Below are 56,247 nucleotides of genomic sequence, written 5' to 3'. Positions count from 1 at the left end.
CGTCAGCGCGACGCGCGCCTCTCTCGAGAGGACGGGATGGCACGCGGTGAAGACGAGGGCGAGGACGTCGTCGTCGATCGCGTCGGGGTCGAACAGGTCGTCGGCACCGGCGGTGCTCTCGTCGAGATCCCTCGCCAGCACCGCATACCGCTCGTCCCTCGCCGACCGGCGTCGGAACGCGTCGATCGCCCGCCGACGGCCGACCGCGAGCAACCAGCTGGCGGGACTGTCCGGGACTCCGCTCGTCGACCATCCGACGAGGGCTTCGGCGAGCGCTTCCTGCGCGACGTCCTCGGCGAGCGCGAAGTCGCCGGTGTAGCGGGCGAGGGCGCCGACGATGCGGGCGGACTCCATCCGCCACACCGCTTCGACGGCGCGCCTCGCCTCTTGCCCGTCCATCGTCACGTGCTGGGGGCGGCCAGGCTCACAGCTGCCCGGTCTGCTCACGCCAGGCGCGCTCCTTCTGGATCCACTCGTTGTCCTGCGGGAACTCGTCGATCGTCGGCACGCGACGGATCTCGACCTTCGTCCCCTGCGCGTACGGGAGGCGCTTGGCCCACTCGACGGCTTCCTGCTTCGACGCGACGTCCAGGATGTAGTAGCCGCCGAAGAGCTCTTTGGTCTCGCCGTACGGACCATCACTGACGACCGGTGTCTCGTTGCTGAAGTCGACCACCACCGTCTCGGCGGGGTCCTCGAGGCCCTCGGCGGCAAGCAGCACGCCGGCGCGCATGAGCTCCTCGTTGAAGCGGCCCATCATCTCGAGCATCTCGTCGAAGTCGACGTTCTCGAACTTCGCCAAGCCCTCGTCGGTCGTCCGCATGATCAGCATGTACTTCGCCATCGTTCGCTCCTGTCTGGACAGGTCCCTCTCGGACCCTCTCACCCCTGGGTCGAACGGGCCAGACCTGGATCGACACCTCTCGGCGTCATTTCGTGGAGCGGCCGTGGCCTACCGCGCCGACACTCAGTCCTTCTCGAGGCGCGGCATCTCGCCGAGGGCGTCGACCTGCTCGGTCAGTGCGTCAAGCACCGAACGGAGCTGGATCTGCGCGACCTTCGCGAACGTGCGCACGTACTCGATCTCGGGGATCGGGTGGTCGTAGCCCGCGCTATCAGCATGCTGCATGGCCACCGCCTCCGACTTGTGGACCGCCTCCGTGGCCGCCGAGTGCGCGTCGCGGACGATGTCACGCTGCTGGGACCGCGCCGACATCATCAGGTCGCGGGCGTGGGTGACCGCCTCGTCGATGAGGCTGTCGGCGACCTTCTGAGCCTCGGCGAACATGAGGACGGCCTGCGCGCTGATCGGCTCGTTGCCCTTGTCCTCACGGGCCCGTCGCTCGGTGCTCAGGTCGGCACGCAGTCGTGAGTTCTCGGCCTCCAGCCGCTGGACCGTGGTCGCGAGCTGGCTCAGGTAGTCGACGACCTCGTCCTCGTCGAACCCGCGCCTGCGCACGGTGAAGGTCGCCCGGCGGATCTCGGACGCGATACTGCTGACGTCTGTGGGGGTCGTCATGGCTGTTCACCCGTCCTTTTGCGTGTCGTTACGCGGTCGGTAGCCGCCTTCGCCGAAGTCCTCGTACCGGATTTCTTCGGGAGGGATGCCGGCAGCGATGAGCTGGGAGACCGTGGCCTGGATCATCGCGCGGGACCCGCACACCAGAGCTCGATATCCGCGCCAACCACCACTGGACACCGCGACGTCACCCACCATCCCGCGTCGCCCGGGGTAGGTCGAGTCGTCGGAGACTGCGGTGTCGTAGGAGAACCACGGGCGATCGGCGAGCGCCCGCATCGCGTCCTCGTCGTACAGGTTCCACGGCATCCGCGCGCCGTGGAAGAGGTGGACCTTCGGTCCGCGACCGGTGGCGAGCCAGTGCCGGTCGACCTGCTCGGCGACGGCCTTGAGTGGCGCCAGTCCGGTGCCTCCGGCGACGAGAAGCAGGTTTTGCGTCGGGTCGTCGAGTGTGAGCGCGGTGCCGACGGCTGCGCTCATCCGCACCGTGTCGCCAACCTGCAGATCCTTGACCATGGCGCTGCTCACCTGGCCGCCGTCGACGATCTGGACGTGCACCTCGATCGTGCCGTCCTCACGGGGCGCATTGGCGGGGGAGTAGTAGCGCCAGAGCCTCGGGCGCTGCGGGACCTCGATCGCGACCGACTGTCCCGGTTGGTACGGCAGCGGCTGCTCCGTACGGAACTGGAGGACGGAGACGTCCAGGGTGCGGCGGTCGGCCGAGATGACCTCGGCGTTCCACCACGAGGGCGTGGACTTGGCCGACTCCTCGGCACCCTGGACCATCGTCTTGGCGATCACGCCGTACGCCGCCGCCCAGTCCGTGGCGAGCTCGTCGGTCCACTGGTCACCGAGGAAGTGCTTCAGGGTGGCGAGGAGCGAAGCGCCGACGGCGTTGTAGTGGTCGGGCGTCGCACGGAAGCGCCGGTGGTCGTTGCCGAGCTGGCCGAGGAGGGGAGCGACGGTGTCGAACTGGTCGACGTTGCTCACCACCGTGCCGAGTGCCGTGACCAGCTTGTCGCGCTGAGCCGACATCGAGACGGGGAACATGCTGCGCACATCGGGATGGGACAGGAAGAGGTGCGAATAGAAGAAGAGGGGGACGTCGTCGCCGCTCTTGGCGACGTACGCCCAGCTCTCCTTGAGTGCTGCTGGATCCACGGGCTCAGCTCTGCTGGCTGACGATGTCGGGTTGCACGGCCTCGAGGGTGCCACCGAGCGAGGCGATGATGTCGTCGGGGACACCAGCGTCGACGAGGACGCCGACCAGGTGCTCGACCACGCGGCCGTACGCCTCCGGGGTGATCGCCAGGCCGGCGTGCGCGTCGCGCAGCTCGCGTCCCGCGTACGTGACGGGGCCGCCGAGGAGGTGCGAGATCAGCTGGACCTGGTGGCGCTTGAGGTTCGTCAGGTCACTGTCGACGAAGTACGGCGCGAGCGTGGGGTCGCCGATCACGAGCTCGTAGAAGCGATCGACGACGACGCGCACAGCAGCGCCGCCACCCACCCGCGCATAAGGCGACTGCTCGTCCTGGACAGTCTCGACCTCGGTCATTGTGGTGCTCCCGTCTGCGCGGTCGGCTCCTCTTGCGACGCACGCGGTGTCGGCCGCTTGTATAGCAGTGTTCTCGGTGCGCGGTAAAGGCGTCGAGGCGGTAATCGGAATGCCGTTGGTGGCTTCGTGACGCGGCGTCGTGTCGGGTTGGTGCCTCCACCTGCGGCGGAGCGACAGGGCGGATTGCGGTGTGATTTGGATCACACTGGAATGAATCCACAACATCTCGGACCGTGCTGCGATAACCCCTTGATCGCGCCGGTAAGGTGACCGCGTATCGGTGTGGCCGAAGGTGCTCACCAGGTCCGCGTGACAGGAGTTCGAGATGCGGTACGCAGGGAGCGGGGCGGCCTCCTCGGCCTGCTTGGGCCTCGGTGCCACCGCCTCGACCACGGCTGCCTGACTCCTCGCGAGCGCGCCGGGTTGGGTGTGGTTCCGCGACCCTTCTCCTGCATTCGAGAGTGAGCCTTGCCATGCATCCCCTCACCGGACACCAGATCCGCGCGTCCTTCGTCAACGCCTCCCGCCGCGAGGCGACGCAGGCGCCCCTGCCGCCCCAGCTCGACGTCGTCGCGTGGGACGACCACGACGTCCTCGGGTGGGTCGACCCGAAGAACCCGCGTCGCGCGTACGTCGTGGTGCCGACCGACGGCGGTGCAGTCGGTCTGATCCTCCGTACGACCAACCCCTCCGTGCAGCGGGCGGCAATCTGCACGTGGTGCGAGGACGTCAAGGAGACTGACGACGTCGTGCTGTACGTCGCGAAGCGTGCGGGGGCGGCTGGGCGCAACGGCGACACCGTCGGCACGCTGATCCATGCCGATCTGTCGTGCTCGCGTCACGCCCGGCGCCGGCCGGCCCCGTCGGAGGGTGCCGGGGACCCGAAGGCGTTCATCGCGCGACGTGTCGCCGGCCTGCGGGAGCGGTCGGCGCGGTTCGCCGAACGGGTCGCGGCGGCCTGAGCGGCGGTCACTACTCCTCCGACCGGGCGGGTGCGAGCATCGCCAGGATGGTGGTGGTCACCAGTGTCGGCGCCTGCTCGGCGGTGACGGTGCCCTGGTGGACGGCGGTCGCTGCGGTGTGCAGGATGCTCTGGATCGTCGTGACCTGCCACTCGAGCGGTAGGTCACGACGGAACTGTCCGCCACGTCGTCCGCGCTTCAGCAGCGCCTGCATGCGGTCGATCTGCTGCGCGTGTGCGCGCTGGAACAGATCGGGCGAGAGCGACTGCTCTGCGGCCTGGACGAGGCCGCCGTACTGGTAGGTGACACGCAGCGACGCGTCGAGCAGTCGCCCAATCGCTGCCATGGGGTCGCCGCTGACGTCGACCGCCCCGAGAGTGGACTCGGCGTCGCGCAGTGCGCGGTCGACGACCTCGGCGACCAGGGTCGCTCGGGAGGGGAAGTGGCCGTACAGCGTCATCCGGCCCACGCCGGCGGCCTTGGCGATCGCGTTCATGCTCACGTCCGGGTCGTCGGCGAGGCAGCGCGTCGCTGCCTCGACGATGGTGGCGATGTTGCGCAGGGCGTCTGCGCGTCGAGGCGCGGAGGCCTCCTGGACGTCGTCGATCACGTCAGCTCCTCACGGCCTCGCCGTCGGCAGGCGGGCCGCGTCCATGCTAACTCGTACTCGGATGTCCATGTTCGTGCTAGCGTGATCTCGTACACGCACGTACGACTTAGGGGGAGCCATGTCAGGCCACCACGCAGCGGCCGCCGCCGCTCCCACCACGGCACGACCGTGGTGGAAGCGGTCCGGCTGGACCTTCACGCGCCACTACCTCGAGATGATCGCCGCGATGCTGCTCGGCATGGCGGTCCTCTATCCGTTGTGGATGCTCGCCACCGACGGGCTGGCCGAGTCGGCGTGGGTCCACCGCACCGACGTCGAGACGACGGTGATGGCGACGGCGATGGCCGCGCCGATGGTCGCGTGGATGATCTTCCGCGGCCACAGCTTCCGGCCGGTCGCGGAGATGACCCTCGCGATGTACGCGGGGTTCTGGGTGCTCTACCCGTTCTTGTGGGCGGGCATGATCGGGGAGATGGGCGTGATGATGGTCGGGCACGTCCTCATGCCCGTGTTCATGCTGCTGGCGATGCTGCTGCGGTTCGGCGAGTACGCGCACGCTCACTGAGCGAGGCGGCGACGCACGCCACGGCGGCGACCACGAGGAGCGTGGCGTTCACGAGCAGCGCCGCGCGCAGCGACTCGGCGTGACTGGCTCCCGCGGCGAGCTGCCCGGTGAACACGGCGCCGAGGATCGCCGGACCAAGGGCGCCGCCGTACTGGCGCATCGCGGTGTTGCTCGCGGCGGCCATGCCGGCACGCTGCCACGGCACGGCGTTGATCGCGGCGGTGGAGACGGCGGTCATCATCATCGCTACCGACACCCCGAAGACGGCCAGGCGCCAGGCGAGGTCGCCGAAGCCGGTCCCCGTGTCGATGCCGCTGATCGACACCGCGCCGACGGCGGCCAGCACGAGGCCGGCGATCAGGACGTTGATCGCGCGGACGCGGTGCATGAGGTGCCCGACGAGAGGATTGACGAGTGCACCGACGCCGGTGACGAACAGCAGCCGTGTGCCGATCTCGAGCGGGCTCAGCTCCTGGGCGTACCCGAGGAACAGGCTCAGCAGGAACATCGTCCCCACGATCGAGAAGAGGGCGACGAGCGCGGAGAATCCTGCGGCCGAGAACGTCGAAGACCGGAACAGCGACAGGTCCATCAGTGGGGAGGACGACCGCTTCTCCGCGACGACGAAGGCGAGGAAGGCGCACGCGCCGACGACGAGGCCGGCGATCGCCTCGGGGGAGTCCCATCCCTTGGCGCCGCCCTCGATGATGCCGAAGATCGACGCGGCGATCGCGAGCGTCGCGGTGATCTGGCCCGGCCAGTCGAGGTGACGCCCCTCGGGCGTGCTCGACTCGGGGAGACGGCTCAGCGCCCCGCCGGCCGCGACCAGAGCGAGCACGCCCGTCGGGACGAAGATCCAGCCCCATGCGGCGACGCGCAGGATCGTGCCGGCGATCAGGGGGCCCAGTGCCAGGCCGGCCATCATGCCGGTGGCCCACATGCCGATGTACTTCCCGCGCTCGCGCGGGTCGGGCACGGCGTGCGCGATCAGGGCGAGCGTCGTCGGCAGCAGCAGTCCCGCGCCGAGCCCGGAGACGGCCTGACCGACCATCAGGAGATTGACCGCCGCACTGTCTGCGAGGGTCGCCGCGAGTCCGGCGGTCGTGGCGCCGAGGACGGTCAGCACCATGCCGATGAGATAGATGCGGCGGCGACCGTGCAGGTCGCCCCACACTCCGGCGGAGAGGACCACGGCGGCCATCGGGAGGACGTACGCGTCGGTGATCCACTGCATGTCGGTGGTGGTCGCGCCGGTCGCACCTCCGATCGTCGTGAGCGTGACGGCGACCGCCGTGATCGGGACGTACGTGACGAAGACGCCCAGCACCGCAAGACCGATCGTCATGCGGCGCTGGTGCTCGTGGGTGTGCTGGCCGGTGACGGCTGACATCATGAACTAAGACCCTTTGATTGACTTAGTACAACGATAGTCGCAGCGTTAAAGTAAATCCAGAAGAGAGACTTCAGCTGCCCATGACCGAGCCCGAGCACGATCGCGTCGACCCGATCCTCGACTACGTCCGAGACCACGACGGCTCGCGCGACCTCACGGCCAAGGCCGTCGTGCTGCGCCTGCGCCGCGCCGCGCACTACGTCGACACCGTCGCGAGGCGCCTGGCCCCCAAGGGCACGGAGCTGTGGGAGCTCGAGATCCTCGCCAACCTCGTACGCCATGGCGGAGAGATGTCGGTCGGTCAGCTGCAGGAGGCGGCGCAGCTCACCGCCGGCGCGATCACCAACCGCATCACCCGGCTCGAGGACAAGGGTGCTGTCCGCAGGGTCGTCTCGGCGGCGGACCGTCGCCAGATCCTCGTGACGCTGACTGCCGAGGGCGAGCAGCGTGCCCAGGAGCTCATCGCCGGGCAGGACGAGCTGGAGCGCGTGCTCTTCGCCGACATCGATCCCGAGCTGCTCCGCCGGCTGAGCGACGACCTGCGGGCCTTCCTCGTCCACACCGATCCCGGCCTGCGGGGCTGACCGCGGCGCGACGACCCGTCGCCGTCACTCGACCGTGGCCTCCGACGGGCTCGTACGGCGGAGCATGAACCGGGTCGGGGCGAGCGCTGCACCGATGGCGGTCACGGTGCAGGCGGCGCCGATCACGAGAAGGCTTCCCCAGGGGACGGTCGCCGCCATGTCGGGGAGCCGCTCTGACAGGGAGGCGTGCATCAGCGCGCCGATCCCTGCCATAGTGAGCGCGCCGAGGAGCAGTGCGGCCGCCGAGACGAGCGCGGACTCCCACAGCACCATGCGACGTACCTGCCGGGTCGTGGCGCCGATCAGGCGCGTCGTCACGAACTCGTGCCGACGCTGGAGGCTGCCCATCAGCAGCGTGTTGGCGATCGCGATCGCCGAGTAGACCCCCGCGGGTCCGAGGAGGACCAGGATCGCGATCTGGTTCATGTGCCGCTGCTCCGCATCGCGCTGGTCGATCCACGAGCCGGCGGTGGACACGTCGGCCCCGCTCGCCGCGAGCTCGGTGTCAAGGACGCGGAGGGTCTCGCTCGCCGGCACCCCCGACGCGGGGAGGACGAAAGCGTGCTCCGGGACGCCCTCGGGTGCGTGTCTGAGCGCGAGCGCCCGCGGCACCAGGACGTCCGCCTGGAGCTCCGGGGCGTCGTCGACCACGGCGACGGTCGTCAGCCGCGCCGTCGTGCCGTCGGGAAAGGTGAACGCCACCCGGTCGCCGACGCGCTGGCCGTAGTCGCGGGCGTACTGCTGCGACAACGCGACAGTCTGCCCCGACAGGTCGTCGAGCGAGCCCGTACGCGCACGTGTCCCGCGGGCCGCGGCAGCCGCCGACGGGTCGATGCCCTCGGCGGTCTCCCGTACGGTCTCGCCGTGCATGCGGGCTTTGACCACCACGGGGACACCCGCGTCGAGCGTGCCGACGACGCGCGACCGCTCGAGGGCGTCCATCGCGTCGGGGTTGCCGTCGGTCTGGACGACGACCGGTGCCTGGAGCCGCTCGGTCGTGAGCGCGCGCACCCAGTCGACGGAGAAGCTCATCGTGAGCAGCAGCGAGCCGGCGATCGCGGAGATTGCGAGGATCGGCGCCGCGAGCGAGGCCGTACGCCGCGACTGCGCGGACACGTTGTCGCGAGCGAGTCGCAGCGCCACGTCCCCGCGGGGCCCGAGCCGTCCGACGAGGCGCGCGACCGGGGGGATGACGAGCTGGCCGAAGCACACCAGGGCGATGACGATCAGCTGCGGCGCGAAGATGGCGAAGAGGATGACGAGCTCGCTGTCGAGCGCGCCTGTGCCGACGAGCATCGCGACAGAGCCCGCCACGCAGGCCACCCCGGTGACGGCACGCCAGAACCCGATCCGGCGGCGCTCGACGGCCGACTCGCGAAGGGCGTCGACGGCGGGGACACGCGACGCTCGTCGTGCGGCCGCGCGTGCACCCAGCAAGGCCACCAGCACCCCCGTCGGCAGCGCGATCGACACCGCCCACCACGGCGAGGGCGTCGACATCCCCTCCGGTGCGAGCCCGCGCTGCGCGAGGAACCACAGCGTCGGACCCGTCAGCAGGTGGCCGACCACGACGCCTGCACAGGCGGCGAAGAGCGCCACCACGAGAGCCTCCGCCCGGATCATCCGCCGTACCTGCCGGGGTGTGGCGCCGACAAGCCGGAGGAGGGCGAGCTCGCGGCGGCGGGCCGAGACGACGAACGAGAACGTGCTCGCGACGACGAAGATGGCCATGAACCCGGAGATCCCCGCCATGAAGCCGAGCATCGACAGGAGACCGTCGAGCTGCTCGCGCGCGGCGTCCTCGCCAGCGCCCAGGGCGTCGTACGCCGTGCCTGCCGCTGCGGTCAGCTCGGTGGCGAGCCCGATGAGCGCCACCCCCAGCGCGAGCGCGACGAACGCGCCGACATACAGCGTCCAGCTGCTCCGGACGACCTGCCTGCTGAGCGACAGCATCACCGCTCCATCTCGCTCATCGCGGCAGCGATCTGGGTCGCCGTCGCGCTGGTCAGGGAGCCCACCACGCGCCCGTCCTGGAGGAACAGGACCGAGTCCGCGGTGGCGGCGGCGACCGGGTCGTGGGTCACCATGACGATCGTGAGGCCGTCACGGTCGACGGCGGCGCGCAGCTGCGCCAGGACGTCGCGGCTCGTCGCGCGGTCGAGCGCGCCTGTCGGCTCGTCCGCGAAGACCACCGACGGTCGCGCGACGAGGGCGCGCGCGATCGCGACCCGCTGCTGCTGCCCGCCGGACAGCTCCGCGGGGCGGCGCCGGTGATGGTTGCCGAGCCCCACCGTCGCGAGGGCGCCGAGGACGACGTCGCGTCGGGGCCGCTGCCCCGCGAGACGCAGGGGGAGCGCGACGTTGTCGTACGCGCTCAGCGCGGGGAGGAGGTTGTACGACTGGAAGACGAACCCCATCGCTCGTCGCCGCAGCTCGGTCGCCTGCACCTCGCCGAGCCGGCCGAGCTCGACGTCGCCGATCCACACCGATCCCGACGACGGCTGATCGAGTCCCGCCGCGCACTGGAGCAGGGTCGACTTGCCCGATCCCGACGGGCCCATCACCGCGGTGAAGGTGTGCGGAGCGAACGTGTGCGTGATCCCCTGGAGGGCGGACACGTCGCCAGCCGCAGAGGCGTACCGCTTGGTCACGGCGTCGAGGGTGATCGCATGGGTTGTCGTCGTCGGCGGGGCCGTCACGGTGGGAGTGGCGTTCTTCATGGTTCCAGCGAACCGTCGCCGCCCGTGCTTTCCCCTGGCCTGCGCGCCCCATCGAGGTAGCGTGCGCGCTACTTCTCGACTCGCGCACCGTCGACTGTCCCTGCGTCCGCCGCCCTCTACGCTCGAGAGGTGAGTCGCACGGGCACGGTCTGGTCGTCGCTGACGGGGAACCCCGCGCGGTTTCTCTTCTCGGCGTGGCCATGGCGCTCGCTCGCCTACCTGGCGTCGTCGGCGCTCGTCGGCGTCCTGGTCCTCGCCGTGTTCCTCGTCGTCGTCGCCGTCGGCGTCGTGACCAGCATCCTCGTCATCGGAGTGTTCGTGCTCGCCACGATCCCTGCGCTCGGCGTCGCGGTGGGGGCGATCGAGAGGCGTCGCCTGCGGCTCATGCAGTCGCCGGGGGAGCCCGCCCTGCTCAGCCCTCACCCCGACCTCACGGGGCTCACGCTGCGCGCGCGCCTGCGACAGGTCCGCAAGGAGCCGGGGTCGTGGCGCGAGCTCGGCTACGCCATCCTCCTCGCCGTCGTCCTGTGGATCGTCGACGCGGTGCTCGTCTCGTTCGTCGCCACCTTCGTCGGCGGACTCGCCCTGTCGCCGTTGGGTGCTGCGTACGACCAGGTCATGGTGTTCGGGTGGACCTTCGACAGCACGGTGGAGGCGCTGCCGTTCGCGCTCGTGGCCACGCCGATCGCCCTCGTCATCAGCGCGTACCTCCTCACCGCGGCAGCAGCCGGCCAGGCCGCGCTCGCCCGCCTCCTTCTCAGCCCCACGGAGGAGAGGCTGGCGGCGCACGTCGCCGAGCTGCGCCGCTCGCGGATCAACCTCGTCGACGCCTTCGAGACCGAGCGGCGCCGCATCGAGCGCGACCTGCACGACGGGGTGCAGCAGCGTCTCGTGGCGCTGACGATGACCCTGGGTCGGGCCGAGATGGACGTCCCTCCAGGGGAGGGGCTCGACCTCGTGAAGCAGGCGCACCACGAAGCGGAGGAGGCGCTGGCCGATCTGCGCAGCGCGGTCCGTGGCATCCACCCGCGGGTGCTGGTCGACCACGGGATCGCCGCGGCCGTCCGTGAGGTGGCGGACCGTACGCCGATCCCCGTGTCGGTCGAGATCAGCCTGGATGCACGCCTGCCCTCGCCGATCGAGGCTGCGGCCTACTTCGTCGCGAGCGAGGGCCTCACCAACGTCGTCAAGCACGCCGGTGCCCGCAACGGTGCGGTGGTCGCGTGGGTCCGTGACGACCGGCTCGTCCTGACGGTCACCGACGACGGTGTTGGCGGAGCCACGGTCGAGCCGGGGAGCGGGCTCGCAGGTCTCGTGACTCGGCTCGATGCGCTCGGTGGCACCCTGGAGGTGTCGAGTCCCGTCGGAGGACCGACCCGGCTGCGGATGGAGTGCCCGTGCCAGATCGAGCCCTGACGATCGTCCTCGCCGAGGACTCGGCGCTGCTGCGCGAGGGCATGGTCGGCATCCTCGAGCGCGCGGGACACCGCGTGATCGCGGCCGTCGAGGACGGTGACGCGCTCGTCGCGTACGTGCGCCGCGAGCCGCCCGACGTCGTGATCACCGACGTGCGGATGCCGCCGGACCACTCCGACGAGGGGCTGCGTGCGGCGGCGACGATCCGCGAGACCCATCCCGACGTGGCTCTCCTCGTCCTGTCGCAGTACGTCGCGGACGCCTACCTCCCGACGCTTCTCGAGTCCACCGACGGGGGCGGGGTCGGCTATCTCCTCAAGGACCGCGTCGGGCACGTCGCCGAGTTCCTCCGCGACCTCGGGACGGTCGCCGACGGCGGGATGGTCGTCGACCCCGACGTCGTCCGGCAGCTGCTCGCGCGTCGTCGCGACGACGGGCCTCTGTCCGCGCTCACCGCCCGGGAGCGGGAGGTCCTGTCGCTGATGGCCGAGGGGCGGACGAACGGCTCGATCGCCGAGGCGCTGTTCGTGAGTGAGGCCGCCGTCCGCAAGCATGTGGGCAGCATCTTCGCCAAGCTCGACCTGGACCCTGCGAGCGACCGGCGCGTGTCGGCCGTCCTGACCTACCTCCGCGGCACCGGCTGAGGCGTCACCGCTGCACGGGGAGCGACGCCGGCAGCCCGAACGCGGTGAAGTCCGCCTCGAGGAAGGCGACGACCTCGGTGACTCGTCCGTCCTCGACCGTGAGGACGTCCAGCCCGCCCGGTCGGAACTCCCCGCGCTCGGCGTCGCGCATATACGTCCCGAACGCGAGCTGCCCGTTCGCGGTCGTCGGCAGGAACCGCCAGGACTCCCGCACCGGGCCGCTGCGCAGGAACGCGGTGACGTCGGCAAGACCTGCGTACCAACGGGGGAGCGGCGGCATCGAGTAGCGGACGTCGTCGGCGAGCAGCGCCACGATCTGGTCGACGTCGCCCGCCTCCCACGCACGGGCGTAGCGGTCGGCCAGTGCGTCGAGCCCTCCGTCGTACGACGCTGGTGCCGGTGGCAGACCGTCCGCGACCGCGGCGCGCGCCCGCTGCAGCAGGCTGTTCACCGCGGCGACGGTGAGGTCGAGGATGCCGGCGACCTCGGCTGCGCGGAACGCGAGCACCTCGCGCAGCAGGAGGACGGCGCGCTGCGACGCCGGGAGGTGCTGCAGCGCGGCGACGAACGCAAGGCGTACGGTCTCGCGGTCGACCGTCTGATCCTCGGGGGACGCCTCGAGCCAGCTGCCGGGCAGCGGCTCGAGCCACGCGACCTCGGTCGCGCCTGCGCCGAGAGCAACGGGGAGCTCGCGGCGGCCGCGTCGTTCGCTCAGCGTCAGGCAGCGATTGGTGGCGATGCGGTAGAGCCAGGCCCGCAGGTGCCGGCCGTCGAAGCGTGCGAGGCCCTGCCACGCGCGGACCAGCGTCTCCTGCTCCGCGTCCGCCGCGTCCGCGGTCGAGCCGAGCATCCGGTAGCAGTGGAGGCGCAGCTCGCGGCGGTACGGCGTGACGAGGCGCGCGAAGGCGTCCTCGTCGCCGGCGCGAGCGCTCGCGAGGTCGTCCTCGTGGTCGTCGCGATGAGTTTCGTCGCTCTGCGAGGTTCCTTCCACGACAGCACACTCTCAGACCGGAGGCTCCGCGATGGACCACGAATCCGACATCCGCACCCTGGTGACCCGCTGGATCGACGCCGTCGACCGTGGGACCGACCTCGACGCCGTGCTCGCCGACCACACCGACGACGTCGTGATGTACGACGTCCCTCCGCCGTACGAGGGCAACCGCGGCATGCAGGCGTACCGCGACTCGTGGCCTGCGTTCCTCGCCTGGCAGCGCGGCGACGGACAGTTCGCCCTCGAGTCCCTGGAGATCACGGCGGGAGACGACGTCGCGTTCGCGCACGGGCTCGTCGTCTGCCGCTCGACGGGGGCCCACGACGAGCACCCCGACCAGCGGCTGCGCCTCACCCTCGGCCTGAGCCGGGTCGAGGGACGGTGGCGCATCGCGCACGAGCACCACTCGTTCGCCGACGACCGTGACCGGCGCGACCGCGCCGGCGAGGCTGACATCGCGGCGGTGCTGCGACGCTGGCACGACGACACCGCCGCCAAGAACCTCGACGGCCTGATGGCCGACATCGCGAGGGACGTGGCGTCGTACGAGTACGAGGAGCCGCACGTGCTCCCCGACGTCGACGCCGTCCGTGAGAACTGCCGTCGGGGGCTGGAGGCGACGCAGGAGAAGGTCGACTTCACGGTGGTCGACCCCGAGATCGTCGTCCGCGACGACGTCGCCGTGGCGTGGGGGCTCGACCGCGTCGAGGTCCCGCAGGCGGAGGGGGACAGCGTCACGACCTGGTCGCGCGGGACACGCGTCTTCCGGCGGCGAGACGGGAAGTGGCTGCTGGTCCACCAGCACCTCTCGTACCCGCTCACCACCGGCACCGACCGGGCCCGGGTGGACCTCCCACCTCCCACGGTGGCGGCGATCGGCTGAGGTGCTCGAACCCGTCCTGACGTCGTTTCCGCCTCGCTCGTCCGACCCCGCGGATATAGGTTGCTGCCAATCGAGTCGGTTGAGGGGGAGATCGTGGACGTCCAGAAGCTCCGGGCATTGGTGATCGAGGACGATCCGGACGCGGCCAACTTCGCCCGGATCGCGCTCGAGCGCTTCGCGGACATGGAGGTCGCCATCGCCTCCGACGCGGAGGAGGCGCTCACGGTCCTCGCCGTCGACCGTTTCGACGTGATCGTGAGCGATATCGAGCTTCCCGGACGTTCGGGGCTGGACATCCTTCCCCAGGTGCGGATGCTCGCCCCCGGTGTCCCGGTCGTGATCCTCACCGCGCACGGGGTCGTCTCGTACGCGGTCGAGGCCCTGCGCAGCGACGCCGACGAGTTCCTGGTCAAGCCGATCGCGCCCACGGACCTCGCGGCCCGGGCGACCCAGCTCGCGCAGGAGGCGAAGCTGGTCCGCTCGCGGTCCCGTTCGGTCGTGCTGGCGGTCGGCGCGCACCCCGACGACGTCGAGATCGGGATCGGCGCGACGCTCGCGGCACACGCGGCCGCTGGCGACCAGCTGGTGATCATGACGCTCTCGGGCGGCGCGATCGGGGGCGAGGCGGCGGTGCGTCACGAGGAGGCGCTCGCCGCGGCCGCGGTCGTCGGCGCACGTCTGGTGCACCTGGACTTCCAGGACACCTATCTCGACCCGGCCGACGGGGTCATCACGGCGATCGAGGAGGTCGTCGCCGAGGTGCAGCCGGACCGCGTCTACACGCACAGCGCGCGAGACCGGCACCAGGACCACCGTGCGGTCCACGAGGCCGTGCAGGTCGCCGCGCGGCGGGTCCCTGGCCTGTGGTGCTACCAGAGCCCGTCGAGCACCGTGGAGTTCCGCCCCAACCGCTTCATCGACGTCGAGGGCTACGTGGAGACCAAACTGAGGATGCTCGCCGCGTACGCGTCGCAACGTCATCGCGACTACGTGCAGCCCGAGCTGGTGAGGGCGACGGCGCGCTACTGGTCGCGCTTCAGCCCGGCGCGTGACGTCGAGCCCCTCGAGACGGTGCGCGCGGCGGAGCTGGTGGCGGCCCCGGAGGTCGTGGCGACGGCGGAGGCCGATTCCGTGAGAGAGCACGCGTGACGACGCAGGCTCGCCCGAGGTCACGGCTGCGTCGGCTGACCCGGGTCTTCGGCAGCCAATTCGACCCCGAGATGGTCGGACTTCGCGAACTCCCGTTCACGGGCGTGTTCGGGATCGTCGTCGCGGTGGAGGTCGTTCGAGGGACGATCCCGCACCCGCGGTCGACGGTCGTCGCCGTGAGCATCGTCATCGTCGTGCAGCTGGTCGCCCTGTTCGGCGCGTGGGAGCGGTGGCCGCACTGGTGGCAATACGCGCTACCCCTCGCGCAGATCGCGGCCCTGGGCGGACTCGCGTACGGCTCCGGGGAGGCCGCGAGCTACTTCTCGAGCATGCTCTTCCTGCCGGTCATCAACCTCGCACTCCAGCCTGGCTACCTGGGGCTCGCGCTCGGGACCGCCGGGGCCGGGGTCGTGACCATGCTCCCGGCGTTCCTGTCGGTCCGTCCCGACGTCTCCCCGTCGGCGCCGACCCGGGCGATCGTGGTGACCACGTGCGCGTTCCTGGTCGGCACCGGTGCGTCCGCCGTCACGCAGCGGCTGCGCGAGCAGGCGGCGACGCTCGAGTCGCTGCGTCGGCAGCAGGTCGCGACGATGCACTCGCTCGAAGGGAGCCGCGACCGGCTGCAGGCGCTCTCCGCTCGGCTCGAGCAGTCACGCGACCTGCTGGCGAGTGTGGTCGAGGCCGCCACCGAGCAGCTCATCGTCGGGACGGACGAGGTCGGGACGATCATGATCAACAGCCCAGGTGCTCGTGTGCTCCTGGGCGGCACCGACGCAGTGCTGACCGGATCGTCGGTCACCGACTTCTTCGACCCCGAGGGCCTCCGCGGTGCTGCCGCGGCTCGCGGGCTGGGGAGCACGGCTGTCGACCTCCTCCAGGGCCTCGTCGGGGAGGCCGGCGTGGGGCGTCCGGAGCACCGGGAGTGGACGTTGGTGCGCCTCGACGGTTCGTCCCTGCCGGTCGAGGTGACGGTCACGCGCCGGTCGTTGCTCGACGACGCTGAGGCGGACGGATACCTCTTCGTCGCGACCGACCTGACCCAGCGGAAGGAGGCCGAGCGCCTCCAGGACGAGTTCATCGGGCTCGTCAGCCACGAGCTGCGGACGCCGCTGGCGTCGATCATGGGGTACGTCGAGCTGCTGCGGTCCGACGAGGGCGCGCTCACCGTCGCGCAGAACCACTCGCTCGACGTGGTCGAACGCAACGCTCAGAGGCTGCTCCGGCTGGTCGAGGACCTTCTCCTCAGCGTGCAGGTCGTGGCGGGGACCTTCGCCCTCGACGCCCGTCCTCTCGACGCTACGGAGACGGTCCGACGATCGGTCGCGAATCTGATGCCCACCGCCGACACGGCCGGCGTGACCGTGACGGTCGACGCACCGGAGGGGGTGTCTCTCGTGACCGACCCCGAACGACTCGGACAGGTCGTCGAGAACCTCGTCGCGAACGCGGTGAAGTTCTCCGCGCGCGGGGGGACGGTCCGTGTCTCCGTCCACGCGACCGCCGCCGGTGACGGTGGCCGGGGAGCAGAGCTCGTGGTCGCCGACGACGGTGCCGGCATGACCGCCGACGAGCTCGAGCGGGTCACCAAGCGCTTCTTCCGGACCCGTACGGCGCAGCAGCAGCGGGTCCGTGGCCTCGGCCTGGGCCTTTCGATCGTCGACGCGATCGTCACCGCGCACGGCGGGACGATGGCGATCCGCAGCACACCGCGGGAGGGGACGACGGTCACGGTCGATCTTCCCGACGCCCGCGAGGCGCCGGCAGTCAGCGCTGATCCGGATCCACAGGCGACGCTGCCCCCGTCGACGTAGTCGTATCGGCCCACGCGGACCGGAGGACATCCCAGTCGCCCGCGGTCATCAACGAGTACGGGGTGACGTTGACATTGGTGATCCCGTTCGTGGCAGCACTCCGTACGGCGCTGTCGAGCGCGGTCGTCGTGATCCGGCGCGCCTTGCCCGTCGACCGGTCGCCCCACAGGCCGACCGAGACCAGGAACCGAGTCATGTCGTACCCGCCGTCTCGCAGCGCGGCCGTGACCTGCTCGATGTCGGCCGGCGGGCGGAGCGGGATGCCGATGTATGCCCACAGCTGTAGGCGCAGGTCGCGGACGGAGGACAGCAGGATCCGGTAGTCCTGCCCGCTCTTCGGTCGACCGGACGCCGGGTCCTCCCAGTCGACCCCCACGTCCATCGTCAGCCCGATCTGCCGGCCCTCGCCGTCCCGCACGGCGTCGAGGGCCGTACGCATCCGGCCCAGCAGTCCGGCGATCACCTCCGAGCGCCACCTGCCGATCAGCGGCGACTCGGTGTCGATGGCGCCATCCTCGGTGCGCGGCCAGTCCGCCTCCGCGGACATCTCGCGGTAGAGGGCGAGGTCCTCGTCGCCGTAGGTGTAGGCGCTGAAGAACAGCTCGGTGACCTCGATCGCGGCGGGGTCGTAGCGCTCGCCCAGCGCGGCGACGTACGCGACCAGGCGGTCGCCGACCTCGCCGGTCGCGAGCTGCGTTGCCGAGGCGCCATGGGTGGAACGCCTCCCACGCACGCCCGTCCCGGCGACCCTCGGGTCCTCCTTGATCCACTCCGGGACGAAGGCGTCGACGATGAGGTTGATCTGGCGGGGGCTCCCGTCCGGCGCCTCGCGCAGCATCCGTGCCGCGACCGCGAGGTGGTCGGTGCCGGGCTCGGCGGCAGCGTCCGGGTGCTCCGACCAGTCGAACGCGGTGAACTCGACCCGTCCGGCGCCGAGGTTCACCGTCGTCGCGTGAGCGTCGGCGAGCTGCTCGGAGACGGCGTCCCAGTCGGTCTCGGGGTCGATGACCCTGCCGAAGTCGACGCTCAGCGACCGGACCTCCCTAGGGGCAGGGCTCGGGCGCAGGGTCGGGAGCGGGCCGTCGTCCTCCGGAGACGGATTGTCGGGCAGCAGCACGGCACCCACTGCCGCGGCGACGGCGAGCGTGCCGATCAGGACGATGCCCCGGAGTCGTCGACCAGGCCGTCCACCGACACCGTCCCGGTGCGGTCGAGCTTGTTCCATCGGTTCTCGGCTCCCTTCAGCTCGAGCCAGACTGCGCGCACCATCACGAGGCTCATCACACCTGAATAGACGGGCCAGGCCAGCAGCGTCCACACGTAGCGCAGGTCCCGGGGAGCCCGGTCGAGCGCGACCGCGAGGAGGAGCAGGACGACGGAGATCGGGAGGCCGACGAGGACCAGGGCCGTCCACAGGTTCGCGGGGAGCGCGGGGACGTCGCCGGCCGCCGCGAGCGAGGCGATCACGAGCACGGCGAGCACCTGGAGGAAGGGGACGACGATCTGCGTGACGGTGTTGAACACGAGGAAGGCGCCGAACGCCCCGTACCTCAGGTTGCCGACCATGCGCCGGTGCCGTCGGGTCACCTGGAGCAGACCCCGGGCCCACCGCACCCGCTGCCGCCACAGCGCGCGCGGGGTCGACGGCGACTCGGCGTAGAGCAGCGCGTGCGGGGCGAACGCGACGCGGTAACCCACGCCGTACACGCGCCACGTGAGCTCGAGGTCCTCGCCGACGGTGTCCTCGCGGACGGCTCCGACCACGTCGAGCACGTCACGGCGGAAGGCCCCGATGTTGCCCGACACGATCGGCAGGCATCCGAGCTCGTGCATCGCGCGGCGCATGAGGCCCGTGCCGAGGTGGCTGATCAGCGCCAGGAACCGGGTCTGCACGCGGTCGAGGTTCACGGGACGGTCGTTGCCGCAGACCGCGCCGACGTCCTCCTGCCGGAACGCCTGCAGCATGCGCGTGATCGTGTGCGGCCCGAAGAGGCCGTCGGCGTCGACGAGCATCAGCACCGAGCCACGAGCGTGCGCGATCCCGGTGTTGAGCGCCGCGCCCTTGCCGGCGTTGGCCTGGGTGAGCGCCGTGACCGGCCCGAGCTCGTCGGCGACCGCCTGCGCGACCGCGTACGTGTCGTCGGTGGACCCGTCGTCGACGCAGATCACCTCGTACCGGTCGTAGGCGCTGTTCGCGATCGAGCGCAGGCAGTTCTCGAGGACGACGCCCTCGTTGTAGGCGGGCACGACCACGGTCACGAACGGCGGCTCGGTGAAGATCGTGCCGACGTCGACAGGTCTCGTGTCGTCGGGGCCGCGGTGACGCACCTCGAACAGCAGCGAGAACGGCACGAAGAGCAGCCGGAGGAGACCTGCCACGAGCACGGTCACGCTCACCACGGTCGCGAGCGCACCGAGGAAGGCACTCACGGCTTGGGGCCGAGCCACTCGTCGAGGACCAGGTCGAGCAGCTCGGGTGCGTGCGCGGACAGGGCGCCGAACCGGCCGTTGACCTCCAGCACGTACGGCGCGCCGGCCGTGTCCCGACGCACGTCCATGTCGACCGGACCGACGAGGTCGAGCGCCTCGACGGTCGCGGCAGCGATCTGGGCGACATCGGGGACGGCGCTGTCCGGCAGGCGTACGGCGTCGGCCGCGTTGCCGACGCGGCCCTCCTTGAGCACCGTCTTCTCGAGGACCACGACGGTCGTAAGCCCGGTGCGCGGTGAGCGGTAGACCTGCGGGGCGTACTCGGGTCCGTCGACGAAGCCCTGCACGATCCATGAGGCATCGGTGGCCGACCAGTCGAGGTCCTCGGGCTTCTCCACGACCGAGACGCCGCGCCCGCCGCGCGACACCCGAGGCTTGACCACGATCGGTCCGCCGGCCCACGCGAGCGCGCCGGCCGCGTCCGGCAGCTCGGAGGCTGCCGTGTGGACGGGCACCGGGACACCGGCGCTCGCGAGCGTCCACATCGTGAGGAGCTTGTCCGCGGCGAGGCCGGAGGCGCGAGCACTCGCGATCACCACCGAGGCGCGTGGCGCGGCTGCCTCCGCGATCACGTCCGCGAGGACGGCCGCCTGCGGGAGCTCGTCCTGAACCGTGGGGATCACGAGGTCGGGGCGGAAGCGCTCGACGACCGCACGCATCGACGGGGCGTACGCGGGGTCGGCCGCGGCGGCGACCGTGGCGGTGTCGGTGAACGGTCCTCCGTCGAGAGAGTCGAGGTCGACACCGATCGTGCGCAACGTACGCCCGTCGCGAGCACGGTCGGCGAGCTGACGACCGAGCGAGGACCCTGCAGGACCACCGGCGCCGGTGACGAGGACGGTGGGCATGCGGCGAGTCTGCCACCGACGGCGCCAGATCGCCTTCCGGCGCGTCACCTCACAGCATCAGCGGCAGCTTCCAGCAGTTGGAGTACGCCCGCCGGCCTTCGAGTCGGTCCGTGAGCCAGCCGATCGCCGACCCCTGGTCCTCGATGAGCGGCAGGAAGTGGTTCGTGAGCACGATCTTGTCACCGAGGTTGGGCAGGTAGATCGGCTCGTACGTGACGTTGGCGCCCTTGGCGCACCAGTCCACCGCGAGCTGACGGGCCTGACCGTGCGGGACGGTGTCGTCGGCGACGCCAGTGGCGACGCGCACGGGCGTGGACGGCTTGATCCGACCGATGCGCTGCGCGTCGACCGCCGCCTTCACCGCGGGCTCGCGGGCGATGACGTCGCCGAGCGAGATGCCCTGCTTGGTCCAGCTCTTGGTCTTGGCAAAGGGGTAGCCGAGGATGCCGTCGCCGACGCACATCGTCGAGACGTCGGCGAGCGCCGCGCGGCCAGCGTCGTTGATGTAGCTGTCGATGATCGGCTGGAGGGCAGGCTTGGCTTGGGCGAGCCCGTTCACCGTCCATCCGGCGGCCGCGGCGAGCGCGCTGCCATCGATGCCAGGGAGGACCTTCACGAGATCAGCCGGCGGAGCGCCCGCGTACACGCCGGCGAGCGTGACGTCCGGTGCGTACGTCGGCTGGAGCTCGGCCGCCGACGCGGTCGCGCCGCCGCCCTGGCTGTAGCCGTACAGGCCGACGGGGGAGGAGGCGGTGACCGAGGTCCCGGTCAGCGAGCGCGTCGCCCGTACGGCGTCGAGCACGGCGTGGCCCTCGTCGACACGGTTCACGTAGGTGTGCAGCCGGTCGGTCGCCCCGAGCCCGACGTAGTCGGTGACGGCGACCGCGATGCCCTTGGCGAGGAGGCGGTACGTGGCGAGGTTCTCGTAACCGACCGACACCGTGCCCTCGGTCAGGTTGAGCGCGAGCGCGTTCTCGAGCGCGAGCGACGCCGCGCACTGATCGCCTTGGCCCATGGTGCCGGGCGCCAGCACGACGAGCGGGCGCGGACCGCTGCCGGTCCACCGTGCGGCAGGCTCGATGTAGGCGCCGGTCACCGCGACGGGCTGGCCGTTCGAGTCGGTCGACTTGTACATCATCCGGGTCGCCGTCCCCGGGAGCGGACCGCTGAGGCCGGGCAGGCTCAGGCCGAGCGTGAGCGGCTCGCTCCGGATCAGGGCGCCGTTGGCGGACGGCAAGGACGTGGGCGGGTTGTAGAACGTCGGGATGGTGATGCCCCGGGAGACGACCGGGGTGTCCTCGGCCGCCGAGGCGGGCGCCTGGACGCCGAAGAGGACGAGCGCGGACAAGGCCGCGGTCATGAGGGGTCTGCGCAGCTGCTTCACGAGTGACTCCTGTATCGGTGGGTGCACGACGCCGACGAGAGCGTGGCGACGTGACGAGAATCCGACTGCGGTCACTCGCGGTAGCGAGGCGTGGCGCAGCGGGCAGTGCCCGCTGAAGGGTCCCCCGGGTGCGCGGGCTGCAACGTCTTCACGGCAGTTTTGCGAGGACGTTACTGATTGGTAACGGAGCCTAGGGGCTCGTGTTGTTTCGCGCACGACGTGGCGACGTCAACGATGGCGACGCGCCTGACGGATGCCGCCGGCGGGCTGGCCTTGTCGACCGGCGAGGCGATCCCCTCACCCCTTTGGCGAGCCCTCGCAGTCGCGTCCGCCGGCGAGGCCACCGGGTGCCGCCTCGTGGGCACGGGCACGGCCGAGGTTCCACTCCAACCAGTCGCCCGTACGGGCGGCGTCCACCCAGACGCACCCGCGCAGGTCGGCCGGCAGGTCCGCGAGGACCGGCGTGGCATCGGCGGAGAGGTCGGACAGGTAGTACCAGTCGATCTTGCCGGTGGCCTCGTACCGGTCGAGGTTGCGCTCGGCGATGTACGCGTCCGGGTTGAGCGCCGCCATCGCGAGGAGCGCGGCCGCCCCGGTGAGCAGGGCGGCGCGGGGGACCCACCGCCCCGAAAGCCTGATCCCCGCGACGAGGACGAGCAGGACCACGACGCCGAGCCACCCTTCGAAGAATGACACGAGGAGCCGGAGCTGGGTGAAGCCGTACGCCTCCTCGTACACGCTCATCCGGTGCAGCGCAGAGGCCACGACGACCAGCGTCAGCAGGCACAGCGCGCCCAGCACCATGCGCAGGAGCAGCCGGTCGCGGGCCGTCACGCGCGGGGCCTTCCGTGCCGCGAGCGCGACCACCGCGAGGGTGAGGAGCGTCGCGATCGTGAGCTGGGCGAAGCCCTGGTGCACGTACTCGGCGTACGTGAGTCCGGTCGTCCGTCGCAGGTAGTCGTGACCGCCGAACATCACGGTGAGCTGCGCGACGACGAAGACGGCGAACAGCCCGACGACCAGCGACACCGGCACCAGCCACTCGAAGCGTCGCACCACCGGGGAGCCGACCGGAACCGCCAGGCGCTCGACACGCGGCGGGTTGAGCGCGACGTAGACGCCGGCCAGCGTCAGGCCCCCGAGTGCCAGGCCGGTGAAGGCGCGAACGGGCATGTCGTCGAGGGTCAGGTCGGGCACGAGCGCGTCCGCCCAGCGGGCGAAGACCGCGTCGGCGGACGCGAAGAGCGCGCCGAAGACCACGACGGCGATGGCCGACAGCACGACCGTACGGACGATCGGGGCCCACGTGCGCGAACCGGGCGCGACGGTGAGCGACCTGCCCAGCCAGGGGAGCCCCCGTACCGCCGCGAGCGGGACCGCGGCCATCGAGGCGGCCATCCCGGGGACCGAGCGGCCCCCCGCCAGCGCCGTCGCGCCGACCGCGAACGCCGCGAGCAGGCACAAGATGCTCACCCACTCCGCCGCGAGCAGGAACAGCGGCGTCAGCAGGAGGACGCTCAGCGTGGCCGACACCAGGTGGTACGGGCGGCGGAACCGCTCGTCGGCGACGGCGACGACACCACAGACGCCGACGAAGACGAGGAACGTGCCGATCCCGAGGTCGCGGAACGGCAGCACCAGGGCGGCCAGCGCGCCGACGGCGGCGGCAGCGACGACAAGCCGGGGCCGTGCAGGTACCGACGGCTCGGGCCACAGCTGGCCGAAGAGGGCGTCGAGCAGGGGCTCGGGCTTCGGGGACGCTGGCGGAACGGGGTACGCAGGGTAGGCAGAGCTCACGCGGGTGTTCCTTCCGGGAGGTTCTCGGGGAGGCAGGCGCGGATCCGGCATCCGGTCGTGGTGTCGGCGACCTCGATCGAGCCGCCGTGCAGGTCGGTGACCCAGCGGGCGATCGCGAGGCCGAGGCCGGTGCCGCCGTCGTGCTGGCCGGCGCCGGTGCCGGTCGTGAAGCGCTCGAAGACGGCCGTCCGTTGGGTGGGGTCGATGCCGGGTCCTTCGTCAGAGACCTCGAGCACCATGCCGCGCTCGCCGGGCCGCGCCTGGACGTGCACGGCGCCCTGGTCGGGGCTGTGGCGTGCGGCGTTGTCGAGCAGGTTGGCGACGAGCTGGTGGAGCCGGGCGCGGTCGGCGCGTACGACGAGGTCGGACGGCTCGACCGACACCGCGAAGCGCACCGGCTGCCCGGTGAGCGCCGCTTCGCGGACGGCGTCGTCGAGGAACGGTCGTACCTCGATCGGTTGCGCGTCGAGTGCGCTGATCCCGGCATCGACGCGGGACAGGTCGAGCAGGTCGGAGACGAGGTGACTGAGCCGTTCGGTCTGCTCGAGCGCCGTACGGAGCTGCTCGGGGTCGGGATCGACGACGCCGTCGGCGAGGTTCTCCAGGAGCGCCCGCAGCGCCGTGACCGGAGTGCGCAGCTCGTGGGAGACGTTCGCGACGAGGTCGCGGCGCTGGCGGTCGACGGCTTCGAGGTCGGCGGCCATCGTGTTGAAGGCGCGGGCGAGCTCGCCGACCTCGTCGCGCGAGGATGCGGTCACCCGGCGGGAGTAGTCGCCGGTCGCCATCGTCCGTGCCGCCGCCGTCATCTCGCGCAGCGGCGACGTCATGCCGCGGGCGAGGAGCTGCGTGACGAGGAGCGCGACGGCGACCGTGGCGGGCACCGTCAGGAGCGGGTCGAGGCCGAGACGCGACCCGGCGAGGGGGAGCACGGCGGCGACGGCGACGGTCACCGCGACGAGGACCCCGAGCTTCGTCTTGATCGAACCGAGTCGGTCGAGCGGCCTCATGGCGTCACCTCGAGGGCGTACCCGACCCCGTGCACGGTGCGTACGGCCTCGGCGCCGATCTTGCCGCGCAGCGATCGGATGTGGCTGTCGACCGTACGGGTGCCGGCGGCGTCGCGCCAGTCCCAGACCTCGGCCAGCAGCTGCTCGCGGGTGAGGACCGTGCCGGGCTCGGTCGCAAGGCAGACCAGCAGGTCGAACTCGGTCGGGGTGAGGTGGACGAGCGTGCCGTCGAGCCGGACCTGGCGACGTGCACGGTCGACCTCGAGCGCACCGAGCGAGAGCGCCTCGGGCGCAGCGACCGTCAGCGCGGCCGCGCGCTCGACCCGCCGCAGGAGCGCCCGCACCCTCGCGACGAGCTCGCGCATGCTGAACGGCTTGGTGAGGTAGTCGTCCGCTCCGACCCCGAGCCCGACGAGGACGTCCGTCTCGTCGTCGCGGGCGGTGAGCATGAGGACCGGTACGGGGCGCTCGGCCTGCACGCGGCGGCACACCTCGTGGCCGTCGAATCCGGGCAGCATCACGTCGAGGACGACCAGGTCCGGTGGCCACTGGGCGGCGGTGGCGACGGCGCTCGGGCCGTCGTACTCCTGACGGACCTCGAACCCCTCGGCGACGAGGCGGTCGACGACCGACTGGTTGATGACACGCTCGTCCTCGACGACGAGGATCCGTGCTGCCGGTGTGCCCATGTCCTGAGCGTAAGTTCGCGGCTGCGCAGGTGGTGCCGAGAAGGTGTGAAGATCCTGTGCAGGTTGACCGCGTCGCCTACGCTCACCGGCATGAGTCGCCTGCGCCACCGCCTGATCATCGTCGCCGGGACCGCCGCGCTGTCGGGGGTCCTCGCGGTCGCTGCCGCGAACGCCGTCGTGGTGAAGCGGACCGACGACCGGGTCACCGACGACCCCGACGACCTGCCGCACGCCCAGGTCGCGATCGTCCCCGGGTCGTGGGTGCTCCCCGACGGCAGGCTCGGCGCGGTCGTCCAGCAGCGCGTCGACGCGGCGGTCGCGCTCTATCGCGCGGGGACGGTCGACAAGGTCCTCGTCTCCGGCGACAACCGGACGCACGCGTACAACGAGCCCGACGCGATGCGCGATGCCGTCCTCCGTGCAGGGGTGCCGCCCGAGGACGTGTTCACCGACTACGCCGGCCGCAGCACGTGGCACACGATGCGCCGCGCCCGCGAGGTCTTCCGTGTCGAGACGGCCGTCGTCGTGACGCAGGACTTCCACATCGCGCGCGCCGTGGATCTCGCAAGCGCCGCCGGGATGGACGTACGAGGGCTCGGCGTCGGCGACGCCAACCGCCTGCGGGTCAGCGCACGTGAGCTGCTCGCCCGCGTACGGGGCCTCGGCGAGGCGACACTCCGTCCCGACGTCATGCAGGGACCCGAGATCCCCATCACCGGCGACGGCCGCACCTCCTGGGCCAAGCCCGAGGCGACGTCCTAGGCGCCGCGGTCAGAGCCAGCCGTTGCGTCGGGCGAGATGCGCTGCCTCGACCTTGTTGCGCGTCCCCGTCTTGCCGATCGCGCTGGACAGATAGTTGCGGACCGTGCTCTTCGAGAGGTGCATCCGCTCGGCGATGTCCGCGATCGTCGCCCCGTCCTCGGCGGTGGTGAGCACGCTTCGTTCGCGGTCGGTCAGAGGCGAGGCGGCTTCGCGCAAGGCGCGACGGGCGAGTGTTGCGTCGATGGCGGTGCCGCCGCCCGCGACGTGTCGGACGGTCGCGGCGAGGTGCTCCGCGGGATCGTCCTTGACGACGAAGCCGCTCGCGCCGGCCGCCATCGCACGCTGGACGTAGCCCGGCCGCGCGAACGTCGTCACGATCAGGACGCGGCACGCGGGCAACTCGCGAGCGAGGTCCTCGGCGGCGTCGAGACCGCTGCGCCCCGGCAGCTCGATGTCGAGCAGCGCGACATCCGGTTGAGAGCGGAGCGCGTGGGGGAGCACGTCGCGGCCGTCAGCCACCTGGTCGACGACCTCGAGATCGGGTTCGAGCCCGAGGAGCACCGCGAGGGCGCCGCGCATCATCGTCTGGTCCTCGGCCAGCAGCAGGCGGATCACCGCGATCGCTCCGGCGCCGCGTCCAGTGCTGCCGGCACACGTGCGGTGAGCGAGAACCCGTCGGGGCCGGGCGCGACCTCCAGCTCGCCGCCGGCGGCGACGAGGCGGGACCGAAGGCCGTCGAGGCCACCGATCCGTCCCTCGTGCTCCGGTGGCGGCGTCCCGACGCCGTCGTCGCAGACGCGGAGCTCGAACGACGTCCCACGACGTACGAGGTCGATCCTGCACGTGCTGGCGCTGGAGTGGCGGAGCACGTTCGTCACTCCTTCGCGCAGCGCCCATGCGAGCGGAGTGCCCACCGCGGGGTCGATCGACGACGTCGGCGTGTGCACGTCGGCACGGATGCCGGCGGCGGTCAGCACGTCATGCGCTGCCTCGAGCTGCTCGGTGAGAGTCAGCGTTCGGACTGCGTGGACGGTCTCACGCACTTGCGTCAACGCGGTCCGCCCGATCTGCTCGATGTCGGCGGCGTGGACTGCAGCGGCGTCGGGGTCGGTGGGGACCAGTCGCCGGACTGCCTGCGCCTTCACCACCATGACGGAGAGGGTGTGCCCAAGCACGTCGTGAAGGTCGCGGGAGAACCGCTCGCGCTCGTCGGCGACGGCCGCGACGACGAGCTGCGCCCGGGTACGACGCAGTGCATCGGCGGTCGCCACCAGGTGGCTGAACGTCGCGGCCGCGGCTCCGGCGAGGGCGACGACGAACGCTTGCGAGTACACGTCCTCGACACTGGCGCCGCCGCGCGCGAGCGTTGAGGTCGCGAGCACGACCGCGAGGGTGATCGCGCCGAGAGCCACGGCCGGTCGGAAGGTGACCCCTGCCGTCATCGCGACGAGCAGCCACGCCGGAGGCCACCCGTCGTAGGCCAATGAGCCGATCCCGACCGAGACTGTCAGCACGACCCAGGCGGCCGTCGAGACGGTGCTCGAGCACGGCCAGCTCTTCAGGACCGCGACGACGCAGCTCGTGGCGGCGAGGGCGACCAGGCCCAGCGCGAGCACCACCGGGCCCGGTCCGGAGCGGACCTCAAGTGCCGGTGCCGCGAGGAGCACCGGCACCCACACCAGCACGGCGGCATGCCTAGGGAGGACTCGCGCGAGACGCGACACGGTGCTCACCGTACGCCCGGCGGGCTCTCCGTGGCCCCGCGGCTTGCGCTCACCGCAGCCGCCGCGAACGGTGCGCAGCGACGAGGACGACCACCGCGACGACCGCGTGCAGGGAGAGGAGTGCCCCCGTTGCCGCCGGTGACCGGGCGGCCGTCGGGCCGACGGCCGAGAGGAGCGTCCCGACGATCACGAGCGCTGTCCAGATCGGCAGTGCCCGAGCCGTGAGTCGCTCGAGGAGCCGCAGGATCAGCAGCCCGAGCAAGGCTCCGGCCGCTGCGGACGCGGCCACCGCCGCAACGCCGACCTCCTGCACCCCGTCGCCGGCCTCGACAGTGAGCTCGACGCCGGCAACCTTCGACGCGAACGTCCAGGCGATCATGGCGCACACGGTCGCAGCGGCGACGATGACGAGGTCGACGGTCCACGGCACGCGGGCGGCGGTGGGTCTGGTGCGGGGTGTGCTGACGGTAGACATCGGCGCTCCTTCGGTTCGGTGTCTTCGACCCTAGGCACCGAGGACCCCCTCACCGCAGAGGACGATGTCGCGAACGCGGCAGGACAGATGTCCTACCGCGCTCGCGAGCGAGGAGCTGTCAGGCCACGTCCCGTCGCCGGACTACGACGAGCACCAGCACCACGAGCCCGATGCAGTACGCCGCCACCGTCGCGAGCGCCTGGCCGCCGGTGAGGACCTCGAGGATGCCGGGAGTCTCGTTCGGGTTGGACGAGACGTCGACGATGGCGCCGACCAGCGAGCCGCCGGCCGTCCCGGGCAGGACCTCCGTCACCGCCTCGACCGGGCCGAGCAGCGCGCCCACCCCACGGAGCAGGTTCTCGACGACCAGGGCCCACACCAGTCCGAGCCCGACCGCCAGCGCGGGCCCCCGCGCCACGGTGCCGAGCGCATAGCCGAGCAGCGCCCACATCTCGAGCACCAGGAATCCGCCGCCGAAGGACTCGAGCAGCGCGCCAACCGACGGCCAGGTGACTGCCTGCGACTCCGTACCGGCAACGAGGAGCGAGACCCCGGTGAACAGCACGAGCGTCAGCGCGAGGCTGCCGAGGACTGCGGCGGTGAGCGCGACGAGCGAGCCTCCGACCGTGGCGGGGCGCGACGGCCCCTGGGTGAAGACCGTCTTCCACGTCCCCCAGCCGTAGCCGTTGCCGGCCACGATCGCGCCGAGCACCAGCGCCAGCGCACCGCCGAACATCGGCAGCCCCTGGACGAGCACCGTCGGCAGCGCCGCAGGGAGCATCTCGACGAGCAGCTGCGCGCGGGTGTCGCCGTCGCCGGCGAAGCTGAGGTCGCCCGTCCGGTACGACAGGTACGGGAACAGATAGCCGAAGACCAGGGCCAGGGCGACCCAGACGGCCACCAGCACCCACACGGCCGGCCACTTGCGGAGCCGCAACAGCTCCGCCCGGGTGCTGCGCGTCATCGGGTTGTCGATCAGCGTGGTCATGCCACCTTCTCCTTCGTGGTCGGTGCCTCGGTGGTCATCTCGAAGAAGACCTCCTCGAGGCTGCGTTCGGTGGGGGACACCTCGTGGACGTCGACACCAGCCGCGACAAGGTCGCGGACGAGTGCGGGGGCAGCGGCCGCCGTCAGCGCGAGCTCGAGCCCGTGCGGCGTGCGGCGTGCGGCGTCCTCGCCCGCGACGCGCATCGCGACCGCGATGGCCGCGTCCTCCGGGGTCGCGCGGACCCGTAGCGTCGCGTCACCGCGCAGCTCGTCGACCCGCGCCTCGCGCAGGAGCCGACCGTCGTTGATGACGCCGACGCGGTCGCAGATCTCCTGGACCTCGGCGAGGAGGTGGCTGGAGAGCAGCACGGTCTGGCCGCCGCGCGCGAGCGACACCACGAGAGCCCGCATGTCGGCCATCCCGGCCGGGTCGAGGCCGTTGGTGGGCTCGTCGAGCACGATCAGCTCCGGGTCGCCCATGAGCGCGGAGGCCACACCGAGCCGCTGCTTCATGCCGAGCGAGTACGCCTTGAACTTGTCATCCGCGCGGTCGGTCAGATCGACACGCGCGAGCGCAGCGTCGACGGCATCGTCGCCGAGGCCCCGGTAGCGGGCCATCGTCCGCAGGTTGTCCCGCCCGGACAGGTACGGGAAGAATCCCGGCCCCTCCACGAGCGCACCGACCCGTGCGGTCACGTCAGGACGTCCCGCAGGGCGTCCGAGGACGCTCGCCTCTCCAGCCGTGGGCCGGATCAGTCCGAGCATCATCCGCAGGGTCGTCGTCTTGCCGGCCCCGTTCGGGCCGAGGAATCCGTAGACCTCGCCCCGTCGTACGGTCATGCTGACCGAGTCCACGGCGAGTCGGTCGCCGTACCTCTTGGTCAGCCCGTCTGTCTGTACCACCAGATCGTCCATGCCCCCTACGGTCGTCGCCTGGGGCGCGGAAAGCGTCCGCCCTGACGCGGCTCCTCCGTACGCGGATCTGCGTACGCCGAAGCCTCGCGTGGCCGTACGCCGTAGGGCTCGCCGCGGTCTATCCTCGGCCCGTGAGCGACCGGCGCAGCGTCCTAGCGAACGCCCACGGTTGGTGGGCGATGGTGGTCGTCGTGCTGCTCGGCACGTTCGCGGCCAACCGCGACGTGGACCCTGGTCACGGCGAGGTGCTGGGCGCCGTGATCATCGCGGTGCTCGCCGTCCTTCCTACTGTGCTTCCGTGGCGACCTGAGGTCGCCGTCGTGGCCAGCGGCGTCTGCACGGCCGTCTACTTCGGCGCGGGCTTCGCGGACGGGCCTATCTTCTTGGCTCTTCCGACCGTGACGTTCGTGGTCGCGCTGCGGGCGACGTCGTGGAGGTGGGTGCCGTGGGCCGCCGGCGCCGCCCTCGTCGCCGCGAGCTCCCTGCTCGCCCGGATGCTCGTCACCGGCGCCGACCGTCCTCAGGAGGTCTGGCAAGCGATCGGGCTGCTGGCCGTGGTCGCCGCGGCGGGTGCCGTCGCCACCGCCGTGAGCCAGCTTGAGGCGTCGCGCGCCGACCGCAGCGCGCGTGCGGCGACCGAGGAGCAGCTGCGGATGGCGCAGGACCTGCACGACGGCGTCGGCCATGGCCTCGCGGTGATCGCGATGCAGGCCGGTGTCGCGCTGCACGTGCTCGACCGCGACCCGGCCAAGGCTCGCGAGAGCATCGAGGCGATCCGGGCGACGAGCCGCGAGTCGCTGGACGCGTTGCGCGCCGAGCTTGGGCGGATGTCGGGCGCGGAGGCCGCGCGCCGACCCGTACGGGGGATCGGCGACCTCGACGCGCTGCTCGACCGGGTGCGCGCGGGTGGGCTGGAGGTCGTCCGGACCGGTGACGTGGGCGATGTCGACGATCGTCTCGGCGAGGTCGTGTACGCGGTCGCGCAAGAAGCGCTGACGAACGTCCTGCGGCATGCGAGTGCCACGCGGGCCGTGCTCTCGCTCGTCCGGGCCGACGGAGAGCTGGTGGTCGCCGTCAGCGACGACGGGCGTGGTGGCCCGACCTCCGGCCAGGATGAGGGCATGGGCATCTTGGGCATGCGGGCACGGGTCGGTGAGGTCGGCGGCGTGCTCGAGGTCGGGCCGGTGGAAGGCACGGGCTTCCGTGTCCGCGCGACGCTCCCGGAGCAGCGGTGATCAGGGTGGCGCTGGTCGACGACCAGCCGCTCGTCCGGATGGGGTTGGCGACCCTCATCGAGACCGAGGACGACCTCGAGCTCGTGGGTGCAGCTGCCGACGGTCGCGAGGGGCTCGCGCTGATCCGCCGGACGACGCCCGACGTCGTGCTGTGCGACATCCGGATGCCGGTCCTCGACGGCCTCGCGCTGCTCGCCGACGTGAACAGTGACGCCACGCTCGACGGCGTCCGCATCGTGATGCTGACGACGTTCGAGCTCGACGAGTACGTCTTCGAGGCGCTGCGCCACGGAGCAAGCGGCTTCCTGCTCAAGGACGCCGAGCCGACGGCGCTGCTCGACGGCATCCGCGTCGTGGCGGCCGGCGGCTCGCTGCTCGCCCCGTCGGTGACGCGCACCGTGATCGAGCGGTTCAGCGGCTCGTCCGCCGCGGCGCGCCCGCACCCGCGGCTGGACGACCTCACAGAGAGGGAGCGCGAGATCCTCGGCTGGGTCGCGACGGGCCGTTCCAACCAGGAGATCGCCGACGCGCTCGTGGTCAGTCCCGACACGGTCCGTACGCACGTGAGCCGCGCGATGGTCAAGCTCCACGCGCGAGACCGGGCGCAGCTCGTCGTCTTCGCGATCGAGTCCGGCCTTCGGCGCTGACCGAAAACCGGATGACGGCCGTCGCGGCGCTGCGTACGGTGACGTCCATGAGTACGACTCCCGCGCTGGCTCGCGTGGCGACCCTCGTGGTGCGCCCCCGCCGAGCCTGACGGCGCGACCTTCTTCTCACCTTCCGCGCCGTCTTCCGGATGCCCCCGCACCCGGCAGCGCGTCGAACGACCCCCGCGTCCGGGTGCTCCTCTCCTCCGGTTGGAGCGCTCCCTTGCGATCACGCACCCCTCTTGGCGGCCGGCACGAGCTCGGCCAGAACTTCCTCCACCACCGTCCGACGATCGAGCGGATCGTCGCGCTCGTCCGTGCCACCGACGGGCCGATCCTCGAGATCGGCTGCGGCGACGGCGCTCTCACGTACCCGCTCGCGCGCCTCGGCCGTGACCTGGCCGCGGTCGACCTCGACCGACGCCGCGTCGATCGGCTCCGGTCGCGGCTTCCGTCGGTCACGGTCCGTCACGCCGACGCGCTCGACGTCAGGCTCGATCGTCCCGTGGTCGTCGGCAACGTCCCGTTCCACCTCACCACACCGATCCTGCGGCGCCTGCTCCGCTCGCCCGGCTGGCGGCACGCCGTCCTGCTGACCCAGTGGGAGGTCGCGCGGAAGCGGGCCGGCGTCGGCGGGAGCACGATGATGTCGGCGCAGAGCGCGCCGTGGTTCGCGTTCGGGCTGCACCAGCGCGTCCCGGCTCGCCACTTCACGCCGATGCCGAGCGTCGACGGCGGGATCCTCGCCGTCGACCGCCGAGAACGGCCGCTCGTCCCGGAAACCGAGCGCGCCCCGTACGAGCGCTTCGTCAAGGCGGTCTTCACCGGCCGTGGCTCCGGTCTGGAGCAGATCCTCGTACGGGCGGGCGGGGCACGTTCGGGTGAGGTCCGGCACGCGCTGCGGGACGCGGAGGTCGCGCGCGGAGCGCTGCCGAGGGAGCTCACGCCCGACCAGTGGGCCTCACTGTGGAGGCGGGTCGGGCAGTGGTAGTGCTCAGGCTCGGGCGCCGAGGTCGCGGAGCCGTGCCTCGAGCGCGGCCATGCGCATGTGACGCGCAGCCTGTACGGGGGTCTGCTCGTCGAGCTCGGACTCGAGGAGCGGGTCGGCACCGTGGTCGAGCAGGACGGTTGCGCTCTCCTCCTGCCCGGCCAGGATGCTCGCGACGAGCGCCGTCGACGGGAACTCCGGGTGGGCGTAGTCGACGTCCACGCCTTGGTCGAGGTGATAGCAGACCAGCTCGACGTCGCCCTTGCACGCCGCGCCGAACATGTCCTTCCAGTCGCCGCCGGACATCGCCCCTCCTGGTCGCCTCGAACTGGCGCCCCACCCTAGTAGCGGTGGTGGTGCGCGGTCGCGTCGATCGCCTGCGCGATCGCCGCCGCGTCGGGGCTGCTGAGCAGGAGCTCGTCGAAGCCGGTCGTCCCGCGATCGAGCGCGACGCGCAGCAGCGGCTGTCCGCGCCGCATCGAGACCAGGCGGCGTACGCCGGATGGGTGCCGGAACGTGCCGACCTTCAGATAGCCGGAGACGACGAGACCCGAACGGATCCCAAGGATCTCTGAGGTCCAGCCAGGCTCGACGGAGGTGTCGACGATCGCGTCCAGCGGGGCAGTGAAGGCGGACCGCCCTGCCATCCACCGCTCCCAGCCGGGGAACTCGAGATGGATGCCTGCGGCGTCGGCGCTGATGTGCGTCATGAACGTCCTCCGTCAACCTAGAATCAACCTGACGTTGCGAACATTATCATGATGAGAACAATGACGGGAGTCGATTCATGGCGCAGAGGTCGTCGGTCGCCGACGTGGTGATGCATCCGGTACGGCTGCGCATCGTCCAGCAGCTTGGTGGACGTCGCCTCACGACGGCGCAGCTCCGCGAGGCGTTGCCCGACGTCACGCAGGCGACTCTTTATCGCCACGTCGCGACGCTGGTCGAGGCCGGGATCCTCGAGGTCGTGGGAGAGCGGAGGGTGCGAGGAGCGGTCGAGCGCACGCTCGCGCTGGGCGAGCAGATGGCGCACGTCGGCCAGGCCGAGCTCCGGGCGATGAGCGCGGCGCAGCTGCGTACGGCGTTCCTCACCTTCCTCGGTGACGTGAGTGCGAGCTTCGACAGGATCGTCGACCACCCCGAGGCGAGCCTTCGCGACTACCTCGGATTCGGGCGGGGGCCGCTCTACGTGACGGCGGACGACCTCGCCGCGATCCAGGCCGGGCTCGGCGACCTCCTCGCCCCGTACCTCACCGACGACGGCACCGGCAAGCGACGGGTCAGCCTCGCGACGATCCTCCTTCCCGAACCCGACGACGAGTGAGCAGCGAACAGAATCGGGCGCAAAGCACGCGCGGAGCCACTACCGTCTCGGACACGCTGCGCCGGCAGCACGAGAGGGGGAACCCATGACGGACGAGGTGCGGAGCTCGCACGCAGCGGACCTGGCCCGGGCGCTGGACGCGGTCAGCACACCGCCGACGATCACGACACCGCTGGGGGAGTTCACGCTGTTCGACGGCGTCCCGGTCGGAGATTCCGTCGGGCGGCTGTACGACGGGCTCGACTTCATGCGCGGGGTCGAGGTCTTCCTCAACGCGATGCCTGGGGCGTCGCTGGTGGCGATGCGCAGCGGCCTGCGCAGCGTCGGGATCACCGCGCCGCACCAGCTGGCGTACACCGATCCGCGGGCCAGCTCCAGCAGCTACTTCCTCACGCCCAACACGGCGACGACCTACGGCACGATGTTCCTCGACCTGCGGGCGAGCGGGCCGATCGTGATCGAGCCGCCGAAGCAGTCCCTGTGCGTCGTCGACGACTTCTGGTTCCGCTACGTCGCCGACATGGGGATCGCCGGACCGGACCGCGGCGAGGGCGGACGCTACCTGTTCCTGCCGCCCGGTTACGACGGTGACGTCCCGGAGGGCTACTTCGTCTCCCGCACACCGACGTACACGAACTGGGTGGTCTTCCGCGCACTCGGCGGCGTGCCTGCCCTGAAGGAGACGAAGGTCTACGCACTCTCCGACGCGGCCGATCCGCCCGAGATGGAGTACGTGAACATCGCCGGGCTCGCGTTCAACACCGTCCACGCCAACGACGTCACGTTCTATGAGGAGATCGACGAGCTCGTGCAGGAGGAGCCGGTCGCAGCTCTGGACGCCGAGCGCGCCGGACAGCTCGCCGCCGTCGGCATCGTCCACGGCAAGCCGTTCGCGCCCGACGACCGGCTGCGGAGCATCCTCGATGACGCGGCAAAGACGGGAGCGGCGATCAGCCGTGCCCTCGTGTACGCGCCGCGCGACCCCGACGCGTATCTCTACGAGGGGTCGTCCTGGCTGTCGGCCTTCACCGGCGGCAGCTACGAGTTCCTCCGAGACGGCGCGAGGCTCCTCGACTCACGGACGCAGTTCCACTACTTCGCGACGGTGATCACGCCCGCGATGGCGCATGCGCAGGTCGGCGCGGGCTCCGCGTACGCGTACGTCGCCCGCGACGCCGAGGGGGAGGTGCTCGACGGCGGGAGCACCTACACGCTCACGTTGCCGGCGGACCCTCCGGCGAAGAACTTCTGGTCGATCGACGTGTACGACACGCAGACCCGGTCGTTGCTGCAGACCGACGACCCGTACCCGAGCGTCATGAGCCTGACCGGCGACGTCGCCGCGAACACGGACGGGTCGATCACGGTCTGGTTCGGCCCGACCGCGCCCGAGGGTCGCGAGGCGAACTGGATCCAGACCGTGCCCGGCAAGAGCTGGTTCCCCATCCTGCGCCTGTACGGCCCTCTTGAGCCGTGGTTCGAGAAGACCTGGCGCCCTGGCGAGCTGGAGAGGCAGCCCGGCCCGCGATGACGCCGACCGGGCTGCGCGCCACCGTCAGTCGCCGCGCTCGACCAGCGCGTCCGTGAGCAGACCGACCAGGGCCTCCAGCTGGACGTCGGTCGAGGCCTTCTCGTCGACGACCTCGCCGTCGAGCGCCGTCGCGGCCAGGGCAGCCTTGGAGTCGATGAGCTCGGCGACCTTCGCGTCGATGGTCTGCGCGCCGATGATGCGCCACGCGGTGACCGGCTCGGCCTGACCGATGCGGTGCACCCGGTCGATCGCCTGGGTCTGCTCCGCATCGGTCCACGAGAGCTCGGCGAGCACGACGTTGGACGCGACCTGCAAGTTGACGCCCACTCCGGCAGCGGTCAGCGAGCACACGATGACCGCGACCTCGGGGTCGTTGACGAAGGCGTCGATGTCGCGCTGGCGCTGCGTCGAGGTCTGGTCGCCGCGGATCGTCGCGTAGCGCAGCCCGCGCTTGGCGAGCGTCTCCTCGGCCACGTCCATGACGTCGAGGTGCTTCGCGAAGAAGACGACCTTGCCGACGCTGCGGGCGAGCTGCGCGGTGTAGTCGGCGGCGAGCCCGGCCTTCGCCAGGCCGATCCGCCGCATCATCCCGAAGACGTTGCCCGTCTCGTTCGTGTCCTCCTCGCGCTCCCACTTGGCGACGAGGCGCACGAGCTCGTGGTCGATGCCGTCGACGACCTTGCCGGACGACCGGTGATCGAGGGCGTTGTCGTACCGGGCGACCATGCGGCGGGCGAGCACGCGCTCGGCCTCGCGGATCGAACGGCCGGTCTCGTCGTCGAGCTCCACCGGGATGTCCGCGATCCGGCGTGCGGGGATGTCGGCGGCGACGTCGAGCTTGCGGCGTCGCACGATGCCCATGTCGACGACGCATCGGCGCGCCGCGGCATAGAAGCCGGGCTCGCCGGGGGAGAGCCCGGTCTCCTCGAGCGCCGACATGAGCTCGGGGAGGGGCTTGCGGTCGTCGATCCAGCCGAGGAACTGCCAGATCGCGCGGAAGTCCTCGATGTCGTTGATGAGCGGCGTGCCGGTGAGCGCCATCAGCAGCGGGCGCATCGTCCGGGCGCGGATGCGCTCCGACAGCTCGAGCGCATGCTGCGAGCGCTGGGACTTGCGGTTCTTGATGAAGTGGGCCTCGTCGACCACCATGCCGCGGAAGCCGTGCTCGCCGAGCCAGCCGATGTGGCGGTCGAGGACCTCGTAGTTGACGACGACGATGTCGGCGAACCCGTCGATCGTGTTGCCGTCGCCGTGGATGACGGTCGCGCTGCGACGCGGCGTCCACAGGCCCGCCTCGCGTGCCCAGTTGATCTTGACGACGTTGGGGGCGACCACGAGGAGCGGGAACGCGTCGGCGGCCTGGGCCGCGAGCAGAGCCTGGGCGGTCTTGCCGAGGCCGGGCTCGTCGGCGAGCAGGAACGTCCTGTGCCCGTCGGTCGCGGCCGCGACGAGCTCTGCCTGGTGGGGCATGAGCTCGCGACCCTCACGGGTGCTCAGCGAGGTCGGGACCGGCAGCTTCATGCTCGACGCCGGCCCCCCGCGCTCGAACGAGCGGAGCAGGGGCTCGATCAGCTCCCAGTTGGCCAGACGCCCCGTACGAGGTCGGCTGGGGGTCGACGCTGTGGAGAAGTCCGGGGTGAGGAACGGGTTGGCGAGCTGTCGCGACACGACCGACTGGGGCCGGACCTGGCGCTCGGTCGTCGTCGGCGCGCTCGCCTCAGGCTCAGGCTCCGGCTCTTCCTCGACCTCGAGGCCGGCGGCGACCAGCATCTCGCGGCGGAGCCTGATCGCGGCGGGGGAGATGACGGCGTCGTCCGCGAGCAGCGTGAACAGAGAAGGATCGCGTGCCGCCGTGGTCGCGAGGATCGTGGCGATCCCGTCGAGGCGCTTGAGCTGCTCCGCGCGGCGGGCCTCGGGCATCTCGTCCTGCTTGACCCTCGCGCGCTCCTCGCGCACGAGCAACGCGATCACCTGGAACGCGGTCCGCGTGGACTCCGAGGCCGTCCCGCGCTGGACCGCACGCTCGACCTCTCGCACGGCCTGCGCAAGCAGGGGGAGGAGGCCGACGTTGTCGCCGTCGTTGGTGCGCTCACGCTGTGGTCGGCGAGAACCCCCCTTGCGGCGGGGGTCCGGTCGACGCTGGGCCGGTCGGGCCAACGATCCTCCTCGGATTCGGTACGCCTGCCGGGGTGCTGGCGCACCCCGACAGCCAGCCGGACGGCCTGGGCGAGACACGGAGGAGACGGTCGTTCCGTCTCCGATGCCTGCGCGCCGCGGCGAGTGAGCGATCGCCGAGCGAGTGCTCCTGGCGACGGACACCGGCCGCATCGGGGAGATGGCGAGCGCCGATGTCCTCGTGCGGGCTTCCGGATATGGCTGCGGAGTCGATGATACGCGCCCGGAGCGCCGTCGCGTCGGAGGATGTGTCTCGCGGCGTCATCTGGCTGTCACCAACGGTTGCGGACGTCCTCCGCCCAGCCGACGAGATCCTCGACGCGAACCCACGCCCCGGTGTCGTCGCGCACGTGTCCGGACCAGTGGCCGAAGCACTGGTGGCTCCGTGACGAGAACACCTTGAGGTCGGTCACCGACGCCTTCAGGTGGAACGGCGTGAACGTGAGGTCGACGGTGTCGCCCGTGATCCGCCACGGTGCCATCCAGTCGTCCGTGTCGTAGGCCCAGACCAGCTCCTCGCTGATCTTCGACAGGTGTCCGTCGACGACCAGCGCGTTCTCGACCGACCCGGTGCCGTCGGTCCACCTCCCGCCGACCTGGAGGCCGAGGACGCGACCATCGGTACGGCCGGAGCCGGCGCCCCAGTTCCAGTGGACCGCGTACGGCCAGCGGCCCCGCCCGTGGTCGAGCGTCGCCCAGGACTCGCCCTCGGGCACGGACACCGCCACGCCGTCGACGCGGAGCGTCCCGGTCGCGGGCCTCGCGACGTCCTTGACGGTGTACTGGAAGAGCCGATCCGTCCACGGCACCACGACGCCGAGGCACTCGTGCCCCACGGGCCGGTGCGCGACCACGTCGATTTCGACGCGCTCCGTACGTGCCCGCAGGCGCGTCCCGCCGTCGACCTCGTCGAGGGCGATCTGAAGGTTCTTGGTCGACGTTCGGGCCGGACCGGCGCCGAGCGTGCCGGGCAGCGTGGCGCTGCCGCCGAGCACGCCGATCGCGTCGTACGAGATCGTCTCGCCGCTGGTCCGGTCGAGCAGCCAGAGCCCGTGCACCGCCGCGTAGTCGATGTCCGAGACCACGAGCGCGACGATGTGGGTCGGCGTCGTCACCGCCCAGTACTCCCAGCGCTTGTTGCGACCCCTGCCCACGCGCCCTCGACCGACCCCGTCGGTGGTCACCAGCGGCGTACGCGTCCATCCGATGGCGTCCGGGTTGAGCCGTCCGTCGGGCAGGGTCAGCGACACCGGCGCCGTGATCTCGCGCTCGTGCACGGCGACAGGGAGCGCGGCTCCGCCGGCCGCGTGGTCGTGGCGCTGGCGCAGCCGCTGGTTCGAGGCGCGGACCGCCTCGGTGTCCACCTTGAGCACGCGGCGGTCGTACGTCATGAGGCCGTTGGTCTCGTCCTCGACGTCGGCCAGCTGGGTGTAGACGAACGCCGCCAGGCCCTTCTCGACCGCCGGTCCGACCTGGGCGTGCTGCAGGCGCAGGTACGCGCGCTCGAACGACGCCCGCTCGGCGTACTTGCGATAGCCGAACTCCTTGTCGTTCCACACGTGCCCGGTCACGCGGTAGGAGTAGCCGCCGTACTCCGACAGCACCGCCGCGCGCGGGTCCTCGGCGTCGCGGCGCGAGAGCCGGTACGGCCGGAAGTAGACGTGCCGGCTCGCCATGTCGCCGCCGCCCTGGTCGTACCAGCCGCTCACGTGGTCGACGGGCCTCGTCGGGTCGAGCTCCCTCACCCGTGCGGCGGCGGCCATCGCGTCGAACTGCCCCCATCCCTCGTTGAACGGCACCCAGGCGGCGACACTCGGCGCCGAGCGCAGCAGCGCCACAGTGGCGTCGAGCTCGTCGAGGAACTCGGTGCGCCCCTCCTCGTCCTGTCGTCCGAACAGCGCGTGGTGGGAGTCGGCGAGCGTCACCGGCAGGGCCACGGGCGTCGTGATGACGGCCGGGTTGTAGCGGCGCCCACCGTTGACCATGTCCTGCCAGACGAGCATCCCGAGGCGGTCGCAGTGGTGGTACCAGCGCATCGGCTCGATCTTGATGTGCTTGCGCAGCATCGTGAAGCCGAGCTCCTTGGCCGTACGGATGTCGTGGACCAGCGCCTCGTCCGACGGCGCGGTGTAGAGGCCGTCGGGCCAGTAGCCCTGGTCGAGCAGCCCGGCGTGCAGGTACGGCGCGCCGTTGAGCAGCAGGCGCGTACGGCCGTGCGCGTCGGGCCCGATCCCGAACGAGCGCATGCCGACATAGCTGGTGACGTGGTCGTCGCCGAGCCGCACCTCGACGTCGTACAGGAACGGGTCCTCGGGCGACCACCGGCGGAGGTCGTCGCCGAGCGGCAGGCGCGTCGGGACGCCGACCTCGACGCTCGTGCGGACGACCTCGTGGCCGTCCGCGCTCACGGCCACCTCCGCCGTACGGTCGCCGTCGCCGCCGGGCAGCACGCAGACCTCGACCTCACCGGTCTCGAGGGACGGCGTGAGGACGAGCTGGGCGACCCACTGGCGGGGGACCGACTCGAGCCAGACGGTCTGCCAGATCCCCGACTGCGGGGTGTACCAGATGCCGCCGCGCTCGAGCTTCTGCTTGCCGCGGCTGCGCCACGACGTGTCGGTGACGTCGCGGACGCGGACGACGAGCGCATGCTCGTCGCCGGTGAGGGCATCGGTCACGTCCAGCGTGAACGGGAGATAGCCGCCGCGGTGCTTGCCGACCCGCGTGCCGTCGACCCAGACCTCGCAGTCCTGGTCGACCGCGCCGAAGTGCAGCAGCACCCGGTCACGGACGAAGCCGTCGGGGAGCCGGACCGTCCGGCGGTACCAGAGCGCCTCGTCCGGCGTGAGCATCCGGTTCACGCCCGACAGCGGCGCCTCGGGAGAGAACGGCACGACGATCTCGCCGTCCCACCGTACGGGCGCCTCGGTCACGCCGGCCGGGGTGAACGCGTGCTCCCACCGTCCGTTGAGGTTCACGTACGAGTCGCGGACGAGCTGGGGACGGGGGTACTCGGGCAAGACGCGGTCGGGATCGAGGGCCTCGCCCCAGGTCGTGATCACGCGGTCGTCTCCAGGGTCTTCGGGAGGGGCCCGACCGTCCGCAGCCGGCGGGCGGGGATGACGAGGAACACCACGACGAGCGCGGCGGTGAGGAAGATCCACGGCGTCGGCACCTGCTTGACGATGCCGAGCTCGGTGAAGGTCTCGTCCGCGCTCGCGATCACCGCGGCGCCGAGGAACGGGCCGACGACCATGGGGATGAGGATCGCGAAGATCATCCGGAGACCCTGGACCTGTCCGGCCCGGTCGGTCGGGGTGAGGTTGCGGACGGTCGCGGAGAGAGCGGCAACGCCGAGCATGAAGCCTGCCATCATCACGATCCCGGCGCCGATGACCGCGAGCATGCCGCGGGCGGGGAACATCAGGAGCAGGCCGACGAGATAGATCCCGGCAACGGGCAGGATCGCCCGCGACGGGCCGACACGGTCGAGCACCCGTCCGCCGACGATGCTGATGACGGCCGCACCGATCAGGACCGAGGCGAGCACGATCGCGTAGCCCTCGATGTCGAGGTAGCGCTGGACGTAGATGATCAGGTACGGCAGGAAGACCTGCGTGCTCGTGCCGAGGATCGCCCACGCCACCAGGGCGATGTAGAGCGGCGGGTTGGCGCGCACGGTGCTCGGGCGCAGGCCGTGGACGACCGACGACAGATAGCTGCCTCCGGGGCGCGGCTGACGGGGCTCGCGTAGCCCGAACCAGGCGATCACGCCGACCACCGCGGTGACGCCGCCGATGATCGAGAAGAAGAGGACCCAGTGGCCGCCCCGGGTCAGCGGGTCGAGCGCGCCGAAGACCACCAGCATCGCGAGCAGCGGCATGGTGGCGAGCACGCCGTCGACCTTGCCGCGGTTGCCGGGGTTGGTGGAGTCGGTGACCCACGCGTTGAACGCGGCGTCGTTGGCGGTCGCGCCGAGGACGCTCATCACGCAGTCGAGCACGATGATCGTGATGACGGCGACCACGACCGCGTCGAGCATCGGCAGCATCGAGGCGGCGGCGTCGACGTTGACCAGTCCGAACGCGGCGGTGCACAGGCCCCACAGCACGTAGCCGCCAGCGATGAACTCGCGCCGCCGGCCGCTGCGGTCGGACGCGGCCCCGGCGAGGAGGGTAGCGATTGTCGCGGCGCACGCGCTGAGCGCGACCAGGGTCGCGAGCGCGGCGGGGGAGTCGGTGATCGTGTCGTAGACGAACACGTTGAGGTACATGTTCTCGACCGTCCAGGCCAGCTGGCCGGTTAGGCCGAGGACGACGACCCATGTCCAGAGGCGTCGGTCCGCCTGACGTTCATGCATGAGCGGGACTTTAGTGGCCCAGGTCACGCCGGACGTGGGCCGGGGCGCGTCCCGTCAGCGTCCTGCGGCGTCGCGCAGCACCGCGTTCTCGTCCTCGAGCTCGAGGACCCTCGCGATCCCGACGAGGTTGAGGCCGTCGTCGAGGAGCGCGATGATCCGGCGCAGGCGGACGACGTCGTCGTCGCTGTAGCGCCGCGTGCCTCCGCTCGTCCGGCTGGGCGTCACCAGGCCGACGCGTTCGTAGACGCGGAGGTTCTGGGCGGCGGTCCCTGCGAGCTCGGCGGCGACGGAGATCGCGTACACCGCCTGATGCGGGCTGCGTCCATCCATCGTCGTGGGTACCCCTTGCACTCGTGTCTTTCGCTTGCTATATAAAAACTATACCAACCGTTACAGAACATGCTCTGCATGTCGGAGTCTGTGGAGGTGAGAGACCATGCTCATGCGCACCGATCCGTTTCGTGAGCTCGACCGTCTGACCCAGCAGGTCTTCGGGACCGCTGCCCGACCGGCCGGGATGCCGATGGATGCCTGGCGTGAGGGTGACACGTTCGTGGTCGAGCTCGATCTTCCGGGCATCGAGCCCGGCTCGATCGACATCGACGTCGAGCGCAACGTCCTGACGGTCCGGGCCGACCGCCCGGCGCGTGAGGGCGTCGAGGAACTGATCGCCGCCGAGCGGCCGCGAGGCGTGTTCAGTCGTCAGCTCATCCTCGGCGACACGCTTGACACCGAGGCCGTCCAGGCACGCTACGCCGACGGCGTGCTCCGTGTGACGATCCCCGTTGCGGAGCGCGCTCGTCCGCGCAAGGTCGAGGTCGTCCGCGACAAGGGCGAGAGCCGCGCGATCAGCGCCTGACCATCACGGAGGCGGGGGCCGTACGCGGCCCCCGCCTCCTCGTCGGGGTGGACGTGGACGTGCGGTCGATCCTGCACGCCAGCCAGCGGGTCGAGGTGCATCGGCCGATCCCTCGCGCAGGCAGAGCCGAGGTGTGCGCCCGTCCGTGTCCTTCCTGGTGTGCGGTCGATCGGGGATCATGTCCTCGGCGGCCGCTCGGGGGGCGTCCGCGCGGTCGAGGCGCGGTTCTCCGGTGTCGTCTTCCCGGGGGAGACGCTGCGGACCGCGGTGTGGGTCTCCTCCGACCGGATCCTCTTCGCGACCCAGGTTGTCGATCGCGAGGGTGCGCCGGCGCTGACGGGCGGAGAGATCGTGCTGGCTCCAGCGGCGTCGTGACGGCGAGTCGGCCTGTGGGGTTGCGCTCGGCGAGCATCAAGAGCAAGGTCGGACATTAGGTGCCAGAGTGGACATTTCAGACACCGGGTCTCGGGGCAGCAGACAACCAGACCATACGGGCGTCGTACCGGCAGCATCACGCGAGGCCCCCAATGTGGGAGGGCATCATGCGACTCAGCTCACGGATCCTCCAGGTGACGGCGTCCGCCGTACTCCTTGCAGGACTGGCACTCGTCCCCACGAGTGCCCAGGCCGCCGACCCGCCCTGGATGGATACGTCATTGAGTCCCGACGAGCGGGCCGACCTGCTCGCCGCCGTCATGACGCTCGACCAGAAGCTGACGCTCTTCGAGGGCAGCGGCGCGGGGGCGGTCGCCATCCCCGAGCTCGGGATCCCCGCGCGGCGTGAGATCGACGGCGCCACCGGGGTGATCACCGGCGGGACACCGACGACGGCGTTCCCGGCCGGCCTCGCGATCGCCTCGACCTGGAACCTCGCGCGCGCTCGCCAGTTCGGGCAGCAGGTCGGACTCGAGACGCACCTGACCGGGTTCAGTGGTTGGGCCGGCCCGGAGGTCGATCTGCTGCGAACTCCCTACAGCGGACGGCAGTGGGGCTCGTTCGGTGAAGACCCGTTGCTCGGCGGACTGATCCCGGCCGCGGCCGTCGACGGGGTCGACCAGACGAACGACACCAACGGCGTGTACTCAATCGTCAAGCACTACAACGTCTACAACCAGGAGACCCAGCGGACGACGCTCGACGCGGTCCTCGACGAACGCACCCTGCGCGAGATCTACACCCGGCAGTGGGAGCCGATCGTCGCCGAGGAGCCCGGCGTCATCATGTGCGCGTTCCCGAAGGTCAACGGCAGCCCGTCCTGCGAGAACCCGCACCTCCTGTGGGACATCCTCAAGGGTGAGCTCGGCTTCGAGGGCTGGGTGAGCTCCGACTTCAACGCGTGCAAGAGCCTGGACGCCTACGTCTACGGCACCGACGTGTGCGGTCCCAGTTTCCCCGACCCGGCGCAGCTGCGTGCGGCCGTCCTGGACGGGACGATCCCGGCGGAGCGGTGGGACGACATGGTGCACCGCGTCCTGCGTACGTACTTCGCCGACGGGCTGATGGACAACCCACCGCCGGGAAGCCTCGAGAACCCACGGCCGGATCCCGAGGCGTTGCCGGACGACGTGGTCGCGGACGGCCGCGAGCGGGCGTACCGGACTGCCGTCGAGGGCTCGGTGCTGCTGCACAACCGCCGCGACGCCCTGCCGCTCGACGGGCGCGACCTCGACTCTGTCGCGGTCATCGGTGAGTCCGCCGACCGCTACATCCAGGGCTTCGGCAGCGACACCGTCATCGATCCGACGAACGTGAGCACCGTCGTCGAGGGGATCGAGGACCGGGCCGGCACCGGGGTCGACGTCACGCACGTCGCGGGCGGCGATCCTGTCCGCGCCGGAGACAACATGCCAGGCGACCAGCCCGTACCGTCGAGCGTCCTGCAGCCTGCAGAGGGGACGGGCGACGGGCTCGCCGCCGAGTGGTTCACGACCCCGGACCTCTCCGGGACGCCGGTTGCCAGCCGGGTCGAGGACCAGGTGAACTGGGGCCAGGGGCTGGTCGGCACGCTCGCCGGATTCGGGTACGACCCGACACCGGCGCCGAAGCTCCCGGACGCGATCCTCGCGGCCGAGGAGCCGTCGGCACGCTGGACCGGGACGCTCGAGCCGACCGTGAGCGGGCGCTACTCGCTCGGGCTCACGCTCCTGGGCAGCGCCACGCTCTGGGTGAACGACGAGGAAGTGCTCACGGCGAGCGCCGACCGGATCCGGCAGGAGTCGGTCGACCTGAACCTGCAGGCGGGGGAGTCGTACGACGTGCGCATCGAGTACGTCGCTGACGCGCCCGACCAGTGCTGCATCGTCACCTCCAACTTCGGGCCCGGCGTCAGGTTCACGTGGCGTCCACCGGTCGCCAACGCCTCGCCGCAGATCGACGAGGCCGTGGAGGCTGCGAGTGAGGCAGACGTCGCCGTCGTCGTCGCGACCAACTACATGGGCGAGTCGCTCGACCGCGGCGACCTGGTCCTCCCGCAGGACCAGGACCGCCTGATTCGCGCCGTGGCGCAGGCCAACCCGAACACGGTGGTGGTGCTGGCCACCGGCGGCGCTGTGCCCCTGCCGTGGCTGAGTCGGGTGGATGCCGTGATGGAGGCTTGGTATCCAGGGCAGGAGCAGGGCCGTGCGATCGCTGCGCTCCTGTTCGGCGAGGAGAACTTCTCCGGCAAGCTGCCGCTGAGCTGGCCGCGCTCGGATCGGCAGGTCGAGCGCGGGCTCAACCTCGAGAGCCCGTTCCCCGACGTCAACAACCCGAACATCACCGTGGACTACGACGACGGGGTCTTCGTCGGCTATCGCGGGTACGAGGAGAACGGCGTGAGGCCGCTCTATCCGTTCGGCCACGGGCTGTCGTACTCGAGCTTCCGCTACCGCAACGTGCGCGTCGACAACCCGCGTGCGCGTGACGACGCGCGTCCGAACGCATACCGGCCGGGACGGGTGCAGGTCAGGGTGACCAACACGAGCAGGCGGACGAGCACCGAGACCGTGCAGCTCTACAACGGGCGGTTGAACACGGACCGCGCCGAGACGCCGCCGAAGCAGCTGCTCGGCTGGGCGCAGGTCACGCTCGGGCCGCGCGAGACGCGGTGGGTCACGATCCCGATCGAGCTCTACACGCCTGAGCACAAGCTCGCGTACTGGGACACCGAGTGGGGCTACTGGATCACGCCCACCGGCAGGACCCGCCTGTACGTCGGCAGCTCGTCACAGGACATCCGCTTCACTCGGACGCTGACCGTACGGAGGCCGTGAGCAGGCGGGCAACCTCGCCGGTGAGGAACTGACGGACGTACGCGGCTCGCCGTTGGCGCTGACCGTCATCGAGGTCCACCTGCTCGCCGTTGCGGCGCTGGGCGACCTCGGCGACGAGGCTGGCGGGGACCCCGAGGGTGGCCATGCGGCCGAGAGCTTCGGCCTTGGTGATGAGCCGTCCTTCGCGGATCGTCGCGTCGGCGCGGGCGAGCACCATGAGCCCGAGATCGACGTAGAGGTCCTGGAGCCAGATCGCCTGCTTGCGCAGGGCCTGCGTCCAGTAGCCGGCCAGCTCGGCGCGTGCAGCCTCAGCGATGTCGACGACGTCCATCGGTGGAAGCCAGTCCGACGGGGGAGGGCCCACGACGACGACCGGGTCGGCCAGAAGCTCGGCGCGTGCGATCCCGCTGAGCGGGCGGCGGTAGAGCTCGCCGAACGCCCAGGTCCAGTGCTTGTGCGCCGGGTCGACGGTGTCGTCGTCGGGGACGTACACGCAGTGCAGTGCGCTCCCTCCCTCGGCGTCGCGCACGAGTCGCCCGTGCGTCTCGATGAGCATCGCCCGGGTCGCGAGCGTGGGGGAGCGGTCGAGGAGCGCGACCGCGTCAATGTCGCTGATGCCGGGGTGGTAGTCACCGGTGGCGAGGGACCCGCCGACGTAGAGGCCGACGAGGACGCCGTCGAGCGCCCGCGCCAGGTCCAGGACCACGGGTGCCGCTGCCAGTCGCGTGTCCATCAGACCGTCTCAGCCTCGTGCTCTCGTACGGCGACGTCTTCCTGGCAAGGTCTCCACAGCGCATTGTCCCGCGCAGAAGGTCCAACGGCTGGTAGACATCGTCTGCGCAAGACCCGCCCGGGGAGCGCAGAGCGTGAGGAGCCTGCGGTGACGGAGTCAGTCGCATCGTGGTCGGAGATCGTCGGCCTAATGATCGTGGGGCGCGGGCCGCTGCCCGACTTTTCCGGTGTCGTACGGGTGGTGTCGACCGACGAGGACGACGACGACGAGGACGACGAGGACGACGGCGAGGAGACGATGGTGACAGTGCATCGCGTCTTCGTGAGCGGCGAGCGTGTACGGCGCGAGTCGCTCGACGGTGTCGTGTGGGCGATTGACGGGGAAGATCAGTGGATCTGGGACGACCCGGACCTGCCGCCGGTGTGCGACCCGCATGCGGTGTCGGCCTTCGTGGAGGACGTCCTGATCACGCGGGAGCACGTCTTCGAGTGGGACGAGGACGACGAGCGGCCGATCGAGCCGATCAGGTCCGCGACGTTCCTCGGTCGGCGTGCGTGGGACGTGCGCTGGCGGCATTCCGAGCGTCGGCTCGTGATCGACGACGACACGGGGCTCGTGCTGCACCGCTCGGGCGAGGGCAATGCGATCAAGGTGGCCGAGTGGCTCGAGATCTCGGTCGGCGACGCGCTCGATGACGCACTGTTCTCGTGGGACGGTTCGGTACGAAGGGAGTCTGACGGCGTTGAGGGCGAGGGGTTGCATGGGTCGACGGGTTCGCGGATTGACACCTTGGATGCCCTCGACAAGGCCCTGTCTCGCTGGGACGAGATAGCCCCGTTGGCGGCGGAGGTCGAGGACGGGGACGACCTCATCCACCGGTTGGCTGACCTGCTCGACGTTGACCGGACTGGTGCGCGTGCGGTGGCTGAAATGCAGCTGCGGCGCGTCGCGCGCGTAGAACGGAGACGGATCCGCGAAGCACTCACCGACGAGAGGAACGAGTAGTTCTGGCAGGGGCGCACCGACCGAGCGTCGTGGAGCCTCGGGCCGTTTCACCCGTACTGGTCGACCAGTCGATGCCGCGTGTGCGACGGCGCTCCCACCGCAGCCCTCGTCGCAACCGGCAACCTGCGTGCGGCGAGCTCCTTCTTCCTGTGCGCCGCATGCCTCGCCGCCGCGGAAGCTGCCGACGCCGCCGAGCTGGTTCAGCGTCGGCGGAACACGGACGCGGGCCGACCAGGCTTGCGCGATCGACCGCTCGATCCGCAGCCCATCCTTGAGGCATTCGCGCGCGGGTCGTACGAGGTCCTGCCCTGAGTTTCGCGTCGACCGGAAACCGATAACGGTTCGGTGACTCCGGTGGTATCGGTCCCGCACTGGCCAGTGCCGCGCCAGCAGCCTGGCACCACTTCGACGCCGACACGTTCGACATCGGCCGCGACGAGCTGGAGCTCAACGACGGTGCAGCGATCGGGCTTTACTCTGCCGAACGGTCGATCATCGACGCGTTCCGGCTGCGTCACCTCGAAGGATCAGAGATCGCGAACGAGGCGCTGCGCAACTGGTTGCGACGCCGAGGCCAGCCGTCGATCGTGATGCACATGGCCCGCGACTTCCCTGCTGCCCGTAGGGCGCTGCAGAACGCCCTCGAGATTCTGCTGTGAGCCCCTGGGTCACGCGGACATCGCCTGCGGGTCGCGACCGGTGGCTGTGACCTCACGCCGCAGTGTGAGCGTGTTGGGCGTGAGCGCGCGCAGGAAGTCTTCGGCGTCGAACACCTCGCCCGGAGCGACCACACCCGTACGGGTGGCGCGGCCGTCGAGCAGGCGCGCCGTCGCCTCGACGATCAACGGCGCCGTGGCGGCGTAGATGTCGCGACCGCTGGCAGCGATGCGGTGCGTCTGCGCACCGACCTGCGCGACGACATCGACCACGAACTGCTGGGACGAACGACCGCGGTCGTCGTCGGCCGGGGGAGGAGGGGTCGCCGGATCGCGGATGTCGGAGAGCGCGGATGCGCTGAGGTAGGAGTACAGCCTGTCGACGGGCAGGTGCCGTGCGATCAGGACGGGCTCGGAGAACGGGACGGCAACGACCGCTTGTTCGAACCCCTCGGTGAAGTGCCAGGTGTCGCGGGGGACAGAGTCGGGGAGTGGTGCCAGCCTCCCGTCGACGATGGTCCGTCGCGGTGCGGTGTTGCGGGTTCCCGTGAGCCGTGTGCCGGCCGTCGGCCACCAGCGGTCGAGGCCGATCGCGACCGTGAGGCTGGCCGGCTCGGTCTCACCCGCGAGCACAGCAGTCGCTAGCAGATCGGCGAGCCCGCCGTAGAACGCCATCGCCGGGATCACCGCGACGCCCGCCTGCTCCGCATCGGCAGCCCGCGCGGCGTACACGGCCTCTACGGCAGGCTGCTCTGCGGTGACGTCGAGATAGTGGGCTCCGGCCGCGACGGCAGCCTCCGACACGATCACCCCGGTATCGAGGAACGGGCCGGCGACGTTGATGACCGCGGCCGCACCGGACAGCGCGCCGCGCAACGATGCCGGATCGTCCACTCGCGCGGGCCGGATCTCGAGGCCCGGTCGACCAGCGCGCATCGCCTCGAGTCGCGTCTCGTCACGACCCGAGAGGATCGGCGTGAGCCCGCGTCGCAGCAGCTCGTCGACGACGAAGCGGCCCGTGTGACCGTACGCCCCATAGACGACGACGGGACCGAGGGAAGAAGAAGTCATGGCCCCATCCCATCGCGCGTCGCCCCGTCGAGCCAGTGTCTGAACTGACGCCTGTCGTACAGTTTCCGACATGGTCACGGTGGGGCTGGCGCTGCATGCCGACGCGATGCTGTACGAGACGGCGATCGCGGCGGAGGTCTTCGGCGTCGATCGGTCGGATCTGTCGACCGACGGCGACTGGTACTCCCTCGTCGTCGCGACACCGGACGGGTCGCCGGCGCCGTGGCTCACCGACGCCGAGAGTGTGCGGTACGACGCCCTCGCCAAGGTCGACCTCGTCATCGTGCCGTCGACGAACCACCTCGACGGCGCACCCGATCCGTCCCTGCTGCATGCGCTCCGGGCTGCGTACGCCGGGGGAGCGCGGATCGCGTCGCTGTGCACCGGCGCCTTCGTCGTCGCTGCGAGCGGGCTGCTCGACGGACGCGAGGCCGCGACGCACTGGATGCACGTCGCCGAGCTCGAGCGCCTCTATCCCTCCGTACGGGCGCGCGCCGACGTGCTCTACGTCGATGACGGTCAGCTCCTGACCTCGGCCGGGAAGACCGCTGCTCTCGACCTTTGCCTCCACCTCGTGCGCTCCGACTTCGGCAGCGCTGCCGCGAACGGGCTGGCACGCCGGCTGGTGGTGGCCGCACAACGGCCGGGGGGACAGGCACAGTTCATCGCCGCCCCTGTGAGCCCGACCGGGTCCGACCACGTCGGTGCCGCGCTGGACTGGGCCCGCGAACGCCTCGACCAGCCGCTGACGGTGACCGACCTGGCCCGCGAGGCCGGGCTCGGTGCTCGCCAGCTGGCGCGCCGGATGAGCGCCGAGACCGGACTGACCCCGCTGAAGTGGCTGCACCGAGAGCGGGTCCTGCGTGCCCAGGAGCTGCTCGAGCGGACGGACGCGTCGGTCGAGCAGATCGCCGGCCGGTGCGGGCTCGGCACCGCGACGACCCTGCGACGCCACTTCGTCAGCGCCGTCGGAGTCAGCCCGACGGCGTACCGCACGACCTTCCGCGGCTGAGCGCGCCGAGGCGCCCATCCGCCGCTACTGCGGGACGACGTCAAGCACCCACGTGACGCCGTACGGGTCGGTGAGCATCCCATACAGCGACGCCCATCCCGACGGCGCGAGCGGCTGCATGATCGTCGCGCCGGCGACGAGCTTTTCCCACACGGTGGTGATCTCCTCGGGAACGGCGCTGCGTACAGAGACGTAGTGAACGTGTCCGCCATCGCGCCGTCCGGGTCGAGCTTCGTGAGAGTCGCGCCTTAGCTCCTCATCGGCGTGATCGCCTGACGCACCGGGGCGACGCATAATCCTGTTCCTCTATGGCGTCGACCGCTGTTAACCTCCCACAAGGCCGTGCGAGAGAACGAGGAGGTGGTACCCGTGAACGTATCGACATGGGTGCTCCCCTCTGGGGTCACGGTCGGGCGATAGGTCGTCCGGGAGCGCCGTTTCACGAGCACTCCCGAAAGGCACGACCATGCGTTTCACCTCTGAACGACAACTCGACGACGGCGTCCTCGAACGCGAGTTCACCCTCGGCGAGATCCCCGGCATCCTGTGGACGCCGGCGCCCGCACCGGCCTCCGTACCGGCTCCCGCACCGGCTCCGCTCATCCTGATCGGCCACCCGGGCGGGCTGCGTGCGATGCATCCCCGGCTGGCAGGTCGGGCTCGGCGCACCGTGGCGGACGGCTTCGCGGCAGCCACCATCGAGCTCCCAGGGGGCGGTGACCGGCCCCGTCTGCCCGCCGCCGAGCAGGCTCGCGCCGATCTGGTCCGGGCGATCGAGGCCGGCCAGCCGGTCGACGAGATCGTCGACCGGCTGGTCCTCCCGCTGGTCGACGTAGCGGTCCCGGAGTGGCAGGCCACCCTGGACGCCCTCCTCGAGCTCCCCGAGATCGGCGGCCCGGTCGGATTCTCAGGCGGGGTGATCGCGATCGGCATCCGGCTGGCGCTGGTCGAACCACGCATCGCCGCCGCCAACCTGTTCGCCGGGAGCTTCGTGCCCCGCGCCATGTTCGAGGAGGCCCGTCAGCTGACGATCCCGCTGCACGTCTTGCTGCAGTGGGACGACGAGGGGAACGACCGCCAGCTCGCGCTGGACCTGTTCGACGCCTTCGGCTCGAAGGAGAAGACGCTGTACGCCAACATGGGCGGGCACACCGGCGTCCCCCGGTTCGCGGCGGACGATGCGGCCAGGTTCTTCGCCCGGCACCTGAGCTAGCACGACGCGGGCGGCGGGCCGCCCCGACGCTACGGTGGGCGGCGTGAGCATCGCCGACACGCCCGAGCCCCCGTACACGGCAGTGATCTTCACGTCGCTGCGCACCGACGGAGACCGGGGGTACGCCGTGATGGCGGCGCGGATGGACGAGCTCGCTCGCGAGCAGCCGGGATTCCTCGGGATCGAGGCTGCTCGCGACGGGCTCGGCATCACCGTCTCGTACTGGCGCGACGACGCCGCAGCCGCCAGGTGGAAGCAGGTCGCCGGGCATCTCGTCGCGCAGCAGCGCGGGCGCGACGTCTGGTACGAGGACTACAGGGTGCGCGTCGCGACCGTCACCCGTGAGTACGGCCCGGAGACCCGGGGCTGACCCGCCTCCGGGCCGGCACTCACTCGTGCAGCCCGGCGATCCGCGACCCGGCGCGCGCGAGGAGCGCAGTCTTCTCCGCCTGCGTGCGCTCCTCCCACCGGTCGGCGAGCCCGAACAGCGCGTACATGCCGTGCACGCCGATCCACCGCAACGGCTCCGGCTCCCACTGGCGCGTACGGTGCTCGTTCCACGGCAGCCGTGTGAGCGCGGAGTCGACCCCGTCGAGACGGTCGAGCAGCGTACGGGCAGCGAGGTTCGTCGCGGTGACACCGTGGCCCGCGAACCCGTACACGACGCCGACGCCGCTGGCGGCGTCGTGCGTGACGTTCGCGCACCAGTCGCGGGTGACGCCGATGACGCCGCGCCACGCGTGCGCGACCGGGAAGTCGATCCCGGGGAACATCGACTCCAGCCGGCGCCGCAGGTTCGCTGTCGTCTTCGCGTCGGAGGCGCCGAGGCCGGGAGTCCCCGAGCCGTACGTGTACGGGGTCCCGCGGCCGCCGATCGCGATCCGGTCGTCGGCGGTGCGCTGCGCATAGATGAACGTGTGGGCGGCGTCGTTCAGGCACTCGCGCCCATCCCAGCCGATCTGCTCCCACGACGACGCCGGGAGCGGGTCGGTCACGATCATCGACGAGTTCACCGGGATGACCTGGCGGCCGCCGAGGAGCTGGCTCGTGTACGCCTCGAGGCAGACCGCGATGCGGCCGGCGTTGACCGATCCGCGATCGGTCCGCACCCGGTGCGCGGTGACCTCCCGCGCCGGGGTGTGCTCGCTGATCGTGACGCCGCGGCGCCGCAGGACCTCAGCGAGTCCGCGGGTCAGCTTCGCCGGGTCGACCCGCGCCGTGTCGGGATAGAACATGCCGCCGTGCGCCGTTGCCGAGCTCACCCGCGCCCGCGTCTCGTCGGCGTCGAGCAGGACGACCTGCGACGGCTCATAGCCGTACCGCAGGTGCGCTTCGCGGGTCGCCTTCACGCGCGCCATCGCGGCCGGCGTCGGCGCGAGCGTCAGCTGCCCGCCCCGCACCTGGTCGGCGTCGACGCGCTCGCGCTCGAGGACGGCGAGGACCTCGTCGATCGCGCCGAACATCTCGTGCTGGAACGCGACCACGCCGTCAGCGCCCTGCGCCGACTTCCGCGCGTACACCGCCCGGTTGCCCGGCAGCAGCGGCGACAGCCAGCCCCCGTTTCGACCGGACGCGCCGTAGCCAACCTCGACGGCCTCAAGCACGAGGACGCGCGCGGAGGGGTCGCGCGCGATCGCGTAGTACGCGGTCCACAGCCCCGTGAGCCCGCCGCCGATCACGACGAGGTCGTACGCGTCCTCGAGCGCGGCGGGGCCGAACGCCGGAGCGTCGCCTGCGTGCATCCAGTGGGAGACGTCGCCGTTGCGCATGCTCATATGGTCACCGCTCCACGTAGAACACGCGCTTGTTGGCGAACTCGTCGATGCCCAGGGGTCCGAGCTCGCGACCGAAACCGGAGCGCTTCACGCCGCCGAACGGGATCTGCGTCCCCTCGCCGGCAGGCGTGTTGACGTTCGCCATGCCGACCTCGAGACGGTCGGCGACGCGGCGCGCACGCTCGGCATCGGCGCTGAAGACGGCACCGCCGAGCCCGTACGCCGACGCGTTCGCGAGCGCGACGGCCTCGTCCTCGTCCCGTACGGAGTAGACGACCGCGACCGGGCCGAACAGCTCCTCCGCGTACGCGCGCATCTGCGGCGTGACGCCGGAGAGCACGGCCGGTGCGAGGTAGGCCGCCGGGCCGGGCTCGAGCGTGCCGCCCGCGTGCAGCGTCGCGCCCTTGTCCACCGCGTCCTGGATCTGCGCGGCGAGCGACTCGGCAGCGGCACGCGAGGAGAGCGGGCGGTAGGTCCCCGGCGTCGGGTCGGTCGGGTCGCCGGGCACCAGCCCCTCGGCGAGCGCGGTGAGCTCGGCGACGAACGCGTCCGCGATGCTCTCGTGCACGATCATCCGCTTGTTGGCGTTGCAGGCCTGGCCCATGTTGCTCACGCGCACCGACCACGCCTGCTGCGCGGCCGCGGCGACGTCGTCGGTGTCGAGGACGATGTACGGGTCGGAGCCGCCGAGCTCGAGCACGCACTTCTTGAGCGCGGCACCAGCGCGGGCGGCGACCGCGCTGCCGGCACGCTCGGAGCCGGTCAGCGAGACGCCCTGCACGCGCGGGTCGTCGATGATCGTGCCGACCTGGTCGTGCGACGCGAAGACGTTCGTGTAGACGCCGTCCGGCAGCCCCGCCTCCGAGGCGAGCTCGGCGATGACCTCGGCGGACCGCGGCACCGACTCGGCATGCTTGAGCAGGACGGTGTTGCCGAGGACCAGGTTCGGCGCCGCAAAACGCGCCACCTGGTAGAAGGGGTAGTTCCACGGCATGATGCCCAGCACCACGCCGATCGGGCGCCGCTGCACGACCGCCTCCGCGTCGCCGGAGACCGTGAGCGGCTGGTCGGCGAGCAGCGTCGCGGCGTTGTCGGCGTAGTACGCGAAGATGTCGCCGCTGAACCGCGCCTCACCGGCGGCCTCGCTCACCGACTTGCCCATCTCCTCCGCGGCGATCGCGGCGAGCTCGTCGGCGCGCTCAGCGAACAGGCGGCCGAACGCCGCGACACGCTCGGCGCGGTCGGCGACCGTGAGCCGGCTCCACGCGCGGTACGCGGCGTCGGCGGCGTCGAGCGCGTCGCTGACCTGGGCGTCGGTCGCGGTCTCGTACCGGCGGACCTCGACACCGGTCGCGGGGTTGACGGAGCGGTACGGGACGGGCTGGGCGGTCATGGCATTCCTCTTCTCACGGGGTCTGATCTCCTACGCGGGGCCCGCGTCGGGCGAGGGCGGCGCGTGCGGCGCGGTGGCCGGCGTCCGTGGCGTCCTCGAGGGTCTGTGCGGGCAGTGCGGCAGCCGATCCGACGACGACGGTCGTGTCGGACGCGCTCGCGGCGGGGGAGCCCGTCGGCGCGTATGTGTCTCCGGCCTCGACGTAGTGGCGCTGCCACCGTAGTTCCTCGGCCGGCCGCTCCGGGCGCGAGACGACGACGAGGTCGGCCCGCAGTCTGCGCCTGCCGGAGGCGCCCGCGACGACGACGCGGCGCGCGCCGCGCAGCCCGACGACCCGTACCGGACGACCGGAGACGACCGGCACGCCCGCCCCGGCCACCGGCGCCACCAGCGCGACGGCCCGCGCGTCCGGCTCCGGGTCGACGACCGCAGTGACGGTGACGCCCGCGGCGAGGAGCTCCTGCGCGATCTCGTACCCGGTCGCGTTCTCGGCCACGACGACCGCCCGGCGTCCGGGGCGTACGCCCTCGACGTGTAGGAGTCGCCGGACGGCCGAGGCGAGCATGACGCCCGGCTTGTCGTTGCCGGCGAAGGCCAGCGGGACGTCGTACGAGCCGGTGGCCACGACCATCGCGGGTGTGGTGACACGGATGCGGCGGCGTCGCGAGACCACGATCAGGTCGACGCCGTCGAACGTGGCGACCGCGGTCCCGTCCAGCACCTCGATGCGCGGATGCTCCTCGACCTGGCCCGCGAGCGCGAGGGCGGCGTCGCGGTCGGAGTCGTACGTGTGGGTGCGCCCGGCGGCCGTGCTCGTACGGCCGAGGGAGCGTCCGCCGAGCGCACCTCGGTGGACGAGGAGCACCGACGCGCCGTCAGCTGCGGCGCCGAGCGCGGCGGCGAGGCCGCTGAGCCCGCCTCCGACGACGGTGACGTCGACGGCGCGGGTCTCGTGCGTCGTCGCCCGTACGGCCGCCGCGGCCTGCGGCGTCGGGAGGCGTCCGGCGCCGGCGACCCACGCCATGACCCGTTCGGCCAGGTGCGCGAGCCGCGGTCGCTTGGTGAACAGGCGGAACTGGAAGCCCGCGGTCAGCAGCGGCGCGACCGCGTCGGAGGCGCGGAAGATGTCGATGCCC

At 71.2% G+C, this 56,247-nt stretch carries 55 protein-coding genes (2 of these 55 running past the window's edge); 21 read left to right on the top strand and 34 right to left on the bottom strand.

What is annotated here, in order from left to right:
- The 5 genes from HCT63_RS11640 to HCT63_RS11620 all read right to left on the bottom strand — a co-directional run.
- A protein-coding gene (locus tag HCT63_RS11640) for a sigma-70 family RNA polymerase sigma factor (RefSeq protein WP_243842995.1) crosses the window boundary here: on the bottom strand, nt 1-447 show its start. The gene continues 864 nt to the left of window position 1, outside the view; the window shows 447 of its 1,311 coding nt (coding positions 1-447); it begins with the start codon at nt 445-447; the stop codon falls past the left edge of the window.
- Nucleotides 425-844 carry a YciI family protein gene (locus HCT63_RS11635; protein WP_167004448.1) on the bottom strand — a complete coding sequence of 140 codons (420 nt, stop codon included), beginning with the start codon at nt 842-844 and terminating at the stop codon, nt 425-427. Before HCT63_RS11635 ends, HCT63_RS11640 begins: the two co-directional genes overlap by 23 nt.
- A 123-nt stretch (nt 845-967) precedes the next feature.
- Complete coding sequence (locus tag HCT63_RS11630) at nt 968-1,519, bottom strand: DivIVA domain-containing protein (RefSeq protein WP_167004445.1); 552 nt, start codon at nt 1,517-1,519, stop codon at nt 968-970.
- A gap of 6 nt (nt 1,520-1,525) precedes the next feature.
- Nucleotides 1,526-2,680, bottom strand: coding sequence for a globin domain-containing protein (locus HCT63_RS11625; protein WP_167004442.1), 1,155 nt, complete (start codon nt 2,678-2,680; stop codon nt 1,526-1,528).
- Nucleotides 2,681-2,684: 4 nt separating this feature from the next.
- Nucleotides 2,685-3,074, bottom strand: coding sequence for a group 1 truncated hemoglobin (locus HCT63_RS11620; RefSeq protein WP_167004439.1), 390 nt, complete (start codon nt 3,072-3,074; stop codon nt 2,685-2,687).
- Between the two features lie 473 nt (nt 3,075-3,547).
- Here HCT63_RS11620 and HCT63_RS11615 point away from each other — a divergent pair, with 473 nt between their 5' ends.
- Nucleotides 3,548-4,036 carry an FBP domain-containing protein gene (locus tag HCT63_RS11615; protein WP_167004436.1) on the top strand — a complete coding sequence of 163 codons (489 nt, stop codon included), beginning with the start codon at nt 3,548-3,550 and terminating at the stop codon, nt 4,034-4,036.
- Between the two features lie 10 nt (nt 4,037-4,046).
- On the opposite strand, the gene HCT63_RS11610 is transcribed toward HCT63_RS11615, so the two are convergent.
- A complete protein-coding gene (locus HCT63_RS11610) occupies nt 4,047-4,646 on the bottom strand; it encodes a TetR/AcrR family transcriptional regulator (RefSeq protein WP_167004433.1) in 600 nt (199 codons plus the stop codon).
- Between the two features lie 118 nt (nt 4,647-4,764).
- On the opposite strand from HCT63_RS11610, the gene HCT63_RS11605 reads away from it, so the two are divergent.
- Entirely contained in the window at nt 4,765-5,211 is a 447-nt protein-coding gene (locus HCT63_RS11605) for a hypothetical protein (RefSeq protein WP_208322389.1), read from the top strand.
- Here HCT63_RS11605 and HCT63_RS11600 read toward each other — a convergent pair.
- On the bottom strand, nt 5,159-6,604 hold the full coding sequence (locus HCT63_RS11600; protein ID WP_208322388.1) for an MFS transporter: 1,446 nt from the start codon (nt 6,602-6,604) through the stop codon (nt 5,159-5,161). The genes HCT63_RS11605 and HCT63_RS11600 overlap by 53 nt on opposite strands.
- Nucleotides 6,605-6,684: 80 nt before the next feature.
- On the opposite strand from HCT63_RS11600, the gene HCT63_RS11595 reads away from it, so the two are divergent.
- Entirely contained in the window at nt 6,685-7,188 is a 504-nt protein-coding gene (locus tag HCT63_RS11595) for a MarR family transcriptional regulator (RefSeq protein ID WP_167004430.1), read from the top strand.
- A gap of 24 nt (nt 7,189-7,212) precedes the next feature.
- Here the strand turns inward: HCT63_RS11595 and HCT63_RS11590 are convergent, their stop codons facing one another.
- On the bottom strand, nt 7,213-9,141 hold the full coding sequence (locus tag HCT63_RS11590; RefSeq protein ID WP_167004426.1) for an FtsX-like permease family protein: 1,929 nt from the start codon (nt 9,139-9,141) through the stop codon (nt 7,213-7,215).
- Nucleotides 9,141-9,908, bottom strand: a complete 768-nt coding sequence (locus tag HCT63_RS11585; protein WP_167004423.1) for an ABC transporter ATP-binding protein — start codon at nt 9,906-9,908, stop codon at nt 9,141-9,143. The genes HCT63_RS11590 and HCT63_RS11585 overlap by 1 nt, the downstream gene beginning before the upstream one ends.
- A gap of 129 nt (nt 9,909-10,037) precedes the next feature.
- Between HCT63_RS11585 and HCT63_RS11580 the strand changes: the two genes are divergently transcribed.
- The gene (locus HCT63_RS11580) at nt 10,038-11,324 is read left to right on the top strand and encodes a sensor histidine kinase (RefSeq protein ID WP_167004420.1); all 1,287 of its coding nucleotides are present in this window, start codon (nt 10,038-10,040) and stop codon (nt 11,322-11,324) included.
- Nucleotides 11,306-11,968: a response regulator transcription factor gene (locus tag HCT63_RS11575; protein WP_167004417.1), complete on the top strand. Its 663-nt coding sequence runs from the start codon at nt 11,306-11,308 to the stop codon at nt 11,966-11,968. The genes HCT63_RS11580 and HCT63_RS11575 overlap by 19 nt, the downstream gene beginning before the upstream one ends.
- Nucleotides 11,969-11,972: 4 nt before the next feature.
- On the opposite strand, the gene HCT63_RS11570 is transcribed toward HCT63_RS11575, so the two are convergent.
- Nucleotides 11,973-12,959 (bottom strand): sigma-70 family RNA polymerase sigma factor, encoded by a 987-nt coding sequence (locus HCT63_RS11570; protein ID WP_167004414.1) that lies wholly within the window; start codon nt 12,957-12,959, stop codon nt 11,973-11,975.
- A gap of 31 nt (nt 12,960-12,990) precedes the next feature.
- Between HCT63_RS11570 and HCT63_RS11565 the strand changes: the two genes are divergently transcribed.
- The 3 genes from HCT63_RS11565 to HCT63_RS11555 all read left to right on the top strand — a co-directional run bounded on the left by HCT63_RS11565 (nt 12,991) and on the right by HCT63_RS11555 (nt 16,805).
- Nucleotides 12,991-13,845 (top strand): SgcJ/EcaC family oxidoreductase, encoded by an 855-nt coding sequence (locus tag HCT63_RS11565; RefSeq protein WP_167004411.1) that lies wholly within the window; start codon nt 12,991-12,993, stop codon nt 13,843-13,845.
- Between the two features lie 93 nt (nt 13,846-13,938).
- Nucleotides 13,939-14,994, top strand: coding sequence for a PIG-L family deacetylase (locus HCT63_RS11560; RefSeq protein ID WP_167004394.1), 1,056 nt, complete (start codon nt 13,939-13,941; stop codon nt 14,992-14,994).
- A complete protein-coding gene (locus HCT63_RS11555; protein WP_167004391.1) occupies nt 14,991-16,805 on the top strand; it encodes a PAS domain-containing sensor histidine kinase in 1,815 nt (604 codons plus the stop codon). Before HCT63_RS11560 ends, HCT63_RS11555 begins: the two co-directional genes overlap by 4 nt.
- On the opposite strand, the gene HCT63_RS11550 is transcribed toward HCT63_RS11555, so the two are convergent.
- From HCT63_RS11550 to HCT63_RS11520, 7 genes are all read right to left on the bottom strand, one after another.
- On the bottom strand, nt 16,759-18,030 hold the full coding sequence (locus tag HCT63_RS11550; protein ID WP_167250050.1) for a hypothetical protein: 1,272 nt from the start codon (nt 18,028-18,030) through the stop codon (nt 16,759-16,761). The two genes, HCT63_RS11555 and HCT63_RS11550, sit on opposite strands and share 47 nt — an antisense overlap.
- The gene (locus tag HCT63_RS11545) at nt 17,958-19,235 is read right to left on the bottom strand and encodes a glycosyltransferase family 2 protein (protein WP_167004388.1); all 1,278 of its coding nucleotides are present in this window, start codon (nt 19,233-19,235) and stop codon (nt 17,958-17,960) included. Before HCT63_RS11545 ends, HCT63_RS11550 begins: the two co-directional genes overlap by 73 nt.
- Nucleotides 19,232-20,143, bottom strand: a complete 912-nt coding sequence (locus HCT63_RS11540) for an ATP-grasp domain-containing protein (protein WP_167004384.1) — start codon at nt 20,141-20,143, stop codon at nt 19,232-19,234. Before HCT63_RS11540 ends, HCT63_RS11545 begins: the two co-directional genes overlap by 4 nt.
- 49 nt (nt 20,144-20,192) lie before the next feature.
- The gene (locus tag HCT63_RS11535) at nt 20,193-21,527 is read right to left on the bottom strand and encodes a lipase family protein (protein WP_243842994.1); all 1,335 of its coding nucleotides are present in this window, start codon (nt 21,525-21,527) and stop codon (nt 20,193-20,195) included.
- A 297-nt stretch (nt 21,528-21,824) separates the two neighbouring features.
- Nucleotides 21,825-23,324, bottom strand: coding sequence for a DUF4173 domain-containing protein (locus HCT63_RS11530; protein ID WP_167004381.1), 1,500 nt, complete (start codon nt 23,322-23,324; stop codon nt 21,825-21,827).
- A complete protein-coding gene (locus tag HCT63_RS11525; RefSeq protein ID WP_167004378.1) occupies nt 23,321-24,331 on the bottom strand; it encodes an ATP-binding protein in 1,011 nt (336 codons plus the stop codon). Before HCT63_RS11525 ends, HCT63_RS11530 begins: the two co-directional genes overlap by 4 nt.
- Nucleotides 24,328-25,020, bottom strand: coding sequence for a response regulator transcription factor (locus HCT63_RS11520; protein WP_167004375.1), 693 nt, complete (start codon nt 25,018-25,020; stop codon nt 24,328-24,330). The genes HCT63_RS11525 and HCT63_RS11520 overlap by 4 nt, the downstream gene beginning before the upstream one ends.
- A 90-nt stretch (nt 25,021-25,110) precedes the next feature.
- On the opposite strand from HCT63_RS11520, the gene HCT63_RS11515 reads away from it, so the two are divergent.
- On the top strand, nt 25,111-25,782 hold the full coding sequence (locus HCT63_RS11515; RefSeq protein WP_167004372.1) for an ElyC/SanA/YdcF family protein: 672 nt from the start codon (nt 25,111-25,113) through the stop codon (nt 25,780-25,782).
- A gap of 9 nt (nt 25,783-25,791) precedes the next feature.
- Here HCT63_RS11515 and HCT63_RS20470 read toward each other — a convergent pair whose 3' ends face one another.
- From HCT63_RS20470 to HCT63_RS11495, 5 genes are all read right to left on the bottom strand, one after another.
- Entirely contained in the window at nt 25,792-26,397 is a 606-nt protein-coding gene (locus tag HCT63_RS20470) for a response regulator transcription factor (RefSeq protein WP_279587738.1), read from the bottom strand.
- The gene (locus HCT63_RS20465) at nt 26,394-27,506 is read right to left on the bottom strand and encodes a sensor histidine kinase (RefSeq protein WP_243842993.1); all 1,113 of its coding nucleotides are present in this window, start codon (nt 27,504-27,506) and stop codon (nt 26,394-26,396) included. Before HCT63_RS20465 ends, HCT63_RS20470 begins: the two co-directional genes overlap by 4 nt.
- A 49-nt stretch (nt 27,507-27,555) precedes the next feature.
- Nucleotides 27,556-27,981 (bottom strand): DUF6069 family protein, encoded by a 426-nt coding sequence (locus HCT63_RS11505; protein WP_167004366.1) that lies wholly within the window; start codon nt 27,979-27,981, stop codon nt 27,556-27,558.
- A gap of 118 nt (nt 27,982-28,099) precedes the next feature.
- Nucleotides 28,100-28,969, bottom strand: a complete 870-nt coding sequence (locus HCT63_RS11500; RefSeq protein WP_167004363.1) for an ABC transporter permease subunit — start codon at nt 28,967-28,969, stop codon at nt 28,100-28,102.
- Nucleotides 28,966-29,883: an ABC transporter ATP-binding protein gene (locus HCT63_RS11495; RefSeq protein ID WP_167004361.1), complete on the bottom strand. Its 918-nt coding sequence runs from the start codon at nt 29,881-29,883 to the stop codon at nt 28,966-28,968. The genes HCT63_RS11500 and HCT63_RS11495 overlap by 4 nt, the downstream gene beginning before the upstream one ends.
- Nucleotides 29,884-30,014: 131 nt before the next feature.
- Here HCT63_RS11495 and HCT63_RS11490 point away from each other — a divergent pair, with 131 nt between their 5' ends.
- The 3 genes from HCT63_RS11490 (at nt 30,015) to erm (ending at nt 32,756) form a co-directional block, all read left to right on the top strand.
- Entirely contained in the window at nt 30,015-31,118 is a 1,104-nt protein-coding gene (locus tag HCT63_RS11490) for a sensor histidine kinase (protein ID WP_167004358.1), read from the top strand.
- Nucleotides 31,115-31,765 carry a response regulator transcription factor gene (locus HCT63_RS11485; protein ID WP_167004355.1) on the top strand — a complete coding sequence of 217 codons (651 nt, stop codon included), beginning with the start codon at nt 31,115-31,117 and terminating at the stop codon, nt 31,763-31,765. Before HCT63_RS11490 ends, HCT63_RS11485 begins: the two co-directional genes overlap by 4 nt.
- 223 nt (nt 31,766-31,988) lie before the next feature.
- Entirely contained in the window at nt 31,989-32,756 is a 768-nt protein-coding gene (erm, locus tag HCT63_RS11480) for a 23S ribosomal RNA methyltransferase Erm (RefSeq protein ID WP_167004352.1), read from the top strand.
- A 3-nt stretch (nt 32,757-32,759) separates the two neighbouring features.
- On the opposite strand, the gene HCT63_RS11475 is transcribed toward erm, so the two are convergent.
- Both HCT63_RS11475 and HCT63_RS11470 read right to left on the bottom strand, forming a co-directional pair.
- Complete coding sequence (locus HCT63_RS11475; protein WP_167004349.1) at nt 32,760-33,059, bottom strand: ankyrin repeat domain-containing protein; 300 nt, start codon at nt 33,057-33,059, stop codon at nt 32,760-32,762.
- Between the two features lie 35 nt (nt 33,060-33,094).
- Nucleotides 33,095-33,463: a hypothetical protein gene (locus HCT63_RS11470; RefSeq protein ID WP_167004346.1), complete on the bottom strand. Its 369-nt coding sequence runs from the start codon at nt 33,461-33,463 to the stop codon at nt 33,095-33,097.
- 77 nt (nt 33,464-33,540) lie between these two features.
- Here HCT63_RS11470 and HCT63_RS11465 point away from each other — a divergent pair, with 77 nt between their 5' ends.
- Nucleotides 33,541-34,077, top strand: coding sequence for a helix-turn-helix domain-containing protein (locus HCT63_RS11465; RefSeq protein WP_167004343.1), 537 nt, complete (start codon nt 33,541-33,543; stop codon nt 34,075-34,077).
- An 85-nt stretch (nt 34,078-34,162) separates the two neighbouring features.
- Nucleotides 34,163-35,608 carry a DUF1254 domain-containing protein gene (locus tag HCT63_RS11460; RefSeq protein WP_167004340.1) on the top strand — a complete coding sequence of 482 codons (1,446 nt, stop codon included), beginning with the start codon at nt 34,163-34,165 and terminating at the stop codon, nt 35,606-35,608.
- 24 nt (nt 35,609-35,632) lie between these two features.
- Here the strand turns inward: HCT63_RS11460 and HCT63_RS11455 are convergent, their stop codons facing one another.
- The 4 genes from HCT63_RS11455 to HCT63_RS11440 all read right to left on the bottom strand — a co-directional run bounded on the left by HCT63_RS11455 (nt 35,633) and on the right by HCT63_RS11440 (nt 42,473).
- A complete protein-coding gene (locus tag HCT63_RS11455; RefSeq protein ID WP_347877935.1) occupies nt 35,633-37,765 on the bottom strand; it encodes a DEAD/DEAH box helicase in 2,133 nt (710 codons plus the stop codon).
- Between the two features lie 290 nt (nt 37,766-38,055).
- Entirely contained in the window at nt 38,056-40,845 is a 2,790-nt protein-coding gene (locus tag HCT63_RS20270; RefSeq protein ID WP_182397102.1) for a DUF2804 family protein, read from the bottom strand.
- Nucleotides 40,842-42,143, bottom strand: a complete 1,302-nt coding sequence (locus HCT63_RS11445; RefSeq protein ID WP_167004334.1) for an MFS transporter — start codon at nt 42,141-42,143, stop codon at nt 40,842-40,844. Before HCT63_RS11445 ends, HCT63_RS20270 begins: the two co-directional genes overlap by 4 nt.
- A 54-nt stretch (nt 42,144-42,197) precedes the next feature.
- Nucleotides 42,198-42,473 (bottom strand): MerR family transcriptional regulator, encoded by a 276-nt coding sequence (locus tag HCT63_RS11440; protein WP_167004331.1) that lies wholly within the window; start codon nt 42,471-42,473, stop codon nt 42,198-42,200.
- A 106-nt stretch (nt 42,474-42,579) separates the two neighbouring features.
- Between HCT63_RS11440 and HCT63_RS11435 the strand changes: the two genes are divergently transcribed.
- The 3 genes from HCT63_RS11435 to HCT63_RS11425 all read left to right on the top strand — a co-directional run bounded on the left by HCT63_RS11435 (nt 42,580) and on the right by HCT63_RS11425 (nt 46,253).
- Nucleotides 42,580-43,002, top strand: a complete 423-nt coding sequence (locus tag HCT63_RS11435) for an Hsp20 family protein (RefSeq protein ID WP_167004328.1) — start codon at nt 42,580-42,582, stop codon at nt 43,000-43,002.
- A 159-nt stretch (nt 43,003-43,161) separates the two neighbouring features.
- Nucleotides 43,162-43,377 (top strand): MaoC/PaaZ C-terminal domain-containing protein, encoded by a 216-nt coding sequence (locus HCT63_RS11430; protein ID WP_208322387.1) that lies wholly within the window; start codon nt 43,162-43,164, stop codon nt 43,375-43,377.
- A 167-nt stretch (nt 43,378-43,544) separates the two neighbouring features.
- Nucleotides 43,545-46,253, top strand: a complete 2,709-nt coding sequence (locus HCT63_RS11425; RefSeq protein ID WP_167004325.1) for a glycoside hydrolase family 3 C-terminal domain-containing protein — start codon at nt 43,545-43,547, stop codon at nt 46,251-46,253.
- Here the strand turns inward: HCT63_RS11425 and HCT63_RS11420 are convergent.
- On the bottom strand, nt 46,222-46,986 hold the full coding sequence (locus HCT63_RS11420) for a nucleotidyltransferase domain-containing protein (RefSeq protein WP_167004322.1): 765 nt from the start codon (nt 46,984-46,986) through the stop codon (nt 46,222-46,224). The genes HCT63_RS11425 and HCT63_RS11420 overlap by 32 nt on opposite strands.
- Before the next feature lie 147 nt (nt 46,987-47,133).
- On the opposite strand from HCT63_RS11420, the gene HCT63_RS11415 reads away from it, so the two are divergent.
- Nucleotides 47,134-47,991 carry a hypothetical protein gene (locus HCT63_RS11415; protein ID WP_167004319.1) on the top strand — a complete coding sequence of 286 codons (858 nt, stop codon included), beginning with the start codon at nt 47,134-47,136 and terminating at the stop codon, nt 47,989-47,991.
- 668 nt (nt 47,992-48,659) lie between these two features.
- Here HCT63_RS11415 and HCT63_RS11410 read toward each other — a convergent pair.
- On the bottom strand, nt 48,660-49,718 hold the full coding sequence (locus HCT63_RS11410) for a saccharopine dehydrogenase NADP-binding domain-containing protein (RefSeq protein WP_167004317.1): 1,059 nt from the start codon (nt 49,716-49,718) through the stop codon (nt 48,660-48,662).
- Nucleotides 49,719-49,788: 70 nt separating this feature from the next.
- Between HCT63_RS11410 and HCT63_RS11405 the strand changes: the two genes are divergently transcribed.
- Nucleotides 49,789-50,730: a helix-turn-helix domain-containing protein gene (locus tag HCT63_RS11405; protein ID WP_167004314.1), complete on the top strand. Its 942-nt coding sequence runs from the start codon at nt 49,789-49,791 to the stop codon at nt 50,728-50,730.
- Between the two features lie 24 nt (nt 50,731-50,754).
- Here the strand turns inward: HCT63_RS11405 and HCT63_RS20755 are convergent, their stop codons facing one another.
- Entirely contained in the window at nt 50,755-51,024 is a 270-nt protein-coding gene (locus HCT63_RS20755) for a VOC family protein (RefSeq protein ID WP_347877934.1), read from the bottom strand.
- 172 nt (nt 51,025-51,196) lie between these two features.
- Here HCT63_RS20755 and HCT63_RS11400 point away from each other — a divergent pair, with 172 nt between their 5' ends.
- Both HCT63_RS11400 and HCT63_RS11395 read left to right on the top strand, forming a co-directional pair.
- Complete coding sequence (locus tag HCT63_RS11400) at nt 51,197-51,943, top strand: alpha/beta hydrolase (protein WP_167004311.1); 747 nt, start codon at nt 51,197-51,199, stop codon at nt 51,941-51,943.
- 43 nt (nt 51,944-51,986) lie between these two features.
- Nucleotides 51,987-52,313 carry an antibiotic biosynthesis monooxygenase gene (locus tag HCT63_RS11395; RefSeq protein WP_167004308.1) on the top strand — a complete coding sequence of 109 codons (327 nt, stop codon included), beginning with the start codon at nt 51,987-51,989 and terminating at the stop codon, nt 52,311-52,313.
- A 19-nt stretch (nt 52,314-52,332) separates the two neighbouring features.
- On the opposite strand, the gene HCT63_RS11390 is transcribed toward HCT63_RS11395, so the two are convergent.
- The 3 genes in view from HCT63_RS11390 to HCT63_RS11380 are tightly spaced (at most 13 nt apart) and all read right to left on the bottom strand, a layout consistent with a single transcriptional unit that may run on beyond the window.
- Nucleotides 52,333-53,712: an FAD-dependent oxidoreductase gene (locus HCT63_RS11390; RefSeq protein ID WP_208322386.1), complete on the bottom strand. Its 1,380-nt coding sequence runs from the start codon at nt 53,710-53,712 to the stop codon at nt 52,333-52,335.
- Between the two features lie 10 nt (nt 53,713-53,722).
- On the bottom strand, nt 53,723-55,111 hold the full coding sequence (locus tag HCT63_RS11385; RefSeq protein WP_167004302.1) for an aldehyde dehydrogenase family protein: 1,389 nt from the start codon (nt 55,109-55,111) through the stop codon (nt 53,723-53,725).
- A 13-nt stretch (nt 55,112-55,124) separates the two neighbouring features.
- Nucleotides 55,125-56,247, bottom strand: the 3' portion of a protein-coding gene (locus HCT63_RS11380) for a (2Fe-2S)-binding protein (protein ID WP_167004299.1). Its footprint extends 278 nt past the window's final position; 1,123 of the gene's 1,401 nt are visible here — the last part of the coding sequence; the start codon falls outside the window, past its right edge; it ends in the stop codon at nt 55,125-55,127.

The organism is Mumia sp. ZJ430, from assembly GCF_011751845.1.
GTDB lineage: Bacteria > Actinomycetota > Actinomycetes > Propionibacteriales > Nocardioidaceae > Mumia.
Note: the sequence above shows the minus strand (reverse complement) of the source record. Positions and strands in the feature narration are given on the sequence as shown.

Bases quoted from the DNA above. Each gene is read 5' to 3' on its own strand.
- HCT63_RS11635 (WP_167004448.1), bottom strand. From the start codon at position 844: ATGGCGAAGTACATGCTGATCATGCGGACGACCGACGAGGGCTTGGCG.
- HCT63_RS11630 (WP_167004445.1), bottom strand. From the start codon at position 1,519: ATGACGACCCCCACAGACGTCAGCAGTATCGCGTCCGAGATCCGCCGG.
- HCT63_RS11620 (WP_167004439.1), bottom strand. From the start codon at position 3,074: ATGACCGAGGTCGAGACTGTCCAGGACGAGCAGTCGCCTTATGCGCGG.
- HCT63_RS11615 (WP_167004436.1), top strand. From the start codon at position 3,548: ATGCATCCCCTCACCGGACACCAGATCCGCGCGTCCTTCGTCAACGCC.
- HCT63_RS11605 (WP_208322389.1), top strand. From the start codon at position 4,765: ATGTCAGGCCACCACGCAGCGGCCGCCGCCGCTCCCACCACGGCACGA.
- HCT63_RS11600 (WP_208322388.1), bottom strand. From the start codon at position 6,604: ATGATGTCAGCCGTCACCGGCCAGCACACCCACGAGCACCAGCGCCGC.
- HCT63_RS11595 (WP_167004430.1), top strand. From the start codon at position 6,685: ATGACCGAGCCCGAGCACGATCGCGTCGACCCGATCCTCGACTACGTC.
- HCT63_RS11590 (WP_167004426.1), bottom strand. From the start codon at position 9,141: ATGCTGTCGCTCAGCAGGCAGGTCGTCCGGAGCAGCTGGACGCTGTAT.
- HCT63_RS11585 (WP_167004423.1), bottom strand. From the start codon at position 9,908: ATGAAGAACGCCACTCCCACCGTGACGGCCCCGCCGACGACGACAACC.
- HCT63_RS11565 (WP_167004411.1), top strand. From the start codon at position 12,991: ATGGACCACGAATCCGACATCCGCACCCTGGTGACCCGCTGGATCGAC.
- HCT63_RS11550 (WP_167250050.1), bottom strand. From the start codon at position 18,030: ATGGAACAAGCTCGACCGCACCGGGACGGTGTCGGTGGACGGCCTGGT.
- HCT63_RS11540 (WP_167004384.1), bottom strand. From the start codon at position 20,143: ATGCCCACCGTCCTCGTCACCGGCGCCGGTGGTCCTGCAGGGTCCTCG.
- HCT63_RS11525 (WP_167004378.1), bottom strand. From the start codon at position 24,331: ATGAGGCCGCTCGACCGACTCGGTTCGATCAAGACGAAGCTCGGGGTC.
- HCT63_RS11520 (WP_167004375.1), bottom strand. From the start codon at position 25,020: ATGGGCACACCGGCAGCACGGATCCTCGTCGTCGAGGACGAGCGTGTC.
- HCT63_RS11515 (WP_167004372.1), top strand. From the start codon at position 25,111: ATGAGTCGCCTGCGCCACCGCCTGATCATCGTCGCCGGGACCGCCGCG.
- HCT63_RS11505 (WP_167004366.1), bottom strand. From the start codon at position 27,981: ATGTCTACCGTCAGCACACCCCGCACCAGACCCACCGCCGCCCGCGTG.
- HCT63_RS11500 (WP_167004363.1), bottom strand. From the start codon at position 28,969: ATGACCACGCTGATCGACAACCCGATGACGCGCAGCACCCGGGCGGAG.
- HCT63_RS11495 (WP_167004361.1), bottom strand. From the start codon at position 29,883: ATGGACGATCTGGTGGTACAGACAGACGGGCTGACCAAGAGGTACGGC.
- HCT63_RS11475 (WP_167004349.1), bottom strand. From the start codon at position 33,059: ATGTCCGGCGGCGACTGGAAGGACATGTTCGGCGCGGCGTGCAAGGGC.
- HCT63_RS11470 (WP_167004346.1), bottom strand. From the start codon at position 33,463: ATGACGCACATCAGCGCCGACGCCGCAGGCATCCATCTCGAGTTCCCC.
- HCT63_RS11465 (WP_167004343.1), top strand. From the start codon at position 33,541: ATGGCGCAGAGGTCGTCGGTCGCCGACGTGGTGATGCATCCGGTACGG.
- HCT63_RS11460 (WP_167004340.1), top strand. From the start codon at position 34,163: ATGACGGACGAGGTGCGGAGCTCGCACGCAGCGGACCTGGCCCGGGCG.
- HCT63_RS11445 (WP_167004334.1), bottom strand. From the start codon at position 42,143: ATGCATGAACGTCAGGCGGACCGACGCCTCTGGACATGGGTCGTCGTC.
- HCT63_RS11440 (WP_167004331.1), bottom strand. From the start codon at position 42,473: ATGGATGGACGCAGCCCGCATCAGGCGGTGTACGCGATCTCCGTCGCC.
- HCT63_RS11435 (WP_167004328.1), top strand. From the start codon at position 42,580: ATGCTCATGCGCACCGATCCGTTTCGTGAGCTCGACCGTCTGACCCAG.
- HCT63_RS11425 (WP_167004325.1), top strand. From the start codon at position 43,545: ATGCGACTCAGCTCACGGATCCTCCAGGTGACGGCGTCCGCCGTACTC.
- HCT63_RS11420 (WP_167004322.1), bottom strand. From the start codon at position 46,986: ATGGACACGCGACTGGCAGCGGCACCCGTGGTCCTGGACCTGGCGCGG.
- HCT63_RS11410 (WP_167004317.1), bottom strand. From the start codon at position 49,718: ATGACTTCTTCTTCCCTCGGTCCCGTCGTCGTCTATGGGGCGTACGGT.
- HCT63_RS11405 (WP_167004314.1), top strand. From the start codon at position 49,789: ATGGTCACGGTGGGGCTGGCGCTGCATGCCGACGCGATGCTGTACGAG.
- HCT63_RS20755 (WP_347877934.1), bottom strand. From the start codon at position 51,024: ATGCGTCGCCCCGGTGCGTCAGGCGATCACGCCGATGAGGAGCTAAGG.
- HCT63_RS11400 (WP_167004311.1), top strand. From the start codon at position 51,197: ATGCGTTTCACCTCTGAACGACAACTCGACGACGGCGTCCTCGAACGC.
- HCT63_RS11390 (WP_208322386.1), bottom strand. From the start codon at position 53,712: ATGCGCAACGGCGACGTCTCCCACTGGATGCACGCAGGCGACGCTCCG.
- HCT63_RS11385 (WP_167004302.1), bottom strand. From the start codon at position 55,111: ATGACCGCCCAGCCCGTCCCGTACCGCTCCGTCAACCCCGCGACCGGT.